Source organism: Hymenobacter sp. HD11105 (assembly GCF_054051685.1).
In genome coordinates, this window is the sequence record NZ_JBSWBR010000001.1 from 56,452 (window position 1) to 112,415 (window position 55,964).

Genomic DNA, 55,964 nt, shown 5'->3' on the forward strand with positions numbered 1-55,964 from the left:
GCTTACTCGTAGCGCAGCCCCAGGCTTCCTTTGTGCTTCATGGTACTCAAGGCAGCTTTAGCAAGGCACGGACGGATGTGCAGGAAACCCAACTGCTGCAAAAAATTGCCCCCCAGGATGCTGCCTACGGCCTCGAAACGCCCGGGCAGGAAGGCATTCTAACACTGGCTGCCGATAATGGTCAGCTTAGCTCTCAGCCTTACCCGGCCCCGAAAGGCGACTATACACACTTATTTGAGGCTGTATATCAGACTATTCGCCACGAGGTGCCTTATCCTATTCGACTGGAGCAAATACGCTGGCAGCTGGAGATTCTAGAGCAGCCGGCAGATTTTTCTTAACCGAGCGAGCGCAGGGGTCACATTTCCAAAAGCTATAGCTGAACTGAGTATGGCGCCCCTGACGCGCAGCTAAACTTACGTAGCTTATGACCACTCTTGTGAAGGTACCCAAGCCAGTTAAAATTTTGCAAAAAAACGCTGCTGACGAGCTAAAAAAGCGGTTTTCTTGTGTAACCTGAGTAGGCAGAAAAAAGTAAAATAGGCCGGTTTGACAACGTTCTTTTCACCACTTAAACGACGTAATCGCCATGGCTATTCAGCAGTATCAGGACTCGTTTTCCGGGATGGGCCAATCGCCATTTAGCGCCATGCTCGACCGGTTTTTCAATGACTCTCTAGCCTCCCGCGGACGGGTAGCTAGCTTTTCACCTCAGGTAGATGCTTATGAGACGGAGCGCGGCTATCAAATTGAGGCAGCGCTACCAGGTATTAAGCGCGAAGACATCAAAGTTGATTTCCACCAAGGCCGCCTTACTATTTCGGGCGAGCGGCAGTTCAAGAATGAGCAGAACGACCGCCGCTACCATCTTGTGGAAAGCTCCTTTGGTTCGTTCCAGCGTTCCTTCCAGCTGCCAGACACAGTAGACCCCAGCCAGATAGAGGCTTCGTTTGAGGATGGTGTACTGCGTGTGATGGTGCCAAAGGACACTAATAAAACCATGCGCCACCAAATTAACATCCGTGGGGGCCAGCAAAGTATGGGCAGCGGTCAGATGTCGGATCGGATGGGTCAACAGGCCAGTGACATATCTGTGCAGTCGGGCGACGGGCAAAATCAGTCCAGCAGCGACAGATACAATATGCAACAGGACCAAGGCCAGGCCGATGGCACTTCTTATGAGAATTCAACTGAGACCCGCAGCTCCGAAAAAATGAATGCTTAATGCCAGCACTCGGAGTAGCGTCACAAAAAAGCCCCCCAGAACTTTTCTGGGGGGCTTTTTTTATTCGGTTGGGTTGGGTGTGGGGTCGTAGTTCACTGTTTCGGCGCCAGCGCCGAGCGCGGCCAGCGTTAGGCCATCTTCGGCCACATAGCTGAGCTGAGCAGTAAGGCCCACGTCCTGTAGGTCTTGCATCAGGCCGGCGGCGGCAGCTTCGGGCGTTATTATGTCAACGGTGGTAGCCACCACGCTCACGGGTCGGTCGGGGAGTGCTACGAGCGTAGCGCGCCGGTCGATTTCGGGCGGAAAAATGGCGGCGTACAGAATCAGCCGGTCGTACGCAATGCGGTTGCCAGCGAGCCACCGGCAGGCCGCCGCCGCCCCGTGTCCGTAGCCTAACACCGTGACGGGCGTATCGGGCGGGCAGGCTTCCAGAATCGATTCGGCCAATGCATCGAGGTAAGTAGTGAGGTCAGCTAAATCGAGCAGCAAATCAGGTGGGGCAAACCAGGTGGCGCCAGTGCTTACCATACCATCGGGGCTGGGGGGCAACGAGTAGCGCGACAGAGCTTCCGGAAAAATGAGAAGGCGTTCGGGCGTATCAAGATTACTGAGTTGGGCCGCAAAGTCGGCGGCAGACTGGCCTTCGCCGTGCAGGCAAAACCAGACGTGACGAATCGTCGGGCCAGGTTCGCCCAAACAATAGTAGCGGGCCGTGCGGGTCGTAGTAAACGTTTGGGGTTGCATTCGGTCTAAGAGTTGAGTAACACGAGATAAGCTATACGGAAGGCGTGCAAATCAAGGTCAACAAGGAAGCCAAACTCTCCGTTTAAGTCATCAGTATCACCTGCCAGAATGGCCGTTTTTGCGGTGTTCAGAGGGCTTTATGAACGTCAGTGTGGCTGAAAGTCGGCCCGTTTGACGAAGAAAAGGGGTTGGTACATCGTTTGACTTATCCCTGTTACCATATAAGATAGAAGAAGCCATGAAGTTGATAAGCCCAGAGTTCATTCGCAATATTGCTCCCCAGCTCAACCTGCTCAATACTTTGGGCGGCGGCACGGCCCAGGCCCAGCTGCGCGTTGATAAGGTGGCAAAAGGCGTGGTGGTACGGGTAGCAGCGCCATCGGTGCGCCCCGAGAACTTCCACGTATTGCTCGATAATAATCGCCTGACCGTGTACTGCGATTACCGCCACGAGGAAGAGGATCTGATGAGCGCGCCCTTATTTGCTCAGACGCTCGACTTGCCCGCCGGCCTCGACCTTAATCGTATCGACGCCGTGCACGAAGAAAATGAGCTGCGCGTCCGCATCCCGTTCAAGGATTCGGCTAGCCGCCAGCGCGAAATTGATATCAAGCTGCGCTAGGATCTAACTAGCTGCCTATAACGTCGGGACCGACCGACACCATTTCTCATCCAGCCACTGCTCGCCGCAGTGGCTTTTTTATTGCCGTACTGCGTGGTTAATCAAACAGCGGGATCAGTAGCAAGAACCCGGTAACTAGAGCCAAATAAAACCAGCCCATCACCTGCCCCCGGTACTGACGCGGCAACCGATTACTGAGCACCAGCACGGCCACCACAATCAGCAGCAGATGGAGCAGCAGAAACACCACCGTTTTAACCCAGTTGCTGACAATAGTATTTTCAGGCTGGTACTGGTCGCTCATACCTAGGCCTGAAGTCAGGAAGCTAAGCCCGTAGTAGGCAAACACCTCAAATGCGATAAAGCAAACAAGGCCAATCAGCAAAGCCTGAGAGCCTGATTTGCGGGAAACGTCGGCCATTATGAAGAGAGAAGATGAGTCATCATGTTAAGCTGAACCATTTAATAGGATAACGTTGTGGTACTAACCTACTCAAAAGAAAACGTCATGCAGAGCGCAGCGAAGCATCTCGCTCACGCCGTTAGATTACTACTGAGACGTCAGCACGCTAGATGCTTCGCTGCGCTCTGCATGACGTTCTGGTGTACGAATCATCTAGCTAGGCGAGTCCCCTTTCTTACTTAGGACTTCCTGAGTGCGAGTTTCGATGTAAAGCTCCTCGACTTTGGCACGGGCCCAGGGCGTGCGCCGGAGGAAAACCAAACTAGACTTGATGCTGGGATTGACGGCAAAGCAGTTGATATGGATGCGCTCATCCAGGCCCGGCCAGCCATAGCGAGCCACCAGATATTCCAGAATTTGAGCCAGGGTGATACCGTGGAGTTCGCGGATGAGGTGGCCCGATTCGTCGCGGGCGTCGGAAGCGTTGGAAGTAGCCATGAGGCGAAGTGTTAGATAGTGCAAGGTCGGGAAAAGCAGGGACTACATGTGCAGTAAAGCTCGACTGGGGGGCTTTTTCTGCATTGTACCCAAGTGCTTAGGTACGCGTGGGGCCTATCTGTGCGTTACCTTTGCGATGACTGCGCTCATGAATCAACCCCGACGCTCCTCTTCTGCTCATCGCCGCCGCGCTGCTCCTAAGCGGCGCAGGCTCCCGCTGATCATTTTGGTGGGGTTGCTGTTGGTGGGGTTGGCTTTCTACGGACGCTACTGGCGACAGCTAAATCGGTATGCCCGCCGCACGTACGCCACCCTTACTGCCGACCGCCTAACTGGCCGTGAAAAAACGCCGTTGCTCACTGGCTACTCTGTGCACGGCATCGACGTATCCTCTTACCAAGGCCGCATCGACTGGGTGGAAGTATCTGAGCACCAAGTGAGCTTTGCTTTCATCAAAGCCACGGAAGGCGTTACCATGCGCGATTCTCGATTTGAGCGCAATTGGCAGGGGGCAAAAGCCGTGGGCATTTACCGCGGCGCCTACCATTACTTTCAGCCCAACTACGACGGCGCTCAGCAAGCCGACCTCTTCGTGCGCAATGTACCACTGCAGGCCGGCGATTTGCCCCCGGTGCTCGACGTAGAAGCTCCCAATTTCCACGACGTGGCCATCATGCGCCGCAATGTAGCTACTTGGCTGCGCTTGATAGAACGGCACTACGGCGTGCGCCCTATTCTGTACTCCAATCACAACTTCTACAAGCGCCACTTGGCCGGTCATTTTGATGACTACCCGCTTTGGCTGGCTCATTACGAAGTAGAAAAACCATCTTTGCCCCGCGAGAAGTGGATTATCTGGCAGCACAGCGACGAGTCGCACGTGCCCGGCATCCGTGGACCCGTCGACTTTAATGTATTTCAAGGCAGCTTCGAGAAGCTGTTAGCTCTGCGTATTCCGGAGAAACAGCCGTAGTGTACCCTGGAGCCTAGGGTTATTTATATTTGCCTATGCCTATTATTTCCTTACGTCGTTTTTGCCTGCTGCTCAGCCTGCCTTGGCTGCTGAGCGCCTGCGCTGGTGGTGCCGGCGCCTTCACCCAGAGCGGGCAAGGCTCGTACTACGCCAACAAGTTCAACGGGCGTAAAACAGCCAGCGGCACGGTGTACCGACCTAATAAGCTTACGGCGGCCCACAACACGCTGCCCTTCGGCACGGTGGTGCGCGTAACGAACCCTAAGAATAACCGCTCGGTAAAAGTGACCGTGACCGATCGGGGCCCGCACGTGAAAGGCCGCATTATTGACTTATCGCGCAAGGCGGCCCGCAAAATCGATATTATCGACGCAGGCGTAGCGCCCGTGCAAGTTAAAGTAGTAAAGCAAAGTCGCTCACGCTAAGGCTGGGGGACATATTGGGACCCTATTTTTAAGTTGTTATTCCGCTTTCCCACATGAGAATTCGCAAAAAAGTACGCTGGACGCCACCCGCCGTACCGGGTCGCTTCGTTGCGCTAGCTGCCTTTGTGAAGGCCGCCGAAGCACAGGCTTGGACCGATGCTGAAATCCAGTACGTAATGGATGAAGTAGTTGAAGCCCAAGACGACGCGGAGGCGTCCCTTATTCTGCTGGATTACACCTGGGTATAAAGTAGAAGCGGGGCGACCCGAATCCATCTGATTCGATCCGCCCCGCAGGAGTAGCTAGCGCTGTTAGGCTACTTTTTCTTCTTAGCCTTAGCCTTCAGGTTTTCTTTTTTAACCAGCAGCAGGCTGTCCTGCTCCGCTTTTTGAGCACTGGTCGTAATGCGGCCACTCAGCGACATCATATCACCTTCCTGCAATTGAGAGCTAACCCCAGCCGGAGTAGTCACGGTGCCAGTTGGGGTGATCTTAGTCCCGTTGGTTAGGCTCAGATCCTGGCTGAGCGGAGTAGTACGGCCCATTTGGGTTACCAGCACTTTGCCTTCTTTAAGCGTTACGCCGTCCTTGAGGGTAGGCGCGCCGGGCGTTACCGGTTTCGGACGAGGAGCTGCCGCGGTGCGGCGGGGGGGCAATTTAGTTTGGGCCGACGCGGCTACGGCACTGGTAAGCAAGGCAAGAACGAGGAGGGTAATACAGCTCAGCTTCATAATAGAGAGGCGGAAAAAAGTGAAGAAAATGGGTGAGGGGGACGAACAAAAAGAATGGATATTAGAGCACGCGCAGCCAGGGTAACCTGCATTAGCTCAGGCGCGTTAGGTTAAGTTGCAAGCTGTACCGATGCCGCTTGCGCTATTCTTACCCAACAACCTCCTACCCCATGGCTGCCGACAAAGCATCAGACAATATTTACGCCGATTTTAAAAAGCAAGTGAACATGACGGCCTCCGAGCTGGAAAAGTGGCTTGACACGGAGGAGTCCAAATCGGTGGGTCAGGATAGTGGTGATGGCACCAGCATCGGCCGCAAGTCGGGCGAGCAGATAATCACCATTTTGCACAAGAAGAAAGCGGACCTCACGGAAGCCGACGAAGCCCACATGCACAAGGTGCACTCTTACATCAGCCGGCACTCAGCTCAAGGCCCGGAAAAAGACGTGGAGAACTCGCGCTGGCGTTATTCACTGATGAATTGGGGCCACGATCCGCTGAAAAAATAGCCCCCTATATAAGTGTGGACGTATAAATTAAGGCTCACGCGCTGCAGATGGTTGCCAGAAAGCTATACTAGACTATCTATTGGAAATAGCGCACTCATAATTCAACGTTTCACAAGGTGGACTACAAGGATTATTACAAAACTCTAGGACTGGAAAAAACGGCTACCGCTGACCAGATAAGAAAGGCTTATCGTAAGCTGGCGCGACAGTATCACCCAGATGTAAACCCCAACAATGCCGAGGCCGAGCGAAAGTTTAAGGAAATAAACGAGGCCAATGAAGTGCTCAGCGACGAGGAAAAACGCCGCAAATACGACCAGCTCGGCGCCGACTGGCAACGCTACCAGCAAGCCGGCGCGGGCGGGAGCCGTGGCGGAGGCTTCGACTGGGCGCAATATGGGCAGCCGGGTGGGTCCGGGGGCTACGGCCAAGCCGGCGGCAACGACCCATTCGGTAACACTGACTTTTCGGACTTTTTCAGTTCCATTTTTGGTGGTATGGGGGGCGAAGGCCGCGCTGGGGGGCATTCTACCCGAGCCGGCGCTGGCCAAGATTACCAAGCCGAGCTGGAGCTGACCTTAGCCGAAGCCTATGAGGGCGGGCCACGCACACTTACTGTAAACGGCAAAAAGCTGCGCATCAACATTCAGCCGGGAGTTGAAGACGGCCAGACCATCCGCCTCCGCGACCAAGGCGCGTCGGGCCGCAATGGTGGCCCCGCAGGCTCGCTCTACATCACGCTACGCATTGCGCCCGATCCGCGCTACACCCGCACCGGCTCCGACCTGACCATGGATGTACCGGTGAGCATTTATACAGCCCTGCTCGGCGGCCAGCAGGTAGTCGAGACGCTATCGGGGCCGGTGAAGATCAATGTGAAGCCGGAAACCCAAAACGGGACCCGCTTGCGCTTGCGCGGCAAGGGCTTCCCAGTATATAAGCAGCCGGGCCAGTTTGGCGACTTATATCTGCGCCTGAACTTAACCTTGCCCCAGCACCTCACCGACCAAGAAAAAGAGTTGTTTCGCCAGTTGGCGGCGTTACGCGGGGAGGCAACCTAAACGAAGTCAACCCATGCCAACCATTATCGATTATCTGCTATGGGACAATCAACTATCATCACCATCACGTTTCGCGACTGTGCCTCGCGCTACGGCCTAAGCGAAAATGACCTCCACGAGTTCGTCGATTTGGGCTTACTGCATCCTGCCGAAGAGCCTGATACCTTACAAGATGAACCCGATCAGTTGGCTCGCCTCGCCCGCCTGCACCACGAGTTGGGCCTGAGCGTGGAAGGCATTGATGTTGTGCTGGCAATGCGCCGCCGTATGCTGAAGCTCCAAGCCGAACTGGCTCTCCAGCGGGCCCGCATAGCACAGCTAGAGCGCTACCTGCACGGCTCGGGTCCTTTGATGGACATATAGGAGCCGGCTTGCCCTTAGCTTAAATATCAATGGCTAACGCTAGCAGAGTACCGCATAGCGTGGCGCCCAGCTTGGGCCAGTTGAGGCGGTGCTCCGGGCTGGTTTCGAAGAGGATAGTGGTAGATACATGCAAGAAATTACCGGCCACTAAGCCCAGCAAAGCTGCATATAAACCGCTGCTCATCAGATCTTTCAGCACCACGTAGTTGCTAACAATAATGCCAACCGGCGCGGCCAGCGCAAACAGCACGAGGTAAGGCAAGGCGCGCTTGAAGCTATGCAGGCGCAGCAGCAAAGCCGCCATCAGGGCAAAGGCCGCCGGGATATGGTGCAGGGCCACGCCCGCCATAATCGCATAAAAATTGTCGTTGCTGGGCTGCGCTTCAGGCTGATGAATTAAAATACTGCCCTCTAAAAAGGAGTGTATAACCAGCGAAAACAGCAGTAAGAAAGGTACTTGCCCGTCGTGGGCGGTGTTATGGTGCACGTGACCGTGTTCTACGCCCTGGGAGAAAACCTCTAGTATGAGCTGACCAAAAAAGCCCCCCAGCACATAATAGCCAATGCGGTAAGTCTCATTGCTCGGCACCAGTAGCAGCGCTTCGGGTAGCAAGTGCGTGATAGTGAGCGTAAATAAATAAGCGCCGCTGAAGGCCAGCAAAGGCTTCATCCAGCTTGTCCGGGCCGTAGGCACCAGCCTGGTAAGCCAGCCCGCGCCTAGCACGGTGAGAAACAGCAGCAGAACGGCAATCCACATAATTAAGGTACTGATTTGATTAGCAAGGTATCAGAGTGCTGATTTCCCGGATGAGATGCTGGCACGAAGCAGTCAATACGCTCTTTCGCATCGCGGAGCACACTTGAGCTTTACTTTTTTAACACAAAAATCATTCGGGGGCTTACTACTTCATCGTAAGGCGCTAATTGGTAGTCACCAAGCACCTCGACCAAGCGCAAGCCCGCCATTTGGAAATACTCCTCAAACTGTGCCTGACTTAACGCTCGTACGCGTTCCTCGAAGCGTTGCTCCACTCCATTATCATCCTGGAAGCGAATTTCTTTGACGATAAAATCATCGTCGAGGTGGCGGGTGATATGAAAGGTGGTGCCCCTTACTGTTTTTTCTTCTTCCAATACCAGTTCCCGTAAAGTGCGCTCAGTGTTCATAAAGTCAATTACCATTTTGCCCCCCGGCCGGAGCGCGGCCGCCGCGGAGCGAAGCGCCACCACGTTTTCGGTTTGCTGAGCAAAATACCCGAAGCTGGTAAACAGATTGAAAATCAGATCGAACGGCCCGCTGCGTAGCGGGTCGCGCATATCGTGCACGTGAAAATGTAGGTGCTCGTGAGCGTACTGCTGCGCATAAGCAATGCTTTCGGGCGAAAGGTCTACCCCCGTCACATCGTAGCCGTGCTGACTCAGGTATACCGCGTGCCGTCCCTTTCCACAGGCTAAGTCGAGCAGACACGCGCTGGGCTTAGGATGCAAATGCTTGAGCAAGGCATCAATAAAGGCTTGGGCTTCCTCCTGATTCCGGTCGCGATACAGCAGATGATAATAAGGTGAGTCGAACCAAGTAGCAAACCACTCAGCAGTAAGATGTAGCATTCACAGCGCAAAAGAACTCCATACTAACAAACCCAGCAGGAGTGAAAAACCATTTTGGCCAGACAGCCTTCTTATATTTTTGCAACAATGTTACACATAAATCAGCTAGCCTTACGTTTTGCTTCCAGCCTATGCAGTAACAACCATTCATTTTCCCCCAGGATTTGCTAAGATGGCTGGTTAAAGCAGAAGCCGCCGTCGGTAGTAAACCAACGGCGGCTATGCTTAAATATCTATCAGCAAGCGTGTTGCTTTCTAGCGCTGTATTTGGCTGCCATTCGCCATGGTATCGGCCTGGGTTGCCTTGGCTTTGATTTTGGCAGCGGCTTCTTTCTTGTTGGTGCGCATTGCCTCCTCTGCGTTGGCCGAGATACTACCTTCAGCCGAAGGCTTGCCTTTTCTATCTACTCCTTCTAGGGCGGAGTTAATTGGCTTGGAAATAGCGCCGCCTTTGGCCTGGTTTGATTCGTAGGCCGTGCCTTGGTCAAAGTTATCGGAGGAGCGCGCACCGGGTGCTACCTGATCGAGCGACACTTTTTTGTCGGGGCGCCAATCGGAGGGCTCGCTGCTGCACGCGGTCATGGATAAAGCGAGGGTGGCTAAGCCGGAGAGCAATAAATTCTTATTCATGAGAGAAAATGGTTTGGGCTAAAGGCAAGACGGTTGAATGCTGGCGCAGCTACTGCTGCTTTTGTAATCTGAACAGTCAACCTTCAAACTATTCAGCCAAGTAAGGAGTACCGACCCTGGGGGACAAATGTTACGCAGCCGGCGCGTCGGTGGCGGGTGCAGGGGTTACAGGCAACAGATTTTTGCGCCGCAACATGGCGTCAAACAGCTTCACATCGTTGGGCGAGTTGAAGATGCGCAGGGGCAGAAGCAGAAACACGGGCACATCGAAAGTGCGCGCTACCCAGCGACGCCAGCCGGCTATCTCATCGGGAGCTTGTCCGGGACGCAACCACATAATAAAGCCATCGGCATCGCGCCGGGCTCGACCAATCATATCCCAGCTTAAGTTCATGCCTTGCTTTTCATTCAAGCGAAGTAGAATCTGGCGCTGGTCGATTTCGTAGTTCACGCGCTCAAACAAGGGCTTGCTCTGCTCCATTTGGGTGATGCTCGTGATTTGGGCCGAACGCAGCAGCACAAACAAGACGGTCAGCAATACGCCCAGCGCTATCCACCACCACGATGGCCAAATAAGAGCCGGCAGCAGGCCTATTGCCAGCGGAATAAGGGCATACCACCACTCTTTCTTCCACACCTGCGTCATGGCCATGCGGGTGTAGGTATTGGTGTCAAGCTGGTATTTCTTGGTGCGAATGGCAAGTGGCGCAGGTCCTTGCGCTTGTCGAAAGCCCCGTTGATTGGGTTGTTGCATTGAGGTAAGTTATTGAATAGCTGATGATCAGATGGTGGAATTACAAACCACTTAACCAGTCAACTATATAAAGTTCTAATATGCTTTCAAGCTTAGATCTAAGCTATCCAGGGAGTGAGTTAAGGCGCCTACAGAGATAAAATCGACGCCCGTAGCGGCCACCGCCGCAATGGTATCTTCGGTGATGCCGCCTGAGGCTTCGGTTGGAAAACGTCCCCCAATCAGGGCAATAGCCTCGCGAAGCAAGCTGGGGGGCATATTATCGAGCATAATGCGGTCGATGCCACCAGTGTCGAGTGCTTCTTGTACTTCGGCTAGCGTGCGAGTTTCAATTTCAATGGGCAAGTCGCGACCGGTGCGGGCTAGGTAAGCGTGCGTGGCTTCAATAGCCGCCCGGATGCCCCCAGCGTAGTCGACGTGATTGTCCTTGAGAATAATCTGATCAAACAAGCCGTAGCGGTGATTTACGCCGCCGCCAATCAGCACAGCCCACTTTTCGCAGAGCCGGAAGTTGGGCGTTGTCTTGCGCGTGTCCAGCAGTTGAGTGCTAGTACCGGCTATCAAACTGGTTAAGTGAGCCGTATGGGTGGCAATACCGCTCATGCGCTGCATACAATTGAGTACCAAGCGCTCAGCCGTCAGAATACTTTGCGCCCGACCTTCTACCCGAAAGGCGATGTCGCCAGCCTTTACGCGGGCACCGTCACTGAGTAACTCTTCTACTTCTAGCTCAGAATCAACGGCCCGAAAGATGTGATGAGCGAGGGCAACGCCCGCTAGCACGCCGTCATCTTTCACAAGTAAATGCGCCCGATTGCGGGCATCCGTCGGGATAGAAGCCAGGGAAGAATGGTCGCCGTCACCCACATCTTCGGCCAGGGCCGTGCGAATAAACGTGGATATAGCTTCTGGAGTGAGGTAGGGAGCGTTTTGCACGGTGCAAAAATAGAAAAAGCCCCTGACAAAGCCTCTTTTCAGTCGCTCGCCTTCCAATGTCCACGTATATCTTGTAAGGTTAGCCGCCAAACAAAAGCCCAGCACCGAATGGATGCTGGGCTTTTCTGTTACAATATGTCTAGCACACCAGCCAGACGACTATTAATATTTATTCTTTCGTGAAGTTGATGGAATCGATAACCAGATTACCGCTGACAGGCTTCATTTGCACAAACACCTGATAAGAACCCGTTTTGCCAATGTACTTGCCGGCAGCGTACTGAATGCTTTCGGCGCTAGTTTTTTGGTGGTCGTACTCAAAGCTGGCGGGTGCGTTCTTAGCGAAGAAATCCTTCATCACAAATTCTGCCTGCGTTGCACTATAGCTCTGCTTATCACCATCGAAAGCCAATTCAACGGTAGGACCGAAGAACTGAGACAGATCACGGGCCGAGCCGCTGCGAATTGCCCCTTTTACAGCCCCCAGCGACTCGCCTTGCGCCTGCACCCCAATGGTGAGCAGCGCAAACCATGCGATGGCGCAGAACTGAAGTAATGTTCGTTTCATACAGAAAATTCTTTTCTTACTATGCTATGCTGGTCACCCAGCCGTTATTCCTGAGTGAAGTCTATGGTGTCAACGCTGGGCGAGCCACTGCCAGCTTTCATTTTTATAAATACCCGGTAGGCACCCGTTTTGCTGGTGTATTTACCAATGGCATACTTTGTTCCTTCATTACTGCTTCCCTGATGAATAAATTCAAAAGCAGCAGGAGGGTTTTTGGCAAAGAAGTTTTTTAGTACTGATTCGGCTTCGCTGGCGGTATAGCTCTTTTTATCGCCATCGTAACCTACTTCTACTTTTGCGCTCAAGTGAGGAGCTAATTCCTGAGCCGAACCGTTGCGAATAGCCCCCCGGATAGCTCCGAAAGCTTCGGTTTGCGCATAGCTGGCTACGGAAAGTAACCCTAGCCACACCAGCAGGCAAGCCTGAAAAACTATGCGTTTCATTGAAGAGTAAAAATACATGTTGGATAACGCCAAAACTATGCCAAGAGCCATAAAATTGGTTTATTCTCTCACTAACTTGCACCAATAATAAGATAATTGAAAGTATCCCGGAAGAACACAAGAGCGCAATAGGGTCCCTCCCCTTATCTTTGCAAGTATGAACAAACAGGTGCTGCTCGTTATTCTGGATGGTTGGGGTTTAGCCCAGAACAAAGCTGTTTCGGCTATTGATGCTGCTAATACCCCCTTCGTTGACTCATTGTTTCAGCGTTTTCCTCATAGCCGACTCCAGGCTTCTGGTGAGGCCGTAGGCCTGCCCGACGGCCAAATGGGCAACTCGGAAGTAGGCCACATGAATATTGGAGCCGGCCGGGTAGTGTATCAGGATTTGGTGCGCGTCAACAAAGCTATTCGGGAGCGCAAATTGGGCAACATTCCTGCTCTTGAAAAAGCATTTGAGTATGCTCGCACTAATGGCAAGAACCTGCATTTCATGGGTTTGCTTTCCGATGGCGGGGTTCATTCCCACATCGAGCACTTAAAAGCGCTATGCACCCTGGCCCATGATGCTGACGTGTATAAAGTGTTCATTCACGCCTTTACCGATGGCCGCGACACCGATCCCAAAGGCGGTGTGAACTACGTGAACGACCTGGAGAAGCACTTAGAGCGCAATAGCGCTAAGATTGCCACTATCGTGGGACGCTACTACGCTATGGACCGCGATAACCGTTGGGAGCGCATCAAGGTGGCTTACGATCTAATGGTGAATGGAAAAGGCACGCCTTCCCAGAACCTTATCCAGAGCATGCTTGACTCTTATAAGGAAGGCGTAACGGATGAGTTCTTAAAGCCGATTGTGAAAGTGGGCGCTGATGGTCAGCCTATTGCCACTATTCAGGAGGGCGACGTGGTTATCTGCTTTAACTTCCGCACCGACCGGGGTCGGGAAATCACGCAGGCGCTAACCCAGCAGGATTTCCACGCCTTTAACATGCACCGCCTTAATCTGCACTATCTGACTCTCACAAACTACGACGCCACCTTTACGGGTGTAACGCCCATTTTTGAGAAGGATAATCTAGATAACACGCTGGGCGAAGTACTAGCCGCCGGTGGCAAAACACAGATTCGCATTGCCGAAACGGAAAAGTACCCGCACGTCACCTTTTTCTTTTCGGGGGGCCGGGAAGTGGAATTTGCGGGCGAGACGCGCATTATGCGGCCCTCGCCCAAGGTAGCCACTTACGATCTGCAACCCGAAATGAGTGCCTACGACCTGCGCGACGCGCTGGTACCGGAGCTGCAAGCCCGCTCCGCCGACTTCGTGGTTCTCAACTTTGCTAATCCCGATATGGTAGGCCACACGGGAGTATTCGAGGCCGCCGTGAAAGCCGTAGAAACGGTGGATACGTGCGCCCGAGACGTAGTAGAAACGGCTTTGGCTAATGGGTACGCCTGCATCGTGATTGCCGACCACGGCAACGCCGACATGATGATTAACCCTGACGGCACGCCCAATACGGCGCATACTACTAACTTGGTACCCTGCATTCTGGCTGACCCCACGTACCACGGCACCTTAGCCGATGGCAAGCTGGGCGATATTGCTCCTACTGTACTCGCGCTTATGGGCCTGCCTCAGCCCGCTGTCATGACGGGGCAATCCTTGCTGCAGCCGTCTCCAGTGCTTGTTACGAATGCGAATGCGTAAGGCGTGGTGGCTGGGCAGCTTGCTCCTGCTGGCTACTGCCTGCGGCCCCGAGTCGGCCCCGGCCTCAAAGCAGGCAGGCCGCCGACCGTTATACTTTGATATAAAGAGCTTTCTGGATGCTCAAACCCAGGACCTAACGCGGCGCAAGCCGGCGGTAGAAAAGCGCGTAAAGCTGCGTGGGGGGCAAATAGAAACTACCCGCGTGCCCGAAGTAGAGTGGGACAATGAGCTACAGATATTCTACCAGACCGATATCAATAAGCCAGCCCTGCGCGGCGCTTACCAGATCGACTCGGTGATACAAGAAGATGGACGCCTACGCCGCACTTATCGGCGGAAGCCCGATGTGGAGAATGCAGTAGAGCGCCTAACCGTAATTTCCTTGCCTTCCGCTCCGGCTGCTGCCCAGGAAATCACGGCGACGCTTACGCAGGATAATCCGCTGTTTTTCTCGCAGAAGCGTGTAGCCTTGCACGCAGCCAATGGCCGCTTACTCGATTATCAAGTGACGGGCGTGCAGAAGCTGGTGCTGTTTGACACCTTACGCTACTCCGCCGCCGTACGGGTGGTAGAATAACGCTGGGGCCAAATCAGTTTTTACCGTTGGGTATCAAGCTTTTCTAGCTGAGCGCTGTGGCTAGTGCTTGGCTTTTTTTGGTGTAGCTCACAGAACTAGTATACTGCTGTCTCATTTGTGCAGTACGTTTTTTAGCAACCTCTCTTCCTTCTACCGACCAACTCACCATCTATGAAAAATGCCCCCCAGTTCTTGCCATCCTCATGGCGCACGCTGGCTTTGCTCCTACCGCTAGCGGTCGGCAGCGCCTGCCAGAGCAATACGTCGAATACGAACTCCGAAACAGCCACCGCCGACAGCACCCAGACTACCGCTGGTAACTCAGTAGGCACAAAGAAATACCTAAATAAGCCGCTGATTTCGGACATCTACACCGCTGACCCATCGGCTCACGTGTTCAACGGCCGCATTTATATTTATCCGTCGCATGATATCGAGACAGGCATGCCGGAGAACGACAACGGCGACCATTTTGCCATGCGCGACTACCACATCCTCTCCATGGACAGCATTGGGGGCAAAGTCACGGACCACGGCGTGGCGCTGGATATAAAAGATATTCCTTGGGCCGGACGGCAGCTTTGGGCCCCGGACGCGGCTTTTAAGAATGGTACATACTATCTCTACTTCCCGGTAAAGGACAAGCAGGATGTTTTTCGCATCGGCGTAGCAACCAGCAAGTCGCCAACGGGCCCTTTCAAGGCGCAGCCGAAGCCTATCGAAGGTAGCTTAAGCATTGACCCAGCCGTGTTTACGGACACCGATGGCAAGTCGTACATGTACGTGGGGGGCATTTGGGGCGGCCAACTCCAGCGCTGGCGCACCGGCAAATACGACGCCAGCAAGCCCAAAGAACAGGAGCCGGCTCCGAACGAGGAAGCAGCTAGTCCGCGGGTTGCGCGCATGAGCAATGACATGCTCAGCTTCGCCGAGCCGATGAAGGAAGTGAAGATTCTGGGCCAAGATGGTAAGCCTTTTCTAGCCGGCGATACCAAGCACCGCTTTTTCGAAGGTGGCTGGATGCACAAGTATAACGGCAAGTACTACTTCTCCTATTCTACCGGCGATACTCACCTGCTGGTGTACGCCACCGGCGATTCACCCTACGGCCCCTTCACCTACCAAGGCGTTATCATGAACCCAGTAGAGGGCTGGACGACTCACCACTCCATTGTGGAGGTTGACGGCAAGTGGTACATCTTCTACCACGACACTGAGCTATCGGGCAAGACGTGGCTGCGCAATGTGAAAGTCACGGAGCTGAAGCGCAAGCCAGACGGCAGCATTGAGACTATAACTCCGTAAGCGCAGCTTGCTGAACGAAAAAAGCCCCCCAGACCTGATTTGGAGGGCTTTTTTGTTACTGTATTTTCTAGTAATGTAATAAGTAGCTTCTCTTCACTTGGCCACCGTACCCATCAACGTGGCTACCACCCAGCGGCGCCCGCCGTGGTTGCGGTGCTCGCCTAAGTAAATGCCCTGCCAGGTTCCCATTGCCAGCTGCCCGCGCGTGATGGGTACGCTCACGGCATGACCCAGCATGGCCGCTTTGAGGTGGGCCGGCATATCGTCGGGACCCTCTTGGGTGTGGCGAAAGTAGGGGGCATTTTCGGGCACAGCTCGATTGAAATACGCCTCAAAATCGTGACGCACCGTTGGGTCAGCGTTTTCGTTGATGCTCAGGCTGGCAGAAGTATGCTGAATGAAGAAGTGCGCGGTGCCCATTTCGATTCCTTCCAGCTCCGGCAGTTCGGCTGTAAGCAGATCCGTGACGAGGTGAAATCCTCGACTCACGGCAGGCAGGCGCAGACGTTTTTGAAACCAAATCATAATACAAACTAAGGATTCAGGCGCTCATAGGCCCCTAAGTCGGGAGTGGCAGAGCGGGGCTTGTTGAGCAGGTCCCTGGGCACTAGCGGGGCGAGTAAAGGTCGGTTGCTGGCGGGCGAGAGTGTATCAAGCCGATAATCGAAGCGCCGACCACGCGGCTGGCCGGGCCAACTGATAAACTCCGGATCTTTATTGAGGATATTGTTGGTGCCGGTGCCGCCAAAGCCTAGTTGCGTAGCACTGCCCACATCTTTATAAGTATCAGTACGCAGCAAGCTGTTGCGCACGGTAATCTGACGGGCATACAGGCTCGCGTTTTCAAAGCCGATTTCATTATCTGGGTTACTGCCCCACACAATAGAATTCAGGATACTCACCGTAGGCAGCACCGATGGGCCCGGTCGCCCACTAGCCAGCGTGAGCACATTAGAGAAATTTAGAGAAGGTGTACGACGCTGAAAGCTGGGCGTGTAGTTAGCGATGGTGCAGAAATTCAAGTCAAAATTGCCCCCCTGCAAGCCCCGCACGGCGTATTCGCCACAATTCGTAAGTAGGCAGTTGCGCAAAATAAAATCGCCAGAAAAGCTCAGGATGCCTGCTCCATCGAAACTAGCGCCACCGCTGGCAAAGTTGAGGCTAGCACCCGAAATATTTTTGATAATAGTATTCTCCACTAGCACGTTAGGCCGGGGCTGGCGATTTTCGGGGTTGAAGACCAGCAGCCCAAAACCCGCATTCTTGATTTCGGCGTAGCGCACCACGTTACCCTGGCTCGTGGCATCAAACTGAATGCCTCGCCATTGCCCAGGAATCTCGCTGTAAGCGGCTTCCAGTCGGTCGCCGGCAAAGCGGACGAAGCGAGGATCATTGGGCGCTAGCTCATCACTGGGGGCCAAATTGGGGTTTACCAGCAGCTGTCCCCGAATGACGATACCGGCGCCGGCGTGGGCATAAATTCGGGCGCCTTCTTCAATAGTAAGCGAGCAGCCGGCATCTACCCGCACAAAATCGTAGATAACGTGGGGCTTATCGTTGCGCCACACGGTATTGCAAGCCAGCACTTCGGCTCGGTGGAAGTAAGCGTTTTGGCCATACGCCACTAAGGCTACTTGCTGCTCATTGCCATTGGTGCGAAACTGCACCTGATCCTCGACCAGAAACGGCGTGTTTTCGGCGCCCGGCCCGAGCGAAGCTTTTACCAATAGCAATAGACTATCGCGGCCCCGGATCTCGACTTCCCGCGCTAGCGGACCAGAGTCGCCATTCACGGTGAGCGTGTACGGTGAGCTGGCAGCTTTCAGCGCTATCCGCTCCACGCGCACGGCGCGCCGATTGCGGTTGTACACCCACAGGCGCTTCGTGACGGTGCCGGTTTGCACGAATACCGTATCGAACAGCAGCGTGTCAGCAGAGAATTCCAGCCGGGCGCTGGTGTCGCGCGTCACGATTTCCTCTTTCGGCTCGCAGCCGGGCAGCAAGGCCACCAGGCTAACTAGAACAAGCAAAAAAGGTAGAAATAAACGCACGAATCGATAGATAAATAAGATGAACGCTCTGTGCTGAGGCTATCTAAATAACAAGGCCCCGCTTCGGCTACAAAAAGCAAAGCGCAGGCCTTATTGTCTGCTAGTTTACTTAAGACACACCTTCTTTCATGCGCTCGGCGCTTTCAGCAAGGCGCAGCTGCTCCACGAAATCATCGATGTTGCCTTCCATCACGCTGGCTAGGTTGTACACCGTATAGCCAATGCGGTGGTCGGTCACGCGACCTTGAGGGTAGTTGTAGGTGCGAATCTTATCGGAACGGTCGCCGCCGCCGATCATGCTTTTGCGCTGGGCGCCTTCGGCTTCGTTTTTCTTGGCTAGCTCAATCTCGTAGATGCGCGAGCGCAATACTTGCAGAGCTTTGTCAAAGTTCTTGAGCTGGGACTTCTGGTCCTGGCACTGGGCTACCAAGCCGGTGGGCAAGTGGGTGAGGCGCACGGCCGAGTAGGTCGTGTTTACCGATTGCCCCCCAGGACCCGACGACATAAACAAGTCCTTGCGTACGTCGTTCATGTCGATTTCCACGTCCAGTTCCTCGGCTTCGGGCATCACCACGATAGAAGCTACCGAGGTGTGAATGCGGCCCTGGGTTTCAGTGGCTGGCACGCGCTGTACGCGGTGTACGCCGCTCTCAAACTTGAGCTTGCCGTACACATCCTCGCCCTTCACAGCCAGAATAATTTCCTTGTAGCCTCCGCTGGTGCCTTCGGTGGCGTCAATCAAGTCCATCTTCAAGCCCTGCTTTTCGGCGTAGCGCATATACATACGCTGCAAGTCGCCGGCAAAAATGGCCGCCTCGTCGCCGCCGGCCCCAGCCCGGATTTCCATGATAACATCCTTGGAATCGTTAGGGTCTTTAGGCAGCAACAGGTCTTTAATTACGCTTTCCAGGCGTTCCTGCTCGGGCAGCAACTCGTCGAGCTCAGCCTTGGCCATCGCGCGGAAGTCTTCGTCTTTTTCCGTGGAAATGACGGCGCGGGCGCCCTCAATATTAGAGAGCACATCCTGATACTTGCGATACTCAGCTACGATGCGGCCGAGGTCTTTGAATTCTTTATTGAGGGACTTATAGCGCTTCATGTCGCTCATTACCTCGGGCTGCATTAGCTGCTCATTCACGTCCTCGTAGCGTTGGCGAATGGCCTCCAGTTTATCTAGCATCTTGCCTTCAGAGAGTTATATTGGGAGTGCAAAGGTACTGAAAACAAACAGGTCCTGTGCACGACAAGTTGCATTGCATTGCGAATGGTAGCGCCCTGGTAAGTCAGTGTCGGCTTCTTTTTTCTAAGAATATAAAGCTCATTCGATATACACCTTTGTAGAAAATCCCTACTTTACGGTCGTAAGTCTGCAACAATGGCCTCGCTTTCTACTTCGAATTCTTTCTTTTCTGCTCTGGGGGGCATTTTTTCGGACCCCACTAGCTACACAACAGGTACCACAACCCGCTAGACGGGCTGCGCTACCTCGCTTTGTCTTGATGTTTCGCAGCCCGTCGCCGGCCGCTTCCTGACCCGAAGCTATGCCGGTCCCGACGGGCTTTTTCGTGCCTAATTAGCTCTTCTTATGCAGGTTCTCAAATTTGGCGGCACGTCAGTAGGTACGGCGCCCAATCTTCAGCGCGTAGCGCAACTCGTAGAAGCCGCCGCCCAACAGTCGCCCGTGGTGGTAGTCGTATCGGCGCTGGGCGGCACCACCGATGCTCTAATCGAAGCTGGCCGCCTGGCCGCCGCTGGCTCCACCGACTATAGGCAGCGCCTCCAGTTGCTGGAAGACCGCCACCTGGAAGCCGTGCGCGGTTTACTGCCCATTTCCGACCAAAGCGCGGTGCTGAGCATGGTGAAAACCTACTGCAACGAGCTGGACGGCATCTGCGACGGCATATTTGCTTTAGGTGAACTCTCTGACCGAACGCTGGACCGGCTGATGAGCTTTGGCGAGTTGATGGCCTCGCGCCTGCTGGCCGCTTGCCTCAAGGCCCAAAGCATACCCCACATCTGGCACGACAGCCGGCAGCTAGTCCGCACCGACTCGCGGCACGGCTTTGCCTCCCTAGACAAAGACATTACCGACAAGCAGATTCATGATTTTGTAGCCACACAGCCGAGTTCCATTTATATAGTGCCGGGCTTTATCGGCAGTGATGTGCGGGGCGTCACAACCACGCTAGGCCGCGGCGGCTCCGACTACACGGCGGCCATTTTTGCGGCGGCGCTGGAGGCTGAGCGACTGGAAATCTGGACGGATGTAAGTGGTATGATGACCGCCGACCCGCGTTTGGTGAAGCTCGCTCGGCCTATTCCGCGCATCTCTTATCAGGAGGCAATGGAGTTGTCGCACTTTGGGGCCAAAGTGCTGTATCCGCCTACTGTTCAGCCAGTCAGGAGCCAAGGCATTCCGCTCTGGATAAAGAACACATTTGCCCCCCGGGACGCAGGGACGCTGGTAGAAGTCAGTCCGCCCGCCAATAAAGATGTAGTGCGGGGCTTGTCGAGTATTGCGCAGCTGGCCTTGCTGAACCTGGAAGGCAGCGGCATGGTGGGCATTCCGGGCTTTTCGCGGCGGCTGTTTGGGGCCCTGGCCCAGCAGCGCATCAACGTGATTCTCATTACTCAAAGCTCTTCGGAGCACTCCATCTGCGTGGCCGTGCAAGCCGCCGATGCCGACGTGGCGCAAACGGTGGTAAATGAAGAGTTCAGTACCGAAATAGCAGCCGGCAAAGTGGAGCCGCTGCGTTGCGAAAACGACCTAGCCATCGTAGCGCTGGTAGGTGACAACATGCGCAACCACCCTGGTATTAGCGGCCGCATGTTCAGCGCGCTGGGGCAGAACGGGGTAAACATTCGGGCTATTGCGCAGGGCTCCTCGGAGCGAAACATATCCGTGGTGATTCTGGCGGCTGACGTGCGTAAGGCTATTAACGTGCTGCACGAGGAGTTTTTTGAAGAGACCACCAAGCAAGTAAACCTGTTTGTGGCGGGCGTGGGCAACGTGGGGGGCAAATTATTGGAACAGCTGGCCCGACAGCAGCCCTGGCTGCGCGAAAAGCTGCGCCTGGATCTGCGCTTGGTAGGCCTGGCCAACAGCCGGCAATTTATACTCACCGACGACGGCAGCATCGACTTGCACAATTGGCAAGCAGCGCTGGAGCAAGGTCAGCCACTTCAGCTACAGGAAGTGGTGCGGCAGCTGCACGCTCGCAACCTACGCAACACGGTGTTTGTAGACGTAACGGCCAGCGCCGACGTGGCGGAAATCTACGCAGCCTTGCTGGCAAAAAGCGTGGCAGTGGTGGCTTGCAATAAGGTGGCCTGCTCGTCGGAATACACGAACTACGCACACCTAAAAAGCTTAGCGCGGGAGTTCAACGCCGAGTTTTTGTTTGAAACCAACGTGGGTGCGGGCCTGCCGGTTATCGGCTCGCTCAACGACTTGCTGCGTAGCGGCGACCAGGTGCGGCGCATCGAGGCGGTGCTGTCGGGCACGCTCAACTTCGTGTTCAATCATTATGACGGCACCGTGCCTTTTGCTGAAGTGGTGCGTCAGGCCCAGGCCGAAGGCTACACCGAGCCCGACCCGCGCCTCGACCTCAGCGGCACTGACGTGGCCCGCAAAATCCTGATACTGGCTCGTGAGGCTGGTCAAGAAATGGAGTTGGCTGACATTCACAATGAGTCCTTCCTGCCCGCCTCCTGCCTAGAGGGCGACGTAGAGTCCTTTTATGAGCAGCTAGCCGTACACGAGGCACACTTCCGCAACCTCTATGATGCCGCGGCAACTCAAGGCCAGCGGCTCAAGTTTGTGGCCCGCTACGCCGACGGGCAGGCCAGCGTTGGGCTGCAAGGCGTGACGCCGGGCCACGATTTTTACGTGTTGCAGGGCAAAGACAATGCGGTGCTTTTCTTCACAAATCGGTATTCGGAGCAGCCGTTGGTGGTAAAAGGCGCCGGGGCTGGGGCCGAAGTAACGGCATCCGGGGTATTCGCCGATATTATTCGGGCCGCAAGAGCCTAACACTATGCCTATTTCTAACTTTCTGACTTTGTATTCTCCCGCTACTGTGGCCAACGTGGTATGTGGGTTTGATGTGCTGGGCTTCGCGCTGAATTCGCCCTACGACACCATGCACCTGCGCCTGAGTGAGCAGCCCAGCGTAGTTATCGTGCACGAGGATGAATTCAACCTGCCGACTGAACCCGAACGCAACGTGGCTGGGGCGGCATTGCTGGCGCTGCTCCGGGCGGCGCCCGCGGGCACGGGCTTCGAGATGCGCATCAACAAAGCCATTTTGCCGGGCAGCGGAATCGGCAGTAGCGCGGCCAGCGCGGCAGGCGCGGTAGTGGGCGCCAACCGGTTGCTGGGGGGCATTTTTTCGCCGGAAGAGCTGGTGCGTTTCGCCATGTTTGGGGAAGAAGTAGCCTCCGGCGCCCAGCACGCCGACAACATTGCCCCGGCTATTTACGGCGGCGTCACGCTGATTCGGTCTGCGGAGCCGCTGGATATTGTGCCGCTGTCGGCACCGCCCCTGCACGTGACGGTGGTGCACCCCCAAATAGAAATACGCACCGCCGACGCCCGCCAAATCCTCAAGCAGCAAGTGCCGCTGAAAGCTGCCATCCAGCAGTGGGGCAACGTGGCTGGGTTGGTAGCTGGCTTGTTAAAGTCTGATTATAAATTAATTGGCCGCTCCCTAGAAGATGTCATTGTAGAGCCGGTGCGTAGCATCCTGATTCCTGGTTTTGCCGCAGTGAAGGCGTGTAGCCTAGAGGCCGGAGCTTTGGGCGGGGGCATTTCCGGGTCCGGGCCGTCCATCTTTATGCTGAGTGAAACTGAGGCTACTGCGCAAGCTGTGGCCGCGGCCATGCGAGCAGTTTACGAGCAGCTGGACGTTGACTTTCACATCCACGTCAGCACCATCAATCCCACCGGGGTACGGTTCGCGAAGTAACGCGAAACGGTGTTAAACCTTTATTTCTATGCGCTATTACAGTCTCAATAAACAAGCCCCAGCCGTGGACTTTCAGGCCGCTACTATTGCCGGCCAAGCGCCGGATGGCGGGCTCTACTTTCCGGAGCACATTCCACGCTTTTCACCCAATTTTCTTCATGACCTGAAGAGGATGCCGCGGGCTGAAGTAGCCTTTGAGGTTATTCGGCCCTACGTGGGCGACACCATTCCAGCAGACGTATTGCGCGGTATCTGCGCCGAAACAGTGGATTTTGAGTTTCCGCTGGTTCCCATGACGGAGCGAATAGCGGCCCTGGAACTGTTTCACGGGCCGACGCTGGCTTTTAAGGATGTGGGCGCGCGGTTTATGAGCCGCTGCCTGGGCTACTTCTCGCGTCAGCAAACGGCCCCGGTTACGGTGTTGGTGGCCACGTCTGGGGATACGGGCGGAGCCGTGGCCGACGGTTTTTTGGGCGTGGAAGGCGTGGAGGTCGTTATTCTGTATCCGTCGGGCAAAGTAAGCCAGCTTCAGGAATTGCAGTTGACCACGCTGGGCCAGAACATTACAGCGTTGGAAGTGCGCGGCAACTTCGATGATTGCCAGAAGCTGGTGAAGCAGGCGTTTCTGGACCCGGTGGTAACGGAGCATCGGCAACTGACTTCTGCTAACTCTATTAATGTGGCCCGCTGGCTGCCCCAACAGTTTTATTATTGCTACGCCCTGCAACAGTGGACGCAGAAAAGCCCCCCAGTGGTGGCGGTACCCAGCGGCAACTTCGGCAACATCTGCGCCGGGCTACTAGCCCACGCGTCGGGCTTACCTATTGGGCATTTTGTGGCTGCCTGCAATGCCAATTCAGCCGTAGCTGACTATCTGCGCACCGGTACTTTTACGGCACGCGAGGCCGTAGTTACGCTTTCTAATGCCATGGATGTGGGCAACCCCAGCAACTTCGGCCGGATTCTGGAGCTTTTCGAGCAGCGCCACGAGGCTGTTAGCCAGTTGGTTAGTGGCGCTATGGTTTCAGATGAGCAGACGACGGCTACTATCCGGCGGGTGTACCAGGAAAATGACTATCTGCTGGATCCGCATGGCGCTGTTGCCTTGTGGGCGCTGGAAGATTATCTTGTTGAACATCCCGATGAGCAAGGAATTTTTCTAGAAACGGCACACCCGGTGAAGTTCCCAGAGGTGGTAGAGCCCGTTATCAAAGCACAAGTACCAGTACCGACGGCGGTGCAGGGGCTACTCAGCCGGCAGAAGCGCAGCATATTGCTGGAGCCGGAGTATGCAGCTTTGCAGGAGTTCTTGCTTCGGTAAATTCGTTCTGGGGGGCAAATTTCTACTAAGCCATAATGCGTGGCCGTTGGCAAACTGAGCTGCCTCCAAAGCTGAGCTAAGTGTCTCCAAATTCCTCTGTACAGGTGCGGCAACGGCAAACTCGTGCCCAGGCCTGTGTTGGCTTTCGCGCGGGTTATTTGTAGTAGCTACGCACTTGATAGAGCAGCCACAAAAAAGCCCCGCTCAACAAAACACTTAACAACGAAAACGACAGCAGGCTCGACAATACGCTCAGCAGCTGAGCGTAGTAGGCCCACACCCAGCCGCGGCGCTTGCGGTTGAACAGACCCGGCAAAGCCAACATATCCAGCACCAAGATGGCACCCGAAAGCGCCAGAGCCGCGATACCCAGAAAGCCACTACCCAAGCCGCTCAGAAAGCCGAACGGTGCCAGCATCGTACCCAAGCCCAGCGCCAAAAGCAATACTGGCAGCAGCAAAACCATCAGCACCACCGTAATCCAGGGAAAGTATTTGACGAAGCCTTCCTTCAGCCCAAGCGGCGCGGGGGGCAGCTTGTCGAGAAATAGTGGCGCCAGTTCCTTTTCCAGAATGGCGTAGGGGCCGGCGTTGTCGGTCGAGGGAGGAAAGTTGGTTTGCATAGGAGTAGGCTAAGGTGGTGGATAACGCCGTTTGGCCGGGGCATCAAGCACCGCGCGTGCGGAAAAGGCTTAGAATTTATACTTCACCGCCTTAAATCGTTGGCCACCGAAGCAGCCTTCGTACACCGTGACTTTGTTGCCGGCATCATTGATAAATGCGCCCGAAAAGTGCCTTTGCTGGTTTTTCCAGCCTCGTCAAATGCCGCAAGGCCGCTTCCTAGCTCAACCAGAAGCGCGGCGATCATTCGGCTATTTGGCTGGCATGTCAACCAGTAAGGGAATATATAAAAAAGTAGGAAGAATAGCAGGCATGCGTGGCACAGCTTATTTGATGAATGTGACACGCCGGATCAGGCCATTTTCCACCTCGTACACGGCTATGGCTTCCAGTGTTTTGCCGTCGGGCAGGCCGGTCACCCGCTCATGGTCTACTACACGGTTGCCGAACACGCTGCGGTGCAGGATTTCGCAGTGTAGCTGGGGCGCTGCCCCGAAAAATTGGGCATAGGAGGCTTGCAGCTTAGCGCGCCCAGCTAGCTGTGGTTTGGCCGGAAATTCCAGTAGCTCTACATCCTCGGCGTAGGTAGCGGCGAAAGCGGCCGCGTCGCGGGCGTTATAAGCCGCCAACTGGCGTTGAACCACTTGAACTGGCGTTTCTACCGCTCCAGCAGAGGTAGGCGCTTTCGTCGAGGATTGAGCCTTAGCCGAACTAAGTGTCAGTAAAAGCCAGAACACGAGCAGGTATTTCATGCGCTTAGTAATTGATTTGGGAAAACAGCTACCGATGTAGGCGCCGGGCGTAGCTGGCTATATTATAGCCAGTAGTTGGTTAGGAAGGTGTTTATGAGATCTTCAGGTGCTTATCAGTACCACAGCAAAATAGATGTTCTGAGGAGCCTGAGATAAAAGGATGGAAAGGGGCGGCTGGCGACACAACAGCAGGTTGCGACATAAAAAATGATTGACAATATCTGACACTTTAAGCCAGTGCGGTTACCGGACACTGACTCGTAAGCCTCTGATTGAGAACTGAAAATAATAAGTTTAAGAAGTTATATTGTCTAATTAAAGCAAGGCAAGCTTAAATGTGCTGAACGGGGTCTTGCTCGTGTTATTTGGGCTGCGTTTATTACTTGCGCTCTGTTGGATGCAGCTAGTAGCTACCTGCCCTACCTTTGCCAAGGCCGCGAGGCAGTCGCGAGGCAAGAGCTTACGCCGGTCCTTTTCAAGGTGAAGGTCAGAACTTGAAAGCGGTGCTGCCCGAAACTTGAAGCTATTGTGCTGGTTGTTTTTCCGTGTTGACTTTTTTACGCTGATGCCTTACTCTTATCGTCCGCTTGCCGGACTTGCGCTTCTCCTGTCCAGCCTGTTGCTAGCCTGCTCTGCCGACCAGATTGAGCACATTAAGGACGGCAAGAAAATCGCTGTGACGCTGGAAAATATGACGGTGAAGCGCATTATGCCCGCCGATTTGCTGCGCGCTACCCGTTGGGCCGGCGACTCACTCACCACCCATGCCGACCGAGAGCTACGCCGCGTGCTGGCCGCAAAGCTGGACAGCGGTGGCTTGGCCGCTGCCCTCCCCTACTGCCGCCCCGAAACTTACGCTTCCGTCGACTCCTTGGCTAAAGTACTGGAAGCCACGCCGCGCCGCTTGAGTCACCGCTCGCGCAACCCGCAAAACCAGGCCGATTTGCCCCCCAGCCAGCTTCGGCCCGATACCGCTCGTCTTGTCAGCCGGCTGAGTACAGAGCAGTTTAGCTACCAGCGGCCCATCATCCTCAACGATCAGCAATGTTTGCGCTGTCACGGGCAGGTGGGCCAGGACCTCAGCGAAGCCGATTATGCCCTGATTCAGAAACAATACTCCAATGACAAATCAATTGGTTTTCGGCTGGGCGAACCTATGGGCGTGTGGCGAGTGCAGATGCAGCGCTCGGGCGTAGCGGAGTTTTACACCATGAAAACGCGGAAAATCATGAAGCCGCGTCCCAAGCTATTTTAGGCAAATTTGCCCCCCAGCATTACTTTCTGCAACCCATGACTTCAACCGCGCCTACCATTATCGTCGGGGCTGGGCTGGCCGGCCTAGCTTGCGCCAATTACCTGCACCGCGCCGGCCGGCCGGTGCTGGTGCTGGACGCCGCCGACGCCGTGGGCGGCCGAGTACGCACCGACGTGACGCCCGACGGCTTCCGCCTCGACCGGGGCTTTCAGGTGCTGCTCACCCGCTACCCCGAAGTAGAGCGCCTGCTCGATTACGGCGCCGCCGATTTGAAAGCCTTTCGCTCCGGAGCCGTAATTCGCCTGGCCGATGGGCGGCAAACTACGCTACAAAACCCGCTACAGGAGCCACTGGCTGCCTTTTCGGCCCTTACTTCGCCCATTGGCTCGCTCACTGACAAGCTGCGCATTTTGCAGCTCGTATTCCAGGTTAGGTCCCAAACCAGTCAGCAACTGCTGGAGCGCCCCGCTACCGATACGCTTACCTTTCTGCGTCGCTATGGCTGGAGTGAGCAAATCATCGACACTTTCTTCCGACCTTTTTTCGGTGGCGTTTTCCTTGACCGTTCTCTGAGCACGGCCAGCAACTTTTTCGAGTTTGTGTTTCAACAGTTCGTCATTGGAGAAGCGGTGGTACCGGCTCGCGGCATACAGCAGATTCCCGAGCAGCTGGCAGCTCGCCTGCCTAGCGGTAGTATACGGCTGAACACGTTGGTGGAGGCTTTGGGGGGCAATTTTGTGCGCCTTGGCAATGGGGAAACATTAGCGACCAGCGCTGTGGTAGTAGCCACTGATGGCGAGGCCGCCATCCAACTTTTGCCCCCCGGCGCCATCACTACGCCTCCTTTGGCCTGGCGTCGTACTACGTGCACGTACTTCGCCGCCGACCGCTCTCCCGGCCGCGGCGACGGACTGCTGCGGCTCAACGCGGCGCCCAACTGCTTAGCGCACAACGTAAGCTTCCCCAGTGACATTGCTCCCGAATATGCCCCCCAGGGCCGCACGCTGGTCTCGGTAAGCACGCACGGTGAGCATGGCTTGGATGAAGCCACACTTACCACTCGTCTGCGTCAGGAGCTTACAGCTTGGTTTGGACCCGAGGCGGCGCAGTGGCAGCATTTGCGCAGCTATCCTATTCCGTATGCCTTGCCGGTGTACCCAGCGGGGCAGGCACCCCGGCAGGCGTTGCGCGTGGCCGAAGGCCTCTACCGTTGCGGCGACTACGCGGCCTATCCTTCCCAGAATGCCGCCTTGGCCACGGGGCGCGAGGTAGCCGAAATGCTCTTAGCTATGTAGCAGACTCCCGTCTATGAGGCCTTTTGCCTCCCAGGGCACAAAAAAAGCCCGGCTCCATCTGGAACCGGGCTTTCACTTCATAAGTGAAGCTCGAAAGGCTACTTAGTCTTTTCTGTCTTTTCTTTAATCTTCATCTTTTTGCCGTCCTCCGACTTCATCTTCCGCTTCGATTTCTTGTCGGTGGCGGGAGCAGCCTCAGCCTCGGCGGGTGCTACTACGTTGTAGGAAGCCGACATATCGCCCTTCACGGGGTTGCCGTCGAGGTCAAGCTCGATTACTTCGTAGCCTAGCTTCTGCAATTCAGGCAACTGCTTCCGGTCGCCGGTTACTACCATCACCATGCTCTCGAGGGGCAAGTACTTCTGGGTTATAGCCTTTACGTCCTCCTTTTTTAGGTTCTGCAAGATGTCCGTCTGCTTCTTGAGATAGTCGGGGGTCAGGTCGTACTCGAGCAAGCGGCTGAGGAAAGCGGCTTTCTGCTGGCCGGTCTCGTAGCGTAAGGCGTCGCTCTGGCCCACGGAAGACTTCAGGAACTCCAGCTCTTCGTCGGTGATACCGTTTTTACGGTAGTCCTCGATTTCCTTCACAAATTCCTTTACTGAGGCCGCAGTGGCATCGGCCCGCACGCCAGCGCTGGCCGTAAATGGACCCACGTAGCGAGTACCAGAGTAGCCCGAGCGGGCGCCATAGGTGTAGCCTTTATCTTCCCGCAGGTTCAGATTGATGCGCGAGTTGAAATTGCCCCCCAGAATGTAGTTAGCTAGATACGAACGATAGTAGTCGCCGGTAGCATCGTAGGGCAACGCCAGGTAGCCAATGCGGATTTCCGATTGGGCCGCGTCGTCTTTGTTCACGAAGTAAACCTTGGTTTTGTCGGTCTTAGCAGCGGGGTTAGCAGCTGGTAGCGCGACTTCCTTGCGGCTCCAATTTTCCAAGAAGCCCAGCTTCGATACCAATGCCTTCTGCTCTACGTCACCCACAGCCACCATATAGGATACGTTGGGTGCATAGTTTTTCGCATAAAACTGCTTTACGTCATCCAGCGTGATGTTTTGTACCGAGTTTTGCGTACCGCTGGCAGGGATGCTCATGATATCGCCAGGGCCGTAAAGCAAGCGGTTGTACGTTTTGTTAGCAATCGTCACCGGTTGGGTGCTCTGGTTGGCAATACCTTCCAAGGTTTGCTTTTTGATACGAGCAAAGTCGGTGGGGTCAAAGCGCGGACGCATCAGGCGCTCTTCTAGCAGGGCCATGGTCTGATCCAGGTTTTTGGTCAACGATTGCACGTACACGGTCGTGTTGTCATCGCCGGGAATTACCTGCACTGTGCTACCCAGAGTGTTTAGAGCCGCGCTAAATTCTTCGCCCGAGTATTTCTGCGAGCCTTCGTTGAGCATAGCTGCCGTGAGGGAAGCAATACCGGCTTTCTCCGGGGTTGTTTGCTCGAGGCGGTGGCCACCCCGAATAGTGAGCAGCATGGTGACCGAGGGAATCTCCGAGTTGCGCGTACCCATCATGCGTAGGCCATTCTTAAACTGATCTTGCCACAAAGCGGGCACCTGCACTACAGGGTTCGCGCGGCTCTTCGGCTGCTTGCTGCGGTCGAAAGTGTCGGTTGCTTTGGCGTAAGTCAGGCCTTTGTAGATATCCGCGGGGGCCTGATAGCCTTCCTTAGAAACCGTGTAATTGTCGGCTTTGGCTAGCAGATTGGGGGCTGTTTTGGGCACCACGCTAAGTACCACGGCATTTTTACCCTTCAAATACTGATTGTACACGCGGACCACATCGGCTTTGGTGAGGGCCCGCAGACGCTTCAACTCTTCAGGTAAGCGGTTGGGGTTGCCGGTGTAAGTCTGGTAGGCTGCTAGCTGCGATACTTTGCCGCTCACGCTCACCAAGTTATTCACGATATCAGCCTCGGCACTCGACTTGAAGCGCTTCACCTGCTCGTCGGTCACGCCGGTTTTCTCAAACTCTGCCAACGTCTGGCGCACAATAATATCCATGCTGTCCAGTCCTTTGCCGGGGAAGCTTAAGGCCGTGATATTAAACTCGCCCGATAGCTCGGAGGTGCGGTTACCAGCCGACGCCTGCACGGCTTTCTGGTTCTTGACCAGGTTTTTGTACAGCAAGGAATTCTTGCCCTGGCCAATGATTTCAGCCAACGCATCCAAGGCTACTTCGTCGGGGTGATACTGCGGGACGGTCGGGAAGACCATTTGCAGCATTGGGAAGCGCACGTTGTCCTGATAGCTCACGTAGCGGTCGGCCGTAAGCTTGGGGGCGGGCAGCTTCATGTTTTCCACGGCCGGACCGCGACCAATAGGGCCAAAGTACTTCTCCACCAATTTCACCACGTCGGCGGGCTTCACGTCGCCGCCGACGGTTACGGTAGCATTGTTGGGGCCGTACCAGCGCAGGAAGAAGTTTTTCAGGTCATTGACATCTGAGCGGTCCAAGTCTTCCAGGTAGCCGATGGTCATCCAAGAATAAGGGTGACCATAAGGGTACAAGTTTTTGGAGACGTTTTCGGCGGCTAGGCCGTAGGGGCGGTTGTCGTAGTTCTGGCCACGCTCGTTTTTCACCGTGGAGCGCTGTACCTCAAATTTTTGCTGGGTAACGGCGTCGAGCAGGAAGCCCATGCGGTCGGCCTCCAGCCAGAGGGCCGTCTCGAGCTGATTGTTGGGAACGGTCTCAAAATAGTTGGTCCGGTCCCGGTTCGTGGTGCCGTTGAGCGTGCCACCCGACGCAGTCACGGTTTTGAAGTGCTGCTCGTCGGCTACGTTGTCTGAGCCCTGAAACATCATGTGCTCGAAGAAGTGGGCAAAACCCGACTTGCCGATCGATTCGCGGGCCGACCCCACGTGGTAGGTCACGTCAACGTGAACCAACGGGTCGCTGTGGTCTTCGTGCACGAGCAGCGTCAGGCCGTTAGGCAGCACGTATTTCTCGTAGGGAATGACCAGTTCCGAACCCTTACGGGTCACTTTTTCTACCAGCTTGGTGCCCCCAGGGGCGGGCGCTGGCTTGGTTACTTTTTTAGGAGCCGGAGTCTGTTGCGCCATCGCTGGGCTTAGCGCCAGCGTCAGGCCCAGGCCTAGCAGCCAGAACGATTTGAGAGTCATGAAACTTCTTACTGGGAGTGAGAAAAGGGAAGGATGGGCAAAGACACTGCAGCGCTGCAATGGGATGCACGCTTTAGTGTCCAAGATTACCTGTTTTTCACCATATAAGTGCATGAGCAAATTACCTTGAGGGCAATTTGACCGCAACCTAGCTCAGGAGGTGCTATTTGCCTTTAATTGCCTACCCTAAATCATTTAAGCTACAGTTACTGTTTATCGGTCGCCCACCCAGATGTGCTGGTATGTTTGGGCTCTTTGTGCTCATGCTCTCTTCTGATTTCGACTTCCTGCGTCTTTCCTACCGGCCTGATTTACAGGTGCTATTCATGCGTTGGGGGCGGCCCGTATCCTCGCAAGAGCACCGGGCGGGCTACGGGGCGGCGCTGGAGCTAGCGCGTACCTCCGGCTCGGGCTGGTGGCTAGTCGATTTGCGTAGCAGGGGGCTAGCGTCCAGCGAGGACTTCGCTTGGATTCTGGCCAATTTTCGGCCGCAAATGGCAGCAAGCTTGCCCACCACTTCCCGGCGCCTAGCGTACCTGGTAACGCCCTATCACCTCGACCTAATTCGGGAGCGCATTGCGTTGTTGGAACCCACGTATCCGATGGCCGTACGGCAAAGCGCCGCCATTGGCGTTTTTACCGAAGAGCAGGCGGCCCAACAATGGCTGCATATGGGCGTCGCCTAAACAAGGCGGGCAAATTTTGCCCCCCAACAATCACCTAGACCGTTAGCAGAAGTGGCTTATCCCTCGGCCCAGCGGTAGCGACGCTCTTTCCACTGAATATAGCTGGGCCACAGCGTGTACCCCAGCACCGCCAAAGACATAACCGATAGGTACAGCTCATACAGCAGCAGCACGGCCAAAGTCTCACGCCGTCCTACCTGACGTAGCGTGATATGCAAAAACAGCGTTTGCATCACCAGCTTTGCTGTAAACAAGGTCAGAATAAGCCATGGCGCCAGAAAGCCGGGCCAGTACAGCACCATATAAAACATGCCGTACAGACTAAACAACATAGTCAGTTGCCAGGGCAGGCGGGTGGCGCCCTTCATCCAGCGCTTACGCTGGCGCAACAGGTGAAGCACCGTGGGCTGGGGTACCGATACGCCCAGTACCCGCGGGTCTATTAGGTTGCGGTAGCCCCAACCCTGGGCTACGATCTTATCAAACAGCTGCAGGTCTTCGGTAATACTGAAAGCCAGCGATTCATAGCCGCCAATCGACTCGTATGCCTTGCGAGTTACAAGCATGTTATTGCCGACGGCCGTCACGGGTTGACCCATTTCGGTAAATAGCCGAATCAGATTCAAGCCAAATAGCCAATCTAAGCCTTGCAGGCGTCCGAAAATGCCGCCTGAGGCCGTAGTGGCGCCTGTCACGACGCCTACACCTGCGGGAGCCGCGGCTAGCATGGTCACGACCCAATCGGGTGCCAACGCCATATCGGCATCGGTGATGAGGAAATAATCGGCGGTAGCGGCGCGGCTCAGGTGGGCTAGCACGTTGCTTTTGCCGCGGGCCGTGCCTAGGCGTTGGCGCACAGAGATAAGGCGAAACTGGGGCTTATCGGCAATAAACTTCCGCACCACGGCTACGGTGCTGTCGGTGGAAGCATCGTCGCCAATGAGAATTTCCAGCTGCTCAGCGGGGTAATTGAGGGCAGTAAGCGAGCGAAGACAGCGCTCGATGGTAGCTTCCTCATTGCGGGCGGCAATCAGAATACTGACTTTGGGTCGGGCCGCGCCAAAGGACGGAATGGGCCGGCGACGCAGTACGCGCAGCAAAATCAATCCGCATAGCGCGAAAAACAACCCAAAGAAAACAGCAGCAATTACCATAAAAAGCCCTTTTGATAAAATAGGCCGCACTCTACTGCTTTAGCAGGAACGCGGCCGGTTACTCCAAGGGAATACGACTGAGTTTGGGGCTAGCGTTGCTGTGTAAATGCTGAATTTTATGTCTTGCACTCACGTACAAATACGGAGACTTCTTGGAGAACTTAGCTGGCCTATTCGAGGCAAAAGGAAATAAAAAGCCCCCCAAGGGCCTACAGTGGCTACTGGGGGGGCTTTTTGCACTAGTTTCTAGTGACTTACAGTCTTGGATCGGTTTGCACTGGAGCGTCGTAAGCTGGCGTATCGAGAGCGACTGGTTCGGTGGTGGGCAAGCGCACATCGTCGGCATCATCGACGCGCAAGGTGAGCAGGCCAGAGATAATCATGGAAATGCCCCCCAGCACGAGAGTATACACCGATTCGCCCCCGAATACATTCTTCGTAAAGAAGCCCAAAATGAGGCCGGCTACTACCTGTGGAATCACGATAAAGAAGTTGAATACGCCCATGTAGTAACCCATTTTGTTGGCAGGCAGCGCACCGGCTAGCATAGCATAAGGCACCGACAAAATGCTGGCCCAAGCAATTCCTACGCCCACCATAGAGAACAGCAGCATAGTAGGGTTGTCGATAAAGTAAATTGAAATCAGGCCGAAGCCTCCAGCTACCAAGCACAGCATATGCGTAAAGCGGCGGCTGGTCGCGCGAGCCAGAATAGGCAGCAGCAAGGCCGCAATGGCCGATATGCCGTTGTACACGGCAAAGCAGACGCCTACCCAGTCGGCACCTTCGTTGTAGAGTTTAGAAGTAGCATCGGTGGTACCGTAGATGTGGCTGGTGACGGCAGGGGTGGTATAAATCCACATGGAGAAAAGAGCCAGCCAGGAAAAGAACTGCACCAGCGCCAGTTGACGCATGGTTTTGGGCATGGCAAAGATGCCAGCAAACGACTCCCGCACACCATTGAAAAAACCCGCGCTACGCCGTTTTTCTTCCTCAAACTCCTCCATGTTCTCGGGTGGGTATTCACGCGTGCGCAGCACCGTCCAGAGTACAGCAAAGAAAAATGCCGCTCCACCCATGTAGAAGGCGTACTTCACCGACAGCGGAATCTGACCGGCCGGAGCAGTATTGGGCACGTCGAACCAGTTGGTAAACATCCAAGGCAGAGACGATGCAACCACGGCACCTACGCCGATAAAGAAGGTTTGGGCCGCAAAGCCAGCAGTGCGCTGCTCCGAGGGCAGCAAGTCGCCGACCAACGCCCGAAAAGGCTCCATGCTGATATTAATGCTAGAGTCCATTATCCAGAGCATACCGGCAGCCATCCACAAGGCCGTCACGTTGGGCATTACTAGCAAAGCCAGTGAAGCTAAAACGGCCCCCACAAGAAAGAAGGGGCGCCGCCGACCCCAGCGGGGGCTCCAGGTGCGGTCGGAGAGGTAGCCGATAATGGGTTGAACCAGCAGCCCCGTAACGGGCGCGGCCAGCCACAGGAAGGCGATGTTGTCGGGGTCGGCACCCATGGTCTCAAAAATGCGACTCACGTTGGCATTCTGCAGAGCAAACCCAAATTGAATACCCAGAAAGCCGAAGCTCATATTCCAGATTTGCCAGAAGCTCAGGCGGGGTTTTTCGCGGGTATTGGAAGTGGCTACAACGGGGCTGCTTGCCATGATGGGTGGGAGGTTTGGTGAGGAGAGGGAGGGATTCTCGGCTTGGCTGAGTCGCCTGCTCTGGTGGGCAGAGCAGAGGACCGGGCCGTGGAGTAAGTACTACTACTGTTTGGCCTTTATTTCAAACACATAAGCGCTGAGCGGCGCTAGCGTCAGGGTGAGGTTGTCGGTGGGGGGCGTTTCGTTGAGCAAGTCGGTGTAGGTGTAGCGACGCTGCGGATTTAGGCCCATAGCAGCCATGGCAGCCGGCGGAATAGTAAGGGTGGGCTGCAGGGTCTGGTCGCGGCTGAAGTTGACTACAACTAACACTTGCTGCTTGTCGGTATAGCGGAGGTAGCTGTATACCTGCTTCTGGTCGTAGCTCTTGCTGAGGTTGTTAGCGTCCTGCAGCTCGTAAAACTTGCCTCGGCGAATAGCATCGGAGCTGGCCGAAAGGTTGAGCAGTCGAGAGTAGAAACCGCGCAACTGGCGCTGTTCGGGGCTCAAGCGGCCACCGTCAAACTTGCCGCCGTTCATCCACTTCTGGTGCTCAGGCACGCCCCAGTAGTCGAAAATGGTGGTGCGACCGTCGCCGGTGTTAAAGCCCGCTACACCCTTGGCCGGCTCCCCTACTTCCTGGCCCGAGTAAACCATCACGGGCCCCGAAGCCAGTGTGGCCGACACCGTCATGGCCGGAATAGCAGTGCGCGGGTCGGTGGCAAATTCATTGGAGGCAATGCGCTGCTCGTCGTGATTTTCTAGGAAACGCAGCATGTGAGAGCTAAAGCCGCGGCTTTCTTCTTTCCACACTTTGGTAATGTCATCGGTGTGGCCTTCCCCGCGCATGAGGCGGCGCAGGCCATCGTAGAGGCCTACTTTGTCGTAGAGGAAGTCGAATTTGCCCTGCTCGATGTAGCGCTTATACACTTTAGGGTCATAGGCTTCGGCGATGAATACGAGGCTAGGCTTCACCTTTTTTACTTCCGGAATCACCCAGGCCCAGAACTCAACCGGCACCATTTCGGCCACGTCGCAGCGGAAGCCATCCACGTCTTTTTTAGCCCAAAAAATCAGGATGTCACGCATCTTGATCCAGGTATCGGGCACGGGCTCGAAATACGATTTGCGACCATTCTGATAATCGACACCATAGTTGAGCTTGGTGGTTTCAAACCAGTCGTCGATGCTGGGCTCGGCCGTAAACACGTCGTTGCCAGTGGCTTTGGCGGGCGTCTCGTCGAACTTCTTGTCTTCCTTGGGTCCCAGCGCTGCCCCCAGCGGGTTGTTGGCCTTGGGTACTACCAAGGTTTTGCCGGGCATGTAGTAAAAGTTGTTCTGGGGGGCAAATGCCTTGGTCTTGTCGTCTTTCTCGCCTAGATCCACGACGCCGGCCGGCTTAGCATCCGACTTATAGGTACGGGCTACGTGGTTAGGAATGAAGTCGATAATAAGCTTGAGCTTGTTGTCGTGGGTGCGCTTCACGAGGGCTTCAAACTCCTGCATGCGCTTGTTCACATCCACGGCCAGGTCGGGGTCTACATCATAGTAGTCCTTGATGGCGTAGGGCGAGCCGGCGCGGCCTTTCACCACGTCGGCATCGTCGAGCGGGATGCCGAACTTGGTAAAGTCAGACATGGTGGCGTGCTCAATAATGCCAGTGTACCACACGTGCGAAACGCCCATGTCGCGCAGGGCTTGGAGGGCAGCGGTGGTGATGTCGTTGAACTTGCCGGTCCCGTTCTCGGCACTGGTGCCGTGGGTCTTGTTTACTTCCTTTTTATTCCCAAAAAGGCGCGGCAGTAACTGATAGATAACGAGCTTATTGTCCTTTGGAATCTCGTCGGTGGTGTTCGGGTCAGGCAGGGTAGTATAATCGGTCACGGAAGCAGGAAATGGCGAGGGAGAAAACCGGAACGCAGCCAAAGCCAGCGCGCAGGCCGCAATAGGTAGAAGTTTGTGCATACACGGGCAAGATAGGAATTGGTGGGATGGTGAGGCGGTGAAGTGGTAAGTTTATGAAATGGTGCAAGCAGGATTTAAAACTCACCTCTTCACCAATTCATAAACTCACCACTCCTGCGTGAGCGGATGCAGCATGAGCTCATCAACCACAACATGGGGCGGCGACTCCAGAATGTAGCGCACGGCCTGAGCCACATCAAGAGGCCGTAGGTGAGTCTTTTCGGCTTCGGGGCCGCCGGGGTGAGAATCGTTGAAGTACGTATCGACTAAGCCCGGATAGATAGTGCTGACTTTAACGCCGTAGGGGCGCATTTCTTTGCGCAAAGCACCAAGTACGGCATCCTGGGCATATTTGCTGGACCCATAGGCCGCGCCTGTAGCAAAGGTTCGCTTCGACACATCGGAGGCAATACCCACAATATGGCCATAGCCTTGCAGCTTGAAGTGGGGCGCGGCGGCTTTGCACACCAGAAAAGTGCCCTTCACATTCACTTTGAAAATGCGGTCCCATTCAGCGGAATCTACGTTTTCGAGTAGGTCGAAGCTGCCGACGCCCGCGTTACAGATGATAATATCGAGGCGGCCGTAGTGGCGCAGCGTCACGTGCACAATGTTCAGGGCGTCGTCCTCGTCGGATATGTCGGCGGGGACGGCCAGACCGTTGATTTTGTGGGCTACATCCAACAAATCGTCGGCGGAGCGAGCTACACACACCACTTTTGCCCCCTGCATAGCCAGCAGCAACGCAATGGCTCGGCCAATGCCCCGGCTGGCCCCGGTAACGATGGCGACTTTATCGGTGAGGTCGGTCATATGGTTCTGTTAGGTTGAACTCGCCGAAGGCACTGAAGAAGCAGACTGTTTCTGTAACTCCCTGACTCCTCGAAATATGGGAGTTTCAAGATACAGAACATTAAGGTTTATTCGAAGCGATTCTTAAGGTAAATCTCAATGCCTTTTGAGAATGACAACCTGCACTAGCTACCGCTTCAACTCCAGCACCCAAGCCGTTTGTCCGGGAATACGCAGCGTTTTCAAGTCAGGTATAGTAGCCCCCGAAACCACGTTGGTAGCTGAGGTGAAACCAGTCATGCGCTCGGTAAAACGCCCCCCATCTACGGTTTTATCCTGCTTGTTGGCATTCATCATTACCATCACCGTTTCGCCTTTGTCGTTGTAGCGGAAGTAGGTGTACACGCCGTCCTCGGGGATGTAGTGCATGAGCTTGCCACTGTGCAGCGCCGGGTGATCTTTACGGTAGTTGGCCAGCTTGCTTACCAGCGTAAACACCTCTTGCTCAACTGGTGTACGACCCGCAGCCGTGAATTTATTCTCCTTATCTCCAGGAAAGCCCCCCGGAAAGTCGGAGCGCACGAGGCCGTCGGGGTTAGAGAAGTTTTTCATTAAAATCTCGGTACCGTAGTACAGCTGCGGGATGCCGCGGCAGGTCAGCAGCCAGGTCAAAGCCATTTTTTGCTTGTTCACGTCCTCGCCCAGCACCGAGAAAATTCGGCTCAGGTCGTGGTTGTCAAGAAAAATAACGTTGCGGTTCGGATTCTCATACAGCCAGTCGCTCTGGAGCGTGTAGTAGATCTTCGAAATGCCCTCCGACCAGCCGGGCTCCTTGTTGAGGGCGTCCTGAATGGAGTAATACAGCATAAAATCCGTAACGCCATTCAGGTTGCTCTTAAAGCCATTGACGGGCGGAAATGCGTTGCGCGACCAGAAGGCCTGCTGAGAAACCCCTTCGGCATATTGTACCCACGTCTCGCCAAACATACCTAGCTGCGGGTACTCATCCTGAATAGCTTTGCCCCATTTCATCAGGAATCCAGGCTCCGAATACGGATACGTGTCGATGCGGTAGCCATCGAGGCCGGTGTATTCTACCCACCACAGAAAGTTCTGAATCAGATAAGTAGCTACCAGCGGGTTTTCCTGGGCCGGGTCGGGCATGGTGGTATCAAACCAGGTGGTATTGAACAGCTTGCGGTCCTCGGCCGAGGCGTAGGGGTCGTTCACGGTTCCATCGCGGTAGTTGCCTTTAGTGAAGGTAGGCCACTGATGAAACCAGTCTCTGGCCGGCTGATCCAGGTAGAGGTAGTTTTTGCTGCCCATGTGGTTGAGCACCACATCGTGAATCACCTTCAGGCCGTTGCGGTGGGCGTTACGCACGAAGCGCACATAATCTTCATTGGTGCCATAGCGCGGGTCTACGGCGTAGTAATCGGTGAGGGCGTAGCCGTGGTAGCTGGCCTTGGGCATATCGTTCTCGACGATGGGCGTGGGCCAGATAGCCGTGACGCCTAGCTCTTTGAGGTAGTCGAAGTGGTTTTCGATGCCCAGCAGGTCGCCGCCGTGGCGGGCGTACATGGAGTCGCGCGATACGCGGTTTACCATCGTGCCTTTTATCACATCGTTCTTGGGGTCGCCGTTCGAGAAGCGGTCGGGCATGAGCAGATACACGAAGTCGGCGCTGGTAACGCCCTGCACGCGGCCTACCTCGGTGCTGCGGGCACGCAGTTCGTACTCATATTTTATCTTTCTTTCGCCGTCAAACTCCAGCGGCAGCTTGCCGGGCTTGGTGTTGGGACTAATAGTCAGGTTAACAAGCAGATAGTTCGGGCTTTCCAGCTTTTGTATGCCATCCAAGGTCACACCAGCATAATTCAAACTGACTTTGCTGACGCTGATATTAGGGCCGTACACGAGCAGCTGCAGCTTCGGATTCTTCATGCCCACCCACCAAAACGTGGGATCAATGCGCGTAATAGGACCAGCTTTTTTCTTCGAGGCAATATCAAATGCTGCTTCGGGAGCGGCTACGGAGGGGAGGTTGGCACCAAGCAGGCCGAGGGCGAGCAGGAGCAAAACACAAAAGGATTTCATGGAAATTCAGGACTATGGAGTGAGCGGGTGAGCAAGGTAAGCACATTCCGAAAAAACACTCCACTACCAACAGGTATCCTCAGATGGATTTTTAAGGTAAGAAAAAGCCCCCCAGCTTAGGTTGGGGGGCTTTTTTGGTGATTTAAAAAGATAGGCTACCAATGTTCAGTCAGCCTAAGATGAGAAGTTATGACAGACTGCTTTAGTTTAAGCTGTAAGTTTCTATTGATGAGCCAGTAAGCAGAATATGGAGCTATAATAACCCTCGCCAAAACGCCAACCCTTTCGGCGCTTCGTCGTTTGCTATTTCTGCCTAGTTTGTCAGGCAATATCTTATCCTTTACCCTTACTACTCAACGCTATGGCTACTGCAAACACCGACAGCATCGACACGCTACAGGAGCTTTTGCTCTTCGTAAACGACCGGATTGAGGGCTATAAGAAGGCTGTTGAAGAAACCAAAGACCACGATCTGCAAGGCTACTACAAGCAGCTGGTGAGCCAAAGTCAGCAGTTTTCGAAGGAGCTGAACAGCCACCTGCGTAAGCTGGGTGCCGAGCCCGAAACCGGCACTACGCTCAAAGGCAAGTTTTACCGCGGCTGGATGGACGCCAAAGCTCTGCTAACGGGCTCCGACGAGAAAGCTATTCTGGGCTCCAACGTACATGGGGAGGAATGGGCGCTGAAAGCGTATCAGGATGCGCTCGACGACAAAACTCTGCCCGCCGCCATCCGTACGGCAGTGGAGCGTCAGCTGCATATTTCAGAAAAGACGTACAAAAAGCTTAAAAAGCTAGAGCACAGCCATTCCTAACGTATTTGCTTTCCCCAATCCTGCTTTAGTAGCGGGAGCCGAATATTTGATTCGGCTCCCGCTTTTTTTGAAACGAAATGCTGACCTTGGCCGCCGCAAAGGCCGAGCTTGGCCCGCCCCAACTATTCATCCCGACTTTACCCCTCATGGCATTCGAATTTAAACCCTACACTCCTGCCCCTGAATTTGCCACGCAGGCCGCGTATTTCTCCATGGAATTCGCCCTGGACCAGGCCCTCAAAACGTACTCCGGCGGCCTGGGCTTCCTGGCTGGCTCCCATATGCGCTCGGCTTATGAGCTGAAGCAAAACCTGATCGGTATCGGAATTCTGTGGTCGTTTGGCTACTACGATCAGGGCCGCAACGAGGACCAGACCATGCGCGCCGACTTCCGGCAGAAGCATTATTCCTTCCTGGAAGACACTGGCCTGGTATTCCCCATCATTATTCACGATGTGGAGGTGATGGTGAAGGCCATGTATTTGGCCCCCAATACTTTCGGCACGGCGCCCATGTTCTTCCTCACCACCGATATTCCGGAGAACGATTTCATCTCGCGCACCATTTCCCACCACCTCTACGACGCCGACACGGCGGCCCGCGTGGCTCAGTCTATTCTGCTGGGTGTAGGCGGGGGCAAATTGCTGGATTTGCTGGGCGTGAAGATGGATACCTACCACCTCAATGAAGGCCACGGCCTGCCGCTGGCGTTTTACCTCTATGACAAGCACGGCCGTAAGCTGGAAGAAGTACAGAAGCGTCTGGTATTCACCACCCATACGCCCGAGCTGGCCGGCAATGAGGAGCACGACATGAAGCTACTCGCCAAGATGAGCTTCTTTGGCAATGTGCCCGCCGCCGAAATAACCCGCGTAGCCGGTGTAGAGCATGACCGCCTGAACTACACGCTCACGGCCCTGCGCTTCTCGCGCAAAGCCAACGCTGTATCCAAAGTACACGGCATCGTGGCCAACCAGATGTGGGGGGCAAATGCCGGCATCTGCCCAATTATCCCGATTACCAACTCCCAGAACGGCACCTACTGGCGCGATAAGCAGCTCCACGAAGCCCTGGAAGCCAACGACGACAAAGCGCTAAAAGCCCGTAAGCGGGAGTTGAAAAAGCATCTGTTCGACATAGTAGCCGACCAGACTGGCACTCTGCTCGACCCCGATGCGCTGACCGTGGTGTGGGCCCGGCGCTTCGCCGGCTACAAGCGCGCCGACCTTATCCTGCGTCACTTTGAGCGCTTCAAAGAGCTGGTTTCCAATCCTGACCGGCCCGTACAGGTGATTTGGGCCGGCAAGCCGTATCCGAAAGACTACGGCGCCATCAATCTCTTCAACGACATTATTCGGCAAACTCGTCCGCTCAAAACCTGCGCCGTGCTCACAGGCTATGAGCTAGGCTTATCAGCGGCTATGAAGAAGGGCTCGGACATTTGGTTAAATACGCCCCGCTTCCCCCGCGAGGCTTCCGGCACCAGCGGCATGACAGCCGCCATGAACGGCTGCGCCAGCCTCAGCATCGCCGACGGCTGGATACCAGAATTCGTACGCCACGGCGAAAACGGCTTCCTCATCCCCCACGCTGAGCTAAACCTCCATGAGCACGTGAAGGACGATTCCGAAGCTGACAGCTTGCTCACGGTGCTCGAAAACGAAGTGGTACCGCTGTACTACGACCAGCCCGAGAAATTCCTGGAGCTGGTAAAAACCGGCATGCGCGAAGTAGAGCCCGAGTTCGAGTCGCACCGCATGGCCACGGAATACTACGAGCAGATGTACAAGGCATAATTTATCGACGCTTGACCAAAAAAGCCCCCAGATTTCTTCTGGGGGCTTTTTTATTAGTGAACGTCATGCAGAGCGGCGCGAAGCATCTCGCGTGCTGATGTTGTAATGGTAACCCAACGAAGCGAGCGGGATGCTTCGGCTCCGCCTCTGCATGACCGACTGATAAGTTGAATTTTGCAACTTGCTTTGGCTAGCCTACCTGATCTGTGGTTTGAATAACCGTTTGCAGAATGGCCCACACGTTGTTGGCCAGAATTTTCTGACCCTCTGCATTCGGGTGCACGCCATCAGGCAGATTTAACGAGCGCACGCCGAGCACGTTTTGTAACAGGAAAGGCACAAAAGCGACGTTGTTTTTATCGGCTAGTGTGCGGAAAGAGGCTTTGAACTCTGCGGCGTAGCGGCCGTATTGGTGGCTGCCGAAGGCGCTCAGGTCGAAGGGAAACTCCAAGCCCACGAGTACAATTTTGGCCTCGGGATACTTGAGCTTCACCTGGTCGATGATGAATTGCAGGTTTTGGGTGGTTTCGCGCACGGGAATGCCGCGCAGGCCGTCGTTGGCGCCCAGTTCCAGCACAAATACATCGACGGGTTGGCGGGCCAGTACGCTGGCCACGCGCTGGCGGCCGCCGGCGGTGGTATCGCCGCTTACGCCGTAGTTGAGGGCTTTATAGGGAAGTTTGAGCGAATCGAGGCGCTGCTGAATTAGGGCGGGGAACGCCTCGTTGGCCCGCAGTTGGTAGCCGGCGGTGAGGCTGTTGCCGAAGAAGATAATGTTTTGCATATGAATAGGTTGCGCTATGAAGCGGGCGGGAGTCTCGGCCGCGCCCGTAGCTTCCGGCGATTGACAGGCGGCCAACAAAGCTGCCAGAGCCGTGACCAGAGCATAGGTACAGGAGCGCACAGACATAGGCGGTTTCCTTACTGGATAATGCCTGGTACAAACGCGCGGACCGCTCGGAAGTTCGCTTTTTATTAAATCGACGAACATTTACCACTCCAAAGCGCTTTACCTTTGCGGCCAGATAAGAACGGTTCTTATCTGACCCAGAGCGAACAGACGCGCAAAACCTGGGAGGCTATGCAAAAAAGCACCCAAAATAGCTTCTTGTCTTTTCCCTTTCTTCAGTTGATAGTATTCATTACCAACTTATTACGTTTTTAATTTTCACGAATTTCTCATGTCTGTTACCAAAGCCACCGACGCTGAATTCGCTCAGCTGCTCGAAGCCAACGAAAAAGTAGTTGTTAAGTATTACGCCGACTGGTGCGGCAACTGCCGCCTGTTTTCGCCTAAGTTCAAGCGCCTTGCCGCCAGCGAGGAGTACCAAGGCATCACCTTTCTAGATGTAAACGCCGAGCTAAGCCCCGAAGCTCGCAAGCGCGCCAGCGTAACCGGTCTGCCCTTCTTTGCCGTTTTCCGCAACGGGGAACTGGTTGATACCGTGGCAGCCAGCAAGGAAGAGGCCGTAACCAGCCTGCTCAATCGCCTCAACTAAGGCCAGTTACCAATGAAAATACCCGTTATCAAACGCCTCGTCGAGAACCAGAGCCTGGAAAGCCTGGTGGCTGCCGAAGAGGCCCTGCTCGACGAGCGTCAGCCCGAGTTTGAGGTGGAAGGCGAAGATGAGGGCGAACAGCTCACGCACGTGTTTGCCGCCATTTTCATCCTCAATCAGATGCAAGACCACGGCGCCGATTTCAAAGATGCCCTGCGCGAGTTCACCAAGAAAGTGCGCGTGTCTATCAGCTAACTGACTGTACCATGTAGGGCTAGCCTTTTATCCTGCCTTACCCTAGTATATAAAAAGCCCCCCAGAGATTCTCTGGGGGGCTTTTTTACTTGTATCGAATATATTAGAGCTTAGCAAAGTGCGCCGTCACCAAGCGCAGACCTGAATCGGTGCACAGTCCCCGAATGTAGTAGAAGTGTGTGCTGCGCATTATTTCCGCGCGGCTGTATTGATCGTGAGGGAAGATGTTATGATTGAAAGTCATATTCAGCAGCTCCATAAAGACTTTGGTTACCAGGCCAATATCAATATCATGGCGCAGCTGCTGATGAAGTACCCCCTCCTGTATAAGGCCCCGGATCATCAAAAAGCCGTAGTTTTCTAAATGATCCTGCATCATATTCCAAGCCTTCGGATGAAGATGCTGAATCTCGAGCAAAGTGTTGCCCATCACCTTACTCATCTCATTATAGCCGTGTGCATACACAGCTATTAATCGCTCAAGGGGCGTCGAGAAATTAGCAAACAACTCTTGGTGTTCCTGTTTTTGTCGTTCTATGTCGTGCGCCATGGCCTGCACAACTAAGTCGTTCTTGTCGCGAAACAACCCATAGAAGGTAGCTGGCGCCACATGCAGGGCCTCGATCAGTTCGTTTTCCGATAAGCGACTGACGCCGAAGCGAGCGAACACCAGCTGCGCCTCTTTCAGCAGGTTGCTCTTAAAAGTCTGTAACATAGTATAGCTACAGGAAAAGCGCACAAGTTGCGCTCTCCCCTGAGTTAATAAGATACTTTTTACCTTTTCGTCTATCTATTTGACTAATCCTAACCCGAAGAAGAATAGCAATTGCAATAAATAGACAAAAGGCACTAACGCATTGCGCTTCTCAAATTGTGTCCGGTTGAAATATACCTGCAAGATAAACGATACAATAAACCATCCCTTAAAATTCAACAGCGGAATAAGATCGTACTGCCACTGCCAAAAATCGAAGCGCACGGCCACGGGTTCTATACAGGCATCGAGGCCCACCATGAGCACCGCTGCTACCACGGCTCGACCTATAGCCGGCAACGGCAGATAGCGCGCCAGTATACCAGTAGAATAGGTTAGTATCCACCAGTTTACGCCAATCATTAGGGGCACATCCAGCCACTTAAAGCCCAATGTCTCGCCGTAGGTGTACTGCCCAAATAGGTAGCCAGTGTTGATGCCCACCACTTCCACAAAAAAGCCCACCAGCACTACCACCACGCTAAACCAGATGAAGGTCGGGCTGCGGTCGGGGTGAAAAGCGAACAGCAGCACGGCTGTCAGCAGTAAGTTGAGGGGCGTGAATTGCAGGAAAAAACTAGGATCCTGGGAAAAAGCCAGACCCAGGAAACCCGTCACGTGAAAAAGGAGCAGAATGCCCTGGGCTATGCGCAAGCGACGCACTTCAGAAGCCGCGCCCGTAGGCGGGGCCGCAGGCAGGCGTTGCGTAGATTCGGAAAAAGACACGAGGAGGAAGTTATTGGGTAAGCGCTCTAATTAAAAGTTGGTAACAAATAGAAGAACGCAATTCTCAGAATTAAGATAAATACTTCACTAGGCCGTCTCATGCCGAGCGGTAGCAAAGCTGCTCACGTGTTTAGCTAGATTAGTAATCCCACGTCAGCACGCGAGATGCTTCGCTACCGCTCGGCATGACGGGCTAGTGAAGGCTGATTGATGATTTTAGGTTGAAAGAAATCCTTAGCTCTTGATTAGTTCAGCTGCGATTTTAGCGGACAGCAGGCAAAGCGGAATGCCGCCGCCCGGATGCACGCTGCCGCCGCAAAAGTACAAGCCTTCGAGTTGGCGCGAGAAATTAGGATGACGCAGAAAAGCAGCCAAGGCGTTATTGGAGCTGCTGCCATACAAAGCGCCGCCAAACGACGACGTGCGCTCTTCAATACCACGCGGGTCCCAAACACGCTCGGCCCGAATCAGGGGTTCTACGGCTACGCCCAAGGTGCGGGTTATTTTGTCGAGCACGGCTTGGCGGGTTTGAGCAGTGAGGGCGTCCCAATCCTGGCCTTGGTGGTGGGGCACGTTCACCATCACAAACCAGTTTTCGTGGCCCGCGGGCGCGTCGGGGGGCGTTTTTTTGGACGTCACGTTCACGTACACCGTTGGGTCGGCGCTGACGGTTTTTTGCTCGAAAATGGCCTTGAACTCCTGCTGATAATCCTGGGAGAAGAAGATGTTGTGTAGGTCCAGCTCGGCAAATTCGTGGGCGATGCCCCAATAGAAAATCAGGGCTGAGGAAGAGCGCGGCTGGCTCAAGGTGCGCTCGGGTGCGGACTGCTTGGGCAGCAGGCGGCGGTAGGTTGGCACCACATCCATGTTGCTGACTACCAGGCCGAAATCGTACACATCCTGGGGTGTGCGCACGCCAGTTACGCGGCCCGCAGCGGTCAAAATTTCCTCGACGGGCTCGTTGTAGCGAAACTCTACACCTAACTCTTCGGCTAGCCCAACCAGGCTTTGGGCAATGCTATAAATGCCCCCCACGGGATAAAAAGCGCCGATTCCATGCTCCAGATGCGGAATCAGGCTGAGCGTAGCGGGCGCCTGGTAAGGATCAGAGCCGTTGTAGGTAGCGAAGCGGTCGAAAAGCTGCACCAGGCGCGGATCATTGAAAGCCTTGGCGTGGCGCTGGTGCATAGTGCCCGTGAGACCGAGGCTGGGCAGAGCGGCTAGGGCCCGCAGCACTTCCGGGCTGAGGTAGGTAGCAGCCTTGTGCAAGGACTTGTGCAGAAACGTGCTTTCAGTAGCCTCGTAGGCGGAGGCGCTGCGATGCAGGAAGCTCAGTACATCCGGGGCCGGCACACCTAGCTTTTGCTCAACTTCGGCGGCAAACTTCTCCTCGTCGGCCCAGGCTTTGAGGCGGGTACCGTCGGCGAAAAAGTAGTGCGTTATGGGGTCGAGGCGCTCGTAGCGAAAATGGTCCTGCGGGTCGCGGCCGGCCAGCCGAAACAAGTCGTCGACCAGCTGGGGCAAGGTGAACAACGAAGGTCCCGCATCGAAACGATACCCGCCGGGCAGCTCAAACTGGTACATTTTGCCTCCAAACGACTCCTGGGCCTCGAATACCGTGACGGCGTGGCCCTTCAGTGCCAGTCGTACGGCCGTAGCAATACCGGCAATGCCGGCCCCAATGATAGCGGCGGGTTGCTTGAGGGAGGAAGCGGATTTTTTACGAGTCACCAAATCAAACCTATAATATAGTCAGCTGGCCGAAGCTACGACGCGCAAGCGGCTTCGTGGCTTCTCGCAAGCGTGCAAACCTCAGAATACGGAGCCGAAACGGGTAGCTTCTTAGCAAAAGCAAAAAGCGAGCGGATGGTTTCAGTTTTTTCTGTTCGGCCTTAAGCACTACTCCTTGCTTTGCCAGCTTTCCTGTAGCTTGCTCAGCAGTATGCAAAACGACAAAAACTTCCTGTTTCCCGACCAACTATGACGCACTATTTACGCCAGCTTGGCCGGATTCTGATGCTGGGAAGTTTAGTTTTAGTGAGCAGTTGGCGCGCGCAAGCGCAAGTGTTTAAGCTAACAGACGTCAAGGCCGAGCGAATCGGTGGCTTGGCGTTGCCGGGCTCAGAACGTGCCCTGCTATACTACATCGACAAACCGCATAACGACTCCACCACCATCCGGCAATACTGGCTTGATGAACAGGTGCAGCTGCGACACGCCCGGCCATTGCGGTTGGGGGGCAAATACACCCTCCAAACACTCATCAATAGCCAACATCATGTGCTGTATCAGTTTAAAAAGAACTGGTCCGATTCCCTGCTGAGTGTGGTAGTAGATACCACCGGCCGCGTTGTGACAACCTATCGGGGGAAAGGCCGGTCTTTTCCCAATTCGCTTAACCTGCCGTGGTACGATGGTTTTGTAACGGTCGAACCGGCTTCAGACCGCACCGTTCATCTCGTTGCCCGTGGCGCTGATATGCAGACGCGCTGGGAAAAGACGCTAGTTCCGGGCGAGCAAGTGCTGGGTTGCAACGCCGATAGCAGCCACTTGTGGTTAACCCTAACGACAAAGGCATTTAGTCGCACCCCCGTGAGTCATTTGGTTTGTTTGAACCTGCAAACGGGCAATGAGCTTAGTCGCACGCGGCTAGGCCCCGACACAGGTCATTGGCTGCCCGATGCCAGGCAAATCAATACTGACCACTCCCTTTTAGTGGTGGGTTATACCTTCGAGGGCGCCGCTAATCGTACGGGCACTGGCGACTTATTTTATCTGCGGTTAGCGCCCAATGGCGAGAAGCTGGCTGAGCAGCAGATTCCTCTGGCTCGCACCGATGCCTTGCGCGCCGCTCGTGGCGGGCGGGTACACTGGAGCTGCGTATTTCCAGATCAGGATGGCAACGTGCAGCTGCTAGGCGAGACTTTTCAAAGCAACTCGTTCGGTGTTATGCTGCTGCGGTCCGTGCTGACGCTAGGCTTCGTACGCTACACCGCCTTACATCCCCGCGACATGCTCAGCCTCACGCTCGACACAGCCGGCCACACGCAAAATGTACAAGTAGTTGCCTTGCCCCGCGACCGGGGGGTGTACAAGTGGCAGGGCTACATGCAAGCCCGAATTCTGGCCGAGTTGGCCGATCAGGCCCAAACTTTTCGCTACCGGGGCCTGTCGGTGGATGAGCAGCAGCTAACGGCGGTACTACGGAGCCCGCAACAGGTGCAAACCCTGGACTTGCGCACTCACCAGCTTTCCTAACTCAGGCAAGCTCCCCGAGCCGGTCAGCTTGATGTCTGGCAGGTAAGCCCAGGCTTTATGCTCCTATATTATCAAGATCCTGCCCGCCGCACCTTGCGCGTAGAGCGCGTCGCTATCGGGGCAGTAGCGCCGTAGAGGTAAGCTCTTTACTGCTCAGCAACGATTTTCGGCTTTGCAGTAGCCGCTGGGGGCTTTATTAAATAGCATTTACAGAACCAGTTTATACGCTACACCAGCAGCTAAGCACGCGCCACCAATGCTTGCAGATACGCCTGTACCTCCGCTACCGTGCTCCGCGCCGAGCGGCCCACGCCAATGAGCGTAGCCGATGCGAAGCCCGTCCAGCTGCCGTAGCCCACCAGCCACAACCCTGGCAACGCCGTTGCCCGCGAGCCGTCAGTAGCCACGCGGCCATCTTGCTCTAATACTCCCAACCCGCTCAGAAACGAAAGCGCCGGCCGGAAGCCGGTACACCAGATAACGGCGTCAATTTCTTCGTGGTGGCCATCGGGCCACGTTACGCCGGTGGCGGTGAAATGGGCGAAGGGTCGGACACTGTGCAGCACATTGCGGGCACGCGCCTCCTTCACGGAGTCGACCATGACAACGTCGCCTAGCGTGGGCGGCGGGGCCACGGCAACTCCACCTTCCTGGGCTTTGTAGCGCTGGGTGGCTTGGGTGAACAGCACGCGGCCGTCCACGTCGTCGGGCAGAAAGCGGGGGGCTTTTTCGGTTACCCAAATCGTTTCGGCCACTTTGGAAACTTCCGCCAGCACCTGAGCCCCGGAGTTACCGCCACCTACTATCAGTACTCGCTTGCCCGCAACGGCCTCTGGATTGGAGTAGTGAGCGGAATGTAGTTGCAAACCCTGAAAAATGTCCTGCCCTGGATACGCCGGCACAAAAGGGCGTGACCAGGTACCCGTCGCGCAAATCAGCGCCCGGCACGTCCAGATGCCAGCGGACGTATCGACCACGAAGCCGCGTATGTCGTGGGTTACTTGCTTCACTTGCACCGGGCGCTGCACCGGCAGTTCGTAGCGGCGCTCATACGCGGTGAGATAGTCAATGGTGTGTTGGCGCGTGGGGTAGCCGCCGTCGTCGGGCCGGGGCATGAGCCAGCCAGGCAGGGAGCTGGCATCGGCCGGCGAGAACAGCCGCAAAGAGTCCCAGGCATGCGGCCAGGCGCCACCGGGAGTTGTTTCGGCGTCGAGCAAAGCAAAGGAAACGCCCGCTCGACGCAGGTAATAGCCCACGGCCAGGCCGCTCTGCCCTGCTCCTATCACCAGCACATCCCGAGCATGCGAGTACATTTTTGGCTACTTAGTTGAAATGTATATTGGACCTACAGACTAGGTTAATTGAACGCGGTAGAGATGCAATACTTTGCGTCTCGTCGTTGAACGATTGAAACTGCGCTTAACTAAACAACATCAGCAACCGGAGGTCAACGAAGCGAACGCCGAGACGCAAAGTATTGCGCCCCTACCTTGTTCAACTGTTAAAATCAAAAAAAGCCCCCTAGCGCAGTAAAAACTCTGTTTACTGGAAATACTGCCGCGTGAAGTCCTGAGCGTACGTTTTTACTTGATCGCGCACAGCCCGGAATTGGTTTAGTATTTCCTCAGCGGTGCCAGTAGCTTTGGCGGGGTCGGGGAAGTTGTGGTGCAGTTTGGTGGCCGATGAGGGGAATATTGGGCAGGCCTCGTTGGCGTTGTCGCAGACGGTGATAACGAAGTCGAAGGGCACGGCGGCGTATTCATCCACATGGTTGCTGGTGTGGTGCGTTATTTCCACGCCGTCTTCCTGCATCACTTGTATAGCCTTGGGGTTGACGCCGTGGGTTTCAATGCCGGCGCTGTAAACATTGGCTTGCTCGCCCAGCATTTCGGTTAAGTAGCCGTGCATAAGCTGGCTGCGGCAGGAATTCCCGGTGCATAGCACCAGCACATTTTTCTTATCAGACATAGGAAGAGGGAGTTAATAAGTGCTTATGCTTGGGGCGCCACCGTCCGGCCCGCGTACCAGCGGCGGCGAAACCAGAAGGCTACATTGACCAGTGCAATCAGGGCCGGCACCTCGATTAGTGGGCCGATGACGCCGGCAAAAGCTTGGCCCGAATTCAAGCCAAACACGCCGATGGCCACGGCAATAGCCAACTCGAAATTGTTGCCGGTAGCGGTAAAGGCAATGGAAGCATTTTCGGCATAATCGGCCCCCAGCCACTTGCCCGCGGCAAAGCTGATGACGAACATAATGCCGAAGTACAAGGCTAGTGGCAGGGCCACGCGCAGCACATCTAAAGGAATCCGCACAATCAGCTCACCCTTCAGGCTGAACATGACCACGATAGTCAACAGCAAGGCAATCAAGGTGATCGGGCTGATGGCGGGAATAAAAACCTGCTCGTACCAGGCGTCGCCCTTGAGGCGGCGCAGCACGTAGCGTGACAAAAAGCCCCCCACGAACGGAATTCCCAAATACACGAGTACGCTCTGGGCAATATCCCAGATGCCGATGTTCACGGCGTAGCCTTTCAACCCAAAGTAAGGCGGCAGCACGGTGATAAACAGCCAGGCCAGCACCGAGTAAAACAGCACCTGAAAAATGGAATTCAGAGCGACTAAGCCGGCAGCGTATTCGCGGCTACCGTCGGCTAAGTCGTTCCACACCAGCACCATAGCAATGCAGCGGGCAATACCAATCAGAATCAGGCCCATCATGTATTCGGGCTTGTCGGGCAGCAGCCAGATAGCCAGAAAAAACATGAGCAGCGGCCCCACCAGCCAGTTCAGCACCAGCGACAGGCCGATGATGCGCGTGTTTTTGAAAACCCTTGGCAATTGCTCGTACTTCACCTTGGCCAGGGGCGGATACATCATCAGAATCAGGCCGACGGCAATGGGCACGTTCACGGTGCCGACCGTGAAATAATCTATGGCTTGCTCTACGCCCGGCACGAGGTAGCCCATTGCTACGCCCAGCCCCATTGCCAAGAATATCCAGAGCGTCAACCCTTTATCGAGGCCCGAAAGCTTTTTTTGGGCTAGTTCTTCGGGCGGAGGACCGGGCAGGGTCGGCGGAGTTGACTTCATGCGGTGGCAGTTCTTAAAAGCTCAGAAAAAAGCCCCCCAGGCTCAACTGCCGGCAAGCGAACCAGCGGGAAGCGGAACTAGCTCCATGGTTCGGGCCACGTGCTCGGGCCGAACAATGCCCTGCGCATAAGGCGAGTTGGCCCCCGAGTCGTACTTATCGAGATAAGCTTGGCTGATGCGGGCGCTGAGTTGGGGCAGATCGGCGGGTATCAAGGCGCGGACGGGCACTATTTGGTCGCCACAACGGATGGCGCCGAGCGGGTTGGCAGTGAAAGCGTTGAACCAGCTTCTTTCAGCCAGCCCCCACGAGCGCGCAAAAATCCGGTCGTCGACGACCACCATCCAGATATCGAGGAAGGCTGAGCGGTTTTGACCCGCCCGGATGCCAACTAGATTATGCTGCCGAATGTAGTCTTGAGGGGAAAGCACAGCGGTGGTCATGTTAGCGTAAATGCTTTGTCGGTTAGACTAGCAGCAGCTGCCGCCGGGTGTGCAGGCTGCTGCGGTCGAGGTGGCCGGCGTAGCGTCCATTAGTGTGAAAGCCATGGGCGCGGTCGTCAGGATTTCTTCGGCTACCGGCGCAGCTTTGGCGGCCGGCGCGATGCAGCACTGGCTGCTGCTGGCTTGGTCGTACTCCTGCTGATAGCGTGGGTCGTTGAATTCGGCGTCTTCGTGGAAGTAGTATATCTCCCACTCCACGCCGTCGGGGTCGTTTACCCAAAACTTATCCTGCTTAGCGTAGCAGCAGCTGGTGCCCATTTCCTCGCGGGCCACTAGGCCGGTTTTGCGCGCTACGGCCAGGCGCTGCTCCATCTCTTCTATGGTTTCAACCTGAAAGCCCAAGTGGCCGAAGTTGCTGGCCACGCGGTCGGGATTTTCGACGAAGGAGATAATCAATGAAGGCTTGTCGAGCACATATTTGGCGTAGCCGCGCCGGATTTTGGTCGCCGGCTGCCCAAAGAAAGCGGTGTAAAAGTTAACTGTAGCGGTTAGCTCCGACACGTACAGGGAGATGTGCATGCGGGGAAAAACAGCGGTTTCCATGGCGTTAAAGGTTGAAGTTTAGCGGATGACAATTAGCAGCAGGAGCTACCCGGCGCGCAGGCGCTGGTAGCCGTGGACTCGACAAAAAAGGCCGTGAACTGCTGGTGCACCTGGCGCAGCAACTCAGTGTTGAGGCAGTAGCACACAGTCAGGCCGTCAATCTCGCCCCGAATTAAATCCAGGGCTTTGAGCTCCTGCAAATGCTGCGAAACCGTGGTGCGTGAAAGTGGCAGTTCCGCCGCGATGTCGCCGGAGATGCAGGTTTGTTTAGAAGCCAGCAGCTGAATAATGGCTACCCGCGCTGGGTGCGCCAAGGCTTTGGCTACGCGGGCCAACTGCTGTTGCTCCTCGGTAAAGGCGGTGGTTTTGGCGTAAGTCATATGCGAACTATGAAGTATGACGCAAATATACGACATATTATAACGTATGTTTACGTCATAGTCGAATTTCTCATCTCACTACTCCAGCTTTTTACCCTGCGAGGATTGGCCCATCTGAGGTAACATGTTGTTTCAATGGATGAAAAGACCTAACGCTATATTGTAAAACGCTGCTTGTTGCACTGCTAGAAAGCCCCCCAGCATACTAATCGGTTACAGTACTAACCAAAAAGAACGCCTCGACTTGTGTCCGAGGCGTTCTTTTTGGTTAGTATGAGATACATTAATAAGTCACGTTGGCGCCTGCTATAGGGTAGATGGGGTCTTCCTGAATGTTGACGTCGATGATGGAGCCGGCGCGGCTTAGCAGCACGCGACAGTCGGGGCTGAGGTGGCGCAGGTGGAGGGTTTTGCCGGCTCGGTGGTAGCGCTCCGTCAGCTTGTTCAGGGCTTCGATGGCCGACATATCGGCTACACGGCTTTCTTTAAAGTCGATGACCACTTCAGCCGGGTCGTTCTGCACGTTGAACTTCTCGTTGAAGGTCTGAATTGAGCCAAAAAACAGGGGACCAAACATTTCGTAGTGCTTCACGCCGGCCTCGTCGGTGTACTTACGGGCCCGGATGCGGGTCGCGTTTTGCCAGGCGAACACCAGCGCCGCGATGATAACGCCAATGAGCACGGCCAAGGCCAGGTTGTGCAAGGCCACGGTGATGCCTGTCACCAGCACCATCACGAGCACATCGGAGGCGGGCATCTTGCCAAATGTTCTCAGCGAAGCCCACTCAAACGTGCCCACGGCCACCATAATCATGAGGCCTGTGAGGGCCGCCATCGGCATGCGCTCAATCAGCGGCGCTCCGAACATAATGAATATCAGCAGCATAACCGCCGCTACCACGCCCGACAGACGGGCGCGAGCCCCGGAGGATATGTTGATCAGGCTTTGGCCAATCATGGCGCAGCCGCCCATACCAAAGAAGAAGCCCGAGGTGATGTTGGCTACGCCCTGAGCCACACACTCCTTATTGCTACGTCCCCGCGTTTCGGTGATTTCGTCGATCAGGTTCAGGGTGAGCAGGCTCTCAATCAAGCCCACGCCCGCCACAATGGCAGCGTAGGGGAAAATCAGCGCCAGCGTTTGCAGCGTGAAGGGCACGGCCGGAATGTGAAACGGCGGAAAGCCCCCCTTGATAGAAGCAATGTCACCGACGGTTTTGGTATCGATGCCGAGGCCAATGACCAGCGCCGACACTACCAGAATAGCCGTTAGCGAAGCGGGCACCACCTTCGTTAGGCGTGGCAACCCGATGATTATGGCGATAGTGAGGCCCACCAACCCTAGCATGGTGTACAGGGCCGTGCCCGTGAGCCAGCTGACCGCGCCCGCCGCATCAACGGTCTGAAACTGCACCACTTGGGAAAGAAAAATGACGATTGCCAGCCCATTGACGAATCCAAACATGACGGAGTGCGGCACGAGACGGATAAACTTCCCCAGTCGAAAGACGCCCGCCAGCACCTGCATACTGCCCGCCAGAATAACGGTAGCGAAGATGTACTCTACCCCGTGCGTTTTAGCCAGGGCCACCAGCACCACCGCCACAGCGCCGGTCGCGCCCGAAATCATGCCGGGGCGCCCACCCAGCACAGCGGTAATGAGGCCCATTACAAAGGCCGCGTACAAGCCCACCAGCGGCGGCACGCCCGCAATCAAAGAAAAAGCCACCGCCTCGGGTACTAGCGCCAGCGCAACGGTCAGACCGGAAAGAATTTCGTTTTTATAACTGACTTTATATTGAGTAAAATACTGAAGAACCTGCTGCATGGAAAACGGAAAATAGGGCAAAAGAAAAGCCGCACGCACCCGGTAGGATGCGGCGGCAAAAGCACTTATCCCCGTATTCAGGGTGGACTAAGCTTGAAGCGAGGAGTAGTTTGGTTTTTCATGCGTGCTGACAAAGGTAGGCCACTACACCCACATAGGCAGTTTAGTTCGCCGCCCAGCCATCCGGGCCAACTGCTGAATGGGTTGGCTACGGCATAAGTTTGGAGTGTCTGGGAGCAGTGTTTCAGAGTGGAAATTGCCCCCCAGACGTCAAAGCGCAAGCAGGAAAGGCAGTTCATGCTTGCACTTTTATTCCACCGCCAGCACCAGTCCCTTCAGATACTCGCCTTCCGGGTGAAACAAGCTCACCGGATGGTCGGCGGGTTGGGTGAGGTGGTGAAGCACCCGCACCTGCCGCCCCGCCTCGATGGCCGCCGCCAGCACCGCGCCCTGAAACAGCTCGCGGCTAACTACCTGCGAGCAGCTGAAGGTAAACAAAATGCCCCCCGGCGCGATGCGGCGCAGGCCGGCCGCGTTCAGGCGCTTGTAGCCCATCAGGGCATTGTGCCGGGCCGAGAGGTGCTTGGCAAAGGCCGGCGGATCGAGCACGATAAGGTCATACTGCTCTTCGCTGGCTTTCATGAAGGTGAATACGTCCTGAGCGTAAGCGGCGTGCTTGTCTTCCAGGCCGGTGAGGG

The 55,964-nt window shown here is 55.2% G+C and carries 57 protein-coding genes (2 of these 57 only partly in view); 23 read left to right on the forward strand and 34 right to left on the reverse strand.

The genetic code is table 11. The features are described 5' to 3' along the window. Positions 1–341 carry the end of a Gfo/Idh/MocA family protein gene (locus ACW9KT_RS00270; RefSeq protein ID WP_457077359.1) on the forward strand. The gene continues 697 nt to the left of window position 1, outside the view, so 341 of the gene's 1,038 nt are visible here — the last part of the coding sequence; its start codon lies beyond the left edge, outside the window; the stop codon is at positions 339–341. 248 nt (positions 342–589) lie between these two features. Next, the gene (locus tag ACW9KT_RS00275) at positions 590–1,225 is read left to right on the forward strand and encodes an Hsp20/alpha crystallin family protein (RefSeq protein WP_457077360.1); all 636 of its coding nucleotides are present in this window, start codon (positions 590–592) and stop codon (positions 1,223–1,225) included. A 60-nt stretch (positions 1,226–1,285) separates the two neighbouring features. Here ACW9KT_RS00275 and ACW9KT_RS00280 read toward each other — a convergent pair whose 3' ends face one another. Beyond that, on the reverse strand, positions 1,286–1,969 hold the full coding sequence (locus ACW9KT_RS00280) for an alpha/beta hydrolase (protein WP_457077361.1): 684 nt from the start codon (positions 1,967–1,969) through the stop codon (positions 1,286–1,288). A gap of 238 nt (positions 1,970–2,207) precedes the next feature. On the opposite strand from ACW9KT_RS00280, the gene ACW9KT_RS00285 reads away from it, so the two are divergent. Beyond that, positions 2,208–2,591, forward strand: a complete 384-nt coding sequence (locus ACW9KT_RS00285; RefSeq protein ID WP_457077362.1) for an Hsp20/alpha crystallin family protein — start codon at positions 2,208–2,210, stop codon at positions 2,589–2,591. A 97-nt stretch (positions 2,592–2,688) separates the two neighbouring features. On the opposite strand, the gene ACW9KT_RS00290 is transcribed toward ACW9KT_RS00285, so the two are convergent. After that, positions 2,689–3,012: a hypothetical protein gene (locus tag ACW9KT_RS00290; RefSeq protein WP_457077363.1), complete on the reverse strand. Its 324-nt coding sequence runs from the start codon at positions 3,010–3,012 to the stop codon at positions 2,689–2,691. A 195-nt stretch (positions 3,013–3,207) separates the two neighbouring features. Then, positions 3,208–3,492 carry a VF530 family protein gene (locus ACW9KT_RS00295; protein WP_457077364.1) on the reverse strand — a complete coding sequence of 95 codons (285 nt, stop codon included), beginning with the start codon at positions 3,490–3,492 and terminating at the stop codon, positions 3,208–3,210. A 148-nt stretch (positions 3,493–3,640) separates the two neighbouring features. On the opposite strand from ACW9KT_RS00295, the gene ACW9KT_RS00300 reads away from it, so the two are divergent. From ACW9KT_RS00300 to ACW9KT_RS00310, 3 genes are read left to right on the forward strand one after another with little or no spacing between them, the layout of a single operon-like run. Beyond that, a complete protein-coding gene (locus ACW9KT_RS00300; RefSeq protein ID WP_457077365.1) occupies positions 3,641–4,465 on the forward strand; it encodes a glycoside hydrolase family 25 protein in 825 nt (274 codons plus the stop codon). A 35-nt stretch (positions 4,466–4,500) separates the two neighbouring features. Then, a complete protein-coding gene (locus tag ACW9KT_RS00305; protein ID WP_457077366.1) occupies positions 4,501–4,890 on the forward strand; it encodes a septal ring lytic transglycosylase RlpA family protein in 390 nt (129 codons plus the stop codon). Positions 4,891–4,943: 53 nt separating this feature from the next. Further along, positions 4,944–5,138 carry a hypothetical protein gene (locus ACW9KT_RS00310; RefSeq protein WP_457077367.1) on the forward strand — a complete coding sequence of 65 codons (195 nt, stop codon included), beginning with the start codon at positions 4,944–4,946 and terminating at the stop codon, positions 5,136–5,138. Between the two features lie 68 nt (positions 5,139–5,206). On the opposite strand, the gene ACW9KT_RS00315 is transcribed toward ACW9KT_RS00310, so the two are convergent. Then, positions 5,207–5,620 carry a DUF6799 domain-containing protein gene (locus ACW9KT_RS00315; RefSeq protein ID WP_457077368.1) on the reverse strand — a complete coding sequence of 138 codons (414 nt, stop codon included), beginning with the start codon at positions 5,618–5,620 and terminating at the stop codon, positions 5,207–5,209. A 170-nt stretch (positions 5,621–5,790) separates the two neighbouring features. On the opposite strand from ACW9KT_RS00315, the gene ACW9KT_RS00320 reads away from it, so the two are divergent. The 3 genes from ACW9KT_RS00320 (at position 5,791) to ACW9KT_RS00330 (ending at position 7,553) form a co-directional block, all read left to right on the forward strand. Beyond that, positions 5,791–6,129: a DUF3140 domain-containing protein gene (locus ACW9KT_RS00320; protein ID WP_457077369.1), complete on the forward strand. Its 339-nt coding sequence runs from the start codon at positions 5,791–5,793 to the stop codon at positions 6,127–6,129. 116 nt (positions 6,130–6,245) lie between these two features. Further along, a complete protein-coding gene (locus tag ACW9KT_RS00325) occupies positions 6,246–7,190 on the forward strand; it encodes a DnaJ C-terminal domain-containing protein (protein ID WP_457077370.1) in 945 nt (314 codons plus the stop codon). A gap of 39 nt (positions 7,191–7,229) precedes the next feature. Then, positions 7,230–7,553 carry a chaperone modulator CbpM gene (locus ACW9KT_RS00330; protein WP_457077371.1) on the forward strand — a complete coding sequence of 108 codons (324 nt, stop codon included), beginning with the start codon at positions 7,230–7,232 and terminating at the stop codon, positions 7,551–7,553. Between the two features lie 19 nt (positions 7,554–7,572). On the opposite strand, the gene ACW9KT_RS00335 is transcribed toward ACW9KT_RS00330, so the two are convergent. The 7 genes from ACW9KT_RS00335 to ACW9KT_RS00365 all read right to left on the reverse strand — a co-directional run bounded on the left by ACW9KT_RS00335 (position 7,573) and on the right by ACW9KT_RS00365 (position 12,492). Beyond that, the gene (locus ACW9KT_RS00335) at positions 7,573–8,310 is read right to left on the reverse strand and encodes a ZIP family metal transporter (RefSeq protein ID WP_457077372.1); all 738 of its coding nucleotides are present in this window, start codon (positions 8,308–8,310) and stop codon (positions 7,573–7,575) included. A 110-nt stretch (positions 8,311–8,420) separates the two neighbouring features. Further along, positions 8,421–9,161, reverse strand: a complete 741-nt coding sequence (locus ACW9KT_RS00340) for an SAM-dependent methyltransferase (RefSeq protein WP_457077373.1) — start codon at positions 9,159–9,161, stop codon at positions 8,421–8,423. Positions 9,162–9,416: 255 nt separating this feature from the next. Then, positions 9,417–9,791, reverse strand: coding sequence for a hypothetical protein (locus ACW9KT_RS00345; protein WP_457077374.1), 375 nt, complete (start codon positions 9,789–9,791; stop codon positions 9,417–9,419). Positions 9,792–9,921: 130 nt separating this feature from the next. Next, positions 9,922–10,545 (reverse strand): hypothetical protein, encoded by a 624-nt coding sequence (locus ACW9KT_RS00350; RefSeq protein WP_457077375.1) that lies wholly within the window; start codon positions 10,543–10,545, stop codon positions 9,922–9,924. 75 nt (positions 10,546–10,620) lie between these two features. Next, positions 10,621–11,481 carry a carboxylating nicotinate-nucleotide diphosphorylase gene (gene nadC / locus ACW9KT_RS00355; protein ID WP_457077376.1) on the reverse strand — a complete coding sequence of 287 codons (861 nt, stop codon included), beginning with the start codon at positions 11,479–11,481 and terminating at the stop codon, positions 10,621–10,623. Positions 11,482–11,650: 169 nt separating this feature from the next. Further along, positions 11,651–12,049, reverse strand: a complete 399-nt coding sequence (locus ACW9KT_RS00360) for a DUF4783 domain-containing protein (RefSeq protein ID WP_457077377.1) — start codon at positions 12,047–12,049, stop codon at positions 11,651–11,653. Between the two features lie 44 nt (positions 12,050–12,093). Continuing rightward, positions 12,094–12,492: a DUF4783 domain-containing protein gene (locus tag ACW9KT_RS00365; RefSeq protein WP_457077378.1), complete on the reverse strand. Its 399-nt coding sequence runs from the start codon at positions 12,490–12,492 to the stop codon at positions 12,094–12,096. 157 nt (positions 12,493–12,649) lie between these two features. Between ACW9KT_RS00365 and gpmI the strand changes: the two genes are divergently transcribed. From gpmI to ACW9KT_RS00380, 3 genes are all read left to right on the forward strand, one after another. After that, positions 12,650–14,206, forward strand: coding sequence for a 2,3-bisphosphoglycerate-independent phosphoglycerate mutase (gpmI, locus tag ACW9KT_RS00370; RefSeq protein WP_457077379.1), 1,557 nt, complete (start codon positions 12,650–12,652; stop codon positions 14,204–14,206). After that, positions 14,193–14,783, forward strand: a complete 591-nt coding sequence (locus ACW9KT_RS00375) for a hypothetical protein (RefSeq protein ID WP_457077380.1) — start codon at positions 14,193–14,195, stop codon at positions 14,781–14,783. Before gpmI ends, ACW9KT_RS00375 begins: the two co-directional genes overlap by 14 nt. A 171-nt stretch (positions 14,784–14,954) precedes the next feature. Next, positions 14,955–16,088: a glycoside hydrolase family 43 protein gene (locus tag ACW9KT_RS00380; protein ID WP_457077381.1), complete on the forward strand. Its 1,134-nt coding sequence runs from the start codon at positions 14,955–14,957 to the stop codon at positions 16,086–16,088. Between the two features lie 93 nt (positions 16,089–16,181). Here ACW9KT_RS00380 and ACW9KT_RS00385 read toward each other — a convergent pair whose 3' ends face one another. The 3 genes from ACW9KT_RS00385 to prfA all read right to left on the reverse strand — a co-directional run bounded on the left by ACW9KT_RS00385 (position 16,182) and on the right by prfA (position 19,319). Next, positions 16,182–16,613 carry a secondary thiamine-phosphate synthase enzyme YjbQ gene (locus tag ACW9KT_RS00385; RefSeq protein ID WP_457077382.1) on the reverse strand — a complete coding sequence of 144 codons (432 nt, stop codon included), beginning with the start codon at positions 16,611–16,613 and terminating at the stop codon, positions 16,182–16,184. Between the two features lie 8 nt (positions 16,614–16,621). After that, on the reverse strand, positions 16,622–18,118 hold the full coding sequence (locus ACW9KT_RS00390) for a hypothetical protein (protein WP_457077383.1): 1,497 nt from the start codon (positions 18,116–18,118) through the stop codon (positions 16,622–16,624). A gap of 130 nt (positions 18,119–18,248) precedes the next feature. Beyond that, positions 18,249–19,319 carry a peptide chain release factor 1 gene (gene prfA, locus ACW9KT_RS00395; protein WP_457077384.1) on the reverse strand — a complete coding sequence of 357 codons (1,071 nt, stop codon included), beginning with the start codon at positions 19,317–19,319 and terminating at the stop codon, positions 18,249–18,251. A gap of 405 nt (positions 19,320–19,724) precedes the next feature. Between prfA and thrA the strand changes: the two genes are divergently transcribed. The 3 genes from thrA to thrC are packed head-to-tail and all read left to right on the forward strand — an operon-like array spanning position 19,725 to position 24,427. Continuing rightward, entirely contained in the window at positions 19,725–22,172 is a 2,448-nt protein-coding gene (gene thrA, locus ACW9KT_RS00400; protein ID WP_457077385.1) for a bifunctional aspartate kinase/homoserine dehydrogenase I, read from the forward strand. 4 nt (positions 22,173–22,176) lie between these two features. After that, positions 22,177–23,106 carry a homoserine kinase gene (locus ACW9KT_RS00405; RefSeq protein ID WP_457077386.1) on the forward strand — a complete coding sequence of 310 codons (930 nt, stop codon included), beginning with the start codon at positions 22,177–22,179 and terminating at the stop codon, positions 23,104–23,106. 28 nt (positions 23,107–23,134) lie between these two features. Beyond that, positions 23,135–24,427, forward strand: coding sequence for a threonine synthase (gene thrC / locus ACW9KT_RS00410; protein ID WP_457077387.1), 1,293 nt, complete (start codon positions 23,135–23,137; stop codon positions 24,425–24,427). Between the two features lie 154 nt (positions 24,428–24,581). On the opposite strand, the gene ACW9KT_RS00415 is transcribed toward thrC, so the two are convergent. Then, positions 24,582–25,049, reverse strand: coding sequence for a chromate transporter (locus ACW9KT_RS00415; protein ID WP_457077388.1), 468 nt, complete (start codon positions 25,047–25,049; stop codon positions 24,582–24,584). A 324-nt stretch (positions 25,050–25,373) separates the two neighbouring features. Next, positions 25,374–25,799 carry a nuclear transport factor 2 family protein gene (locus ACW9KT_RS00420; RefSeq protein ID WP_457077389.1) on the reverse strand — a complete coding sequence of 142 codons (426 nt, stop codon included), beginning with the start codon at positions 25,797–25,799 and terminating at the stop codon, positions 25,374–25,376. A gap of 565 nt (positions 25,800–26,364) precedes the next feature. Between ACW9KT_RS00420 and ACW9KT_RS00425 the strand changes: the two genes are divergently transcribed. Continuing rightward, the gene (locus tag ACW9KT_RS00425; protein WP_457077390.1) at positions 26,365–27,054 is read left to right on the forward strand and encodes a c-type heme family protein; all 690 of its coding nucleotides are present in this window, start codon (positions 26,365–26,367) and stop codon (positions 27,052–27,054) included. Between the two features lie 35 nt (positions 27,055–27,089). After that, positions 27,090–28,349 (forward strand): protoporphyrinogen/coproporphyrinogen oxidase, encoded by a 1,260-nt coding sequence (locus ACW9KT_RS00430; RefSeq protein ID WP_457077391.1) that lies wholly within the window; start codon positions 27,090–27,092, stop codon positions 28,347–28,349. 98 nt (positions 28,350–28,447) lie between these two features. Here the strand turns inward: ACW9KT_RS00430 and ACW9KT_RS00435 are convergent, their stop codons facing one another. Next, complete coding sequence (locus ACW9KT_RS00435) at positions 28,448–31,414, reverse strand: M16 family metallopeptidase (RefSeq protein ID WP_457078556.1); 2,967 nt, start codon at positions 31,412–31,414, stop codon at positions 28,448–28,450. Positions 31,415–31,737: 323 nt separating this feature from the next. Here ACW9KT_RS00435 and ACW9KT_RS00440 point away from each other — a divergent pair, with 323 nt between their 5' ends. Continuing rightward, entirely contained in the window at positions 31,738–32,160 is a 423-nt protein-coding gene (locus tag ACW9KT_RS00440; protein ID WP_457077392.1) for a hypothetical protein, read from the forward strand. Between the two features lie 56 nt (positions 32,161–32,216). Here ACW9KT_RS00440 and ACW9KT_RS00445 read toward each other — a convergent pair whose 3' ends face one another. The 5 genes from ACW9KT_RS00445 to ACW9KT_RS00465 all read right to left on the reverse strand — a co-directional run bounded on the left by ACW9KT_RS00445 (position 32,217) and on the right by ACW9KT_RS00465 (position 39,817). Beyond that, positions 32,217–33,314 carry a glycosyltransferase gene (locus ACW9KT_RS00445; RefSeq protein WP_457077393.1) on the reverse strand — a complete coding sequence of 366 codons (1,098 nt, stop codon included), beginning with the start codon at positions 33,312–33,314 and terminating at the stop codon, positions 32,217–32,219. Positions 33,315–33,568: 254 nt separating this feature from the next. Next, positions 33,569–34,987 carry an MFS transporter gene (locus ACW9KT_RS00450; protein WP_457077394.1) on the reverse strand — a complete coding sequence of 473 codons (1,419 nt, stop codon included), beginning with the start codon at positions 34,985–34,987 and terminating at the stop codon, positions 33,569–33,571. 102 nt (positions 34,988–35,089) lie between these two features. After that, positions 35,090–36,928, reverse strand: a complete 1,839-nt coding sequence (locus tag ACW9KT_RS00455) for an alpha-amylase family glycosyl hydrolase (protein WP_457077395.1) — start codon at positions 36,926–36,928, stop codon at positions 35,090–35,092. A gap of 105 nt (positions 36,929–37,033) precedes the next feature. After that, positions 37,034–37,741 carry an SDR family oxidoreductase gene (locus ACW9KT_RS00460; RefSeq protein ID WP_457077396.1) on the reverse strand — a complete coding sequence of 236 codons (708 nt, stop codon included), beginning with the start codon at positions 37,739–37,741 and terminating at the stop codon, positions 37,034–37,036. Between the two features lie 168 nt (positions 37,742–37,909). Continuing rightward, complete coding sequence (locus ACW9KT_RS00465) at positions 37,910–39,817, reverse strand: glycoside hydrolase family 13 protein (protein ID WP_457077397.1); 1,908 nt, start codon at positions 39,815–39,817, stop codon at positions 37,910–37,912. 361 nt (positions 39,818–40,178) lie between these two features. Between ACW9KT_RS00465 and ACW9KT_RS00470 the strand changes: the two genes are divergently transcribed. Further along, positions 40,179–40,631 (forward strand): ferritin-like domain-containing protein, encoded by a 453-nt coding sequence (locus tag ACW9KT_RS00470; RefSeq protein WP_457077398.1) that lies wholly within the window; start codon positions 40,179–40,181, stop codon positions 40,629–40,631. A 146-nt stretch (positions 40,632–40,777) separates the two neighbouring features. Next, positions 40,778–42,427 carry an alpha-glucan family phosphorylase gene (gene glgP, locus ACW9KT_RS00475; protein ID WP_457077399.1) on the forward strand — a complete coding sequence of 550 codons (1,650 nt, stop codon included), beginning with the start codon at positions 40,778–40,780 and terminating at the stop codon, positions 42,425–42,427. Between the two features lie 190 nt (positions 42,428–42,617). On the opposite strand, the gene ACW9KT_RS00480 is transcribed toward glgP, so the two are convergent. Beyond that, positions 42,618–43,337: an arylesterase gene (locus ACW9KT_RS00480; RefSeq protein ID WP_457077400.1), complete on the reverse strand. Its 720-nt coding sequence runs from the start codon at positions 43,335–43,337 to the stop codon at positions 42,618–42,620. A 271-nt stretch (positions 43,338–43,608) separates the two neighbouring features. Here ACW9KT_RS00480 and ACW9KT_RS00485 point away from each other — a divergent pair, with 271 nt between their 5' ends. After that, positions 43,609–43,926 carry a thioredoxin family protein gene (locus tag ACW9KT_RS00485; RefSeq protein WP_457077401.1) on the forward strand — a complete coding sequence of 106 codons (318 nt, stop codon included), beginning with the start codon at positions 43,609–43,611 and terminating at the stop codon, positions 43,924–43,926. A 12-nt stretch (positions 43,927–43,938) separates the two neighbouring features. Next, positions 43,939–44,181, forward strand: coding sequence for a DUF6952 family protein (locus tag ACW9KT_RS00490; protein WP_457077402.1), 243 nt, complete (start codon positions 43,939–43,941; stop codon positions 44,179–44,181). 103 nt (positions 44,182–44,284) lie between these two features. Here ACW9KT_RS00490 and ACW9KT_RS00495 read toward each other — a convergent pair whose 3' ends face one another. The 3 genes from ACW9KT_RS00495 to crtD form a co-directional block, all read right to left on the reverse strand. Next, the gene (locus ACW9KT_RS00495; RefSeq protein ID WP_457077403.1) at positions 44,285–44,896 is read right to left on the reverse strand and encodes a TetR/AcrR family transcriptional regulator; all 612 of its coding nucleotides are present in this window, start codon (positions 44,894–44,896) and stop codon (positions 44,285–44,287) included. Between the two features lie 75 nt (positions 44,897–44,971). After that, complete coding sequence (locus tag ACW9KT_RS00500) at positions 44,972–45,661, reverse strand: carotenoid biosynthesis protein (protein WP_457077404.1); 690 nt, start codon at positions 45,659–45,661, stop codon at positions 44,972–44,974. Positions 45,662–45,895: 234 nt separating this feature from the next. After that, positions 45,896–47,392: a 1-hydroxycarotenoid 3,4-desaturase CrtD gene (gene crtD, locus ACW9KT_RS00505; protein WP_457077405.1), complete on the reverse strand. Its 1,497-nt coding sequence runs from the start codon at positions 47,390–47,392 to the stop codon at positions 45,896–45,898. A gap of 249 nt (positions 47,393–47,641) precedes the next feature. Between crtD and ACW9KT_RS00510 the strand changes: the two genes are divergently transcribed. Continuing rightward, positions 47,642–48,919: a hypothetical protein gene (locus ACW9KT_RS00510; protein WP_457077406.1), complete on the forward strand. Its 1,278-nt coding sequence runs from the start codon at positions 47,642–47,644 to the stop codon at positions 48,917–48,919. A 239-nt stretch (positions 48,920–49,158) separates the two neighbouring features. On the opposite strand, the gene ACW9KT_RS00515 is transcribed toward ACW9KT_RS00510, so the two are convergent. The 8 genes from ACW9KT_RS00515 to ACW9KT_RS00550 all read right to left on the reverse strand — a co-directional run. Next, entirely contained in the window at positions 49,159–50,232 is a 1,074-nt protein-coding gene (locus ACW9KT_RS00515) for an ArsO family NAD(P)H-dependent flavin-containing monooxygenase (RefSeq protein WP_457077407.1), read from the reverse strand. A gap of 229 nt (positions 50,233–50,461) precedes the next feature. Further along, complete coding sequence (locus ACW9KT_RS00520) at positions 50,462–50,887, reverse strand: arsenate reductase ArsC (protein ID WP_457077408.1); 426 nt, start codon at positions 50,885–50,887, stop codon at positions 50,462–50,464. A 23-nt stretch (positions 50,888–50,910) separates the two neighbouring features. Next, complete coding sequence (arsB, locus tag ACW9KT_RS00525; protein WP_457077409.1) at positions 50,911–52,014, reverse strand: ACR3 family arsenite efflux transporter; 1,104 nt, start codon at positions 52,012–52,014, stop codon at positions 50,911–50,913. 42 nt (positions 52,015–52,056) lie between these two features. Beyond that, positions 52,057–52,443 carry a DUF2255 family protein gene (locus ACW9KT_RS00530; RefSeq protein WP_457077410.1) on the reverse strand — a complete coding sequence of 129 codons (387 nt, stop codon included), beginning with the start codon at positions 52,441–52,443 and terminating at the stop codon, positions 52,057–52,059. A 39-nt stretch (positions 52,444–52,482) separates the two neighbouring features. Continuing rightward, a complete protein-coding gene (locus tag ACW9KT_RS00535) occupies positions 52,483–53,058 on the reverse strand; it encodes an ArsI/CadI family heavy metal resistance metalloenzyme (protein ID WP_457077411.1) in 576 nt (191 codons plus the stop codon). Positions 53,059–53,090: 32 nt separating this feature from the next. Continuing rightward, entirely contained in the window at positions 53,091–53,438 is a 348-nt protein-coding gene (locus tag ACW9KT_RS00540; protein ID WP_457077412.1) for an ArsR/SmtB family transcription factor, read from the reverse strand. A gap of 283 nt (positions 53,439–53,721) precedes the next feature. Further along, positions 53,722–55,266, reverse strand: coding sequence for a SulP family inorganic anion transporter (locus ACW9KT_RS00545; protein WP_457077413.1), 1,545 nt, complete (start codon positions 55,264–55,266; stop codon positions 53,722–53,724). A gap of 309 nt (positions 55,267–55,575) precedes the next feature. After that, positions 55,576–55,964, reverse strand: the final stretch of a protein-coding gene (locus ACW9KT_RS00550) for a class I SAM-dependent rRNA methyltransferase (protein WP_457077414.1). The gene runs 865 nt beyond the window's last position; 389 of the gene's 1,254 nt are visible here — the last part of the coding sequence; the start codon falls outside the window, past its right edge; its stop codon occupies positions 55,576–55,578.

Coding starts and splice junctions, on each gene's coding strand:
- ACW9KT_RS00275 (WP_457077360.1), top strand. CDS start 590: ATGGCTATTCAGCAGTATCAGGACTCGTTTTCCGGGATGGGCCAATCG.
- ACW9KT_RS00280 (WP_457077361.1), bottom strand. CDS start 1,969: ATGCAACCCCAAACGTTTACTACGACCCGCACGGCCCGCTACTATTGT.
- ACW9KT_RS00285 (WP_457077362.1), top strand. CDS start 2,208: ATGAAGTTGATAAGCCCAGAGTTCATTCGCAATATTGCTCCCCAGCTC.
- ACW9KT_RS00290 (WP_457077363.1), bottom strand. CDS start 3,012: ATGGCCGACGTTTCCCGCAAATCAGGCTCTCAGGCTTTGCTGATTGGC.
- ACW9KT_RS00295 (WP_457077364.1), bottom strand. CDS start 3,492: ATGGCTACTTCCAACGCTTCCGACGCCCGCGACGAATCGGGCCACCTC.
- ACW9KT_RS00300 (WP_457077365.1), top strand. CDS start 3,641: ATGAATCAACCCCGACGCTCCTCTTCTGCTCATCGCCGCCGCGCTGCT.
- ACW9KT_RS00305 (WP_457077366.1), top strand. CDS start 4,501: ATGCCTATTATTTCCTTACGTCGTTTTTGCCTGCTGCTCAGCCTGCCT.
- ACW9KT_RS00310 (WP_457077367.1), top strand. CDS start 4,944: ATGAGAATTCGCAAAAAAGTACGCTGGACGCCACCCGCCGTACCGGGT.
- ACW9KT_RS00315 (WP_457077368.1), bottom strand. CDS start 5,620: ATGAAGCTGAGCTGTATTACCCTCCTCGTTCTTGCCTTGCTTACCAGT.
- ACW9KT_RS00320 (WP_457077369.1), top strand. CDS start 5,791: ATGGCTGCCGACAAAGCATCAGACAATATTTACGCCGATTTTAAAAAG.
- ACW9KT_RS00330 (WP_457077371.1), top strand. CDS start 7,230: ATGGGACAATCAACTATCATCACCATCACGTTTCGCGACTGTGCCTCG.
- ACW9KT_RS00335 (WP_457077372.1), bottom strand. CDS start 8,310: ATGTGGATTGCCGTTCTGCTGCTGTTTCTCACCGTGCTAGGCGCGGGC.
- ACW9KT_RS00340 (WP_457077373.1), bottom strand. CDS start 9,161: ATGCTACATCTTACTGCTGAGTGGTTTGCTACTTGGTTCGACTCACCT.
- ACW9KT_RS00345 (WP_457077374.1), bottom strand. CDS start 9,791: ATGAATAAGAATTTATTGCTCTCCGGCTTAGCCACCCTCGCTTTATCC.
- ACW9KT_RS00350 (WP_457077375.1), bottom strand. CDS start 10,545: ATGCAACAACCCAATCAACGGGGCTTTCGACAAGCGCAAGGACCTGCG.
- ACW9KT_RS00360 (WP_457077377.1), bottom strand. CDS start 12,049: ATGAAACGAACATTACTTCAGTTCTGCGCCATCGCATGGTTTGCGCTG.
- ACW9KT_RS00365 (WP_457077378.1), bottom strand. CDS start 12,492: ATGAAACGCATAGTTTTTCAGGCTTGCCTGCTGGTGTGGCTAGGGTTA.
- gpmI (WP_457077379.1), top strand. CDS start 12,650: ATGAACAAACAGGTGCTGCTCGTTATTCTGGATGGTTGGGGTTTAGCC.
- ACW9KT_RS00375 (WP_457077380.1), top strand. CDS start 14,193: ATGCGAATGCGTAAGGCGTGGTGGCTGGGCAGCTTGCTCCTGCTGGCT.
- ACW9KT_RS00380 (WP_457077381.1), top strand. CDS start 14,955: ATGAAAAATGCCCCCCAGTTCTTGCCATCCTCATGGCGCACGCTGGCT.
- ACW9KT_RS00385 (WP_457077382.1), bottom strand. CDS start 16,613: ATGATTTGGTTTCAAAAACGTCTGCGCCTGCCTGCCGTGAGTCGAGGA.
- prfA (WP_457077384.1), bottom strand. CDS start 19,319: ATGCTAGATAAACTGGAGGCCATTCGCCAACGCTACGAGGACGTGAAT.
- thrA (WP_457077385.1), top strand. CDS start 19,725: ATGCAGGTTCTCAAATTTGGCGGCACGTCAGTAGGTACGGCGCCCAAT.
- ACW9KT_RS00405 (WP_457077386.1), top strand. CDS start 22,177: ATGCCTATTTCTAACTTTCTGACTTTGTATTCTCCCGCTACTGTGGCC.
- thrC (WP_457077387.1), top strand. CDS start 23,135: ATGCGCTATTACAGTCTCAATAAACAAGCCCCAGCCGTGGACTTTCAG.
- ACW9KT_RS00415 (WP_457077388.1), bottom strand. CDS start 25,049: ATGCAAACCAACTTTCCTCCCTCGACCGACAACGCCGGCCCCTACGCC.
- ACW9KT_RS00420 (WP_457077389.1), bottom strand. CDS start 25,799: ATGAAATACCTGCTCGTGTTCTGGCTTTTACTGACACTTAGTTCGGCT.
- ACW9KT_RS00425 (WP_457077390.1), top strand. CDS start 26,365: ATGCCTTACTCTTATCGTCCGCTTGCCGGACTTGCGCTTCTCCTGTCC.
- ACW9KT_RS00430 (WP_457077391.1), top strand. CDS start 27,090: ATGACTTCAACCGCGCCTACCATTATCGTCGGGGCTGGGCTGGCCGGC.
- ACW9KT_RS00435 (WP_457078556.1), bottom strand. CDS start 31,414: ATGGCGCAACAGACTCCGGCTCCTAAAAAAGTAACCAAGCCAGCGCCC.
- ACW9KT_RS00440 (WP_457077392.1), top strand. CDS start 31,738: ATGCTCTCTTCTGATTTCGACTTCCTGCGTCTTTCCTACCGGCCTGAT.
- ACW9KT_RS00445 (WP_457077393.1), bottom strand. CDS start 33,314: ATGGTAATTGCTGCTGTTTTCTTTGGGTTGTTTTTCGCGCTATGCGGA.
- ACW9KT_RS00450 (WP_457077394.1), bottom strand. CDS start 34,987: ATGGCAAGCAGCCCCGTTGTAGCCACTTCCAATACCCGCGAAAAACCC.
- ACW9KT_RS00455 (WP_457077395.1), bottom strand. CDS start 36,928: ATGCACAAACTTCTACCTATTGCGGCCTGCGCGCTGGCTTTGGCTGCG.
- ACW9KT_RS00460 (WP_457077396.1), bottom strand. CDS start 37,741: ATGACCGACCTCACCGATAAAGTCGCCATCGTTACCGGGGCCAGCCGG.
- ACW9KT_RS00465 (WP_457077397.1), bottom strand. CDS start 39,817: ATGAAATCCTTTTGTGTTTTGCTCCTGCTCGCCCTCGGCCTGCTTGGT.
- ACW9KT_RS00470 (WP_457077398.1), top strand. CDS start 40,179: ATGGCTACTGCAAACACCGACAGCATCGACACGCTACAGGAGCTTTTG.
- glgP (WP_457077399.1), top strand. CDS start 40,778: ATGGCATTCGAATTTAAACCCTACACTCCTGCCCCTGAATTTGCCACG.
- ACW9KT_RS00480 (WP_457077400.1), bottom strand. CDS start 43,337: ATGTCTGTGCGCTCCTGTACCTATGCTCTGGTCACGGCTCTGGCAGCT.
- ACW9KT_RS00485 (WP_457077401.1), top strand. CDS start 43,609: ATGTCTGTTACCAAAGCCACCGACGCTGAATTCGCTCAGCTGCTCGAA.
- ACW9KT_RS00490 (WP_457077402.1), top strand. CDS start 43,939: ATGAAAATACCCGTTATCAAACGCCTCGTCGAGAACCAGAGCCTGGAA.
- ACW9KT_RS00495 (WP_457077403.1), bottom strand. CDS start 44,896: ATGTTACAGACTTTTAAGAGCAACCTGCTGAAAGAGGCGCAGCTGGTG.
- ACW9KT_RS00510 (WP_457077406.1), top strand. CDS start 47,642: ATGACGCACTATTTACGCCAGCTTGGCCGGATTCTGATGCTGGGAAGT.
- ACW9KT_RS00515 (WP_457077407.1), bottom strand. CDS start 50,232: ATGTACTCGCATGCTCGGGATGTGCTGGTGATAGGAGCAGGGCAGAGC.
- ACW9KT_RS00520 (WP_457077408.1), bottom strand. CDS start 50,887: ATGTCTGATAAGAAAAATGTGCTGGTGCTATGCACCGGGAATTCCTGC.
- arsB (WP_457077409.1), bottom strand. CDS start 52,014: ATGAAGTCAACTCCGCCGACCCTGCCCGGTCCTCCGCCCGAAGAACTA.
- ACW9KT_RS00535 (WP_457077411.1), bottom strand. CDS start 53,058: ATGGAAACCGCTGTTTTTCCCCGCATGCACATCTCCCTGTACGTGTCG.
- ACW9KT_RS00540 (WP_457077412.1), bottom strand. CDS start 53,438: ATGACTTACGCCAAAACCACCGCCTTTACCGAGGAGCAACAGCAGTTG.
- ACW9KT_RS00545 (WP_457077413.1), bottom strand. CDS start 55,266: ATGCAGCAGGTTCTTCAGTATTTTACTCAATATAAAGTCAGTTATAAA.